Source organism: Arthrobacter sp. TE12231 (assembly GCF_054062895.1).
Genome location: NZ_JBSSFS010000001.1, coordinates 3,548,302 through 3,605,972 on the forward strand (window position 1 = coordinate 3,548,302; position 57,671 = coordinate 3,605,972).

The following is a 57,671-nucleotide window of genomic DNA, read 5'->3' on the forward strand; positions in this document are numbered from 1 at the left end:
ACGCCGACGCCGAGCAGCACCGCGGGCCACTAGCCTCCGCCCACTAGATCCGCCCGGCAGCCTTCGCGGCTGGACGAACTGCCAAAGTATTGCAAAAGGGAGGGGCACCCACGGGTGCCCCTCCTTTTTGCATGTCTTTTACATTCCCTGGACTCCGTGCCGCCCCGGCCACTCGTCCAGGGCGGCGTCTCCCATCCCTACGGCTCGAACTTGTAACCCAGCCCGCGGACGGTGATCAGGTATCGCGGCGCCGAAGCATCCGGCTCAATCTTGCTGCGCAGCCGTTTGACGTGGACGTCGAGGGTCTTGGTGTCCCCTACATAGTCGGAGCCCCAGACCCTGTCGATCAGCTGGCCGCGGGTCAGGACCCGGCCGGAGTTCCGCAGCAACATTTCCAGCAACTCGAACTCCTTGAGAGGCAGCGCGATCTGCTCGCCGCCGACGCTCACGACGTGCCGTTCGATGTCCATCCGGACGGGACCGGCCTGCACCGTACTGGAGACGAGTTCCTCAGGCTCGCTCTGGCGCCGCAGGACGGCGCGGACGCGGGCCACGAGCTCCCGCGAGGAGTAGGGCTTGGTGACGTAGTCATCGGCGCCCAGCTCCAGGCCCACCACCTTGTCGATTTCCGAGTCCTTGGCCGTCAGCATGATCACCGGGACGCTGGAGCGCTGCCGGAGTTGGCGGCAGACTTCGGTGCCCGACTGGCCAGGCAGCTGCAGGTCCAGGAGGACGAGGTCGGCGCCGTTGCGGTCGAATTCCGTGATGGCGTCCAGTCCGTTGTCCACCACCTCCACCTCGAACCCTTCTTTGCCCAACAGATAGGACAGGGGGTCGCTGAAGGACTCCTCGTCCTCAACAATAAGAATCCTGCTCAAGCGCTAGCTCCTTGCTCATGGACGCCGGCGGCGTCACGTCGTTGCGGTCTGGGGTCCTGGCTGGAAGGGTGGGCGGCGGCTTTGCCGGCCCCGGCGCCGTCGGCGTCGTCCTGGCCTTCCATCTCGGGAAGTCGAATAGTGAACGTGGAACCCTTGCCAAGCTGGGACCACAGGGTGACCTCACCGCCGTGGTTGGAAATGACGTGCTTGACGATGCTCAGGCCCAGCCCCGTGCCTCCGGTCTGCCGCGAGCGGGCGGCATCCACCCGGTAGAAGCGTTCGAAGACACGCTCCTGGTCCTCGGGGCTGAGTCCCTCACCTTGGTCCGTCACCGAGACAGCCACGAGGCCGTCCTTGGAGCGGATGCCGATGCCCACCTTGGTGTTCTCCGGCGAGTATCGGATGGCGTTGTCGATCAGGTTCCGCAGCGCAGTGACGAGGAGGTCCTGGTCGCCGTAGACCATGGCATTGGCGTGGCCGCCAACCACCAGTTGGATGTTCTTGCTCTCGGCGGGCAGCTGCGAGCGGTCCACGGCCTCGCTGACCACCGTGTTGATGTCCACGGGGCGGCCCTGCTGCGCGACGTTGGCGCCCTGCAGCCGGGAAAGCTCGATGATGTCCTGGACCAGGGCAGCGAGCCGTGTCGATTCCTTGTGCATGCGCTTGGCAAACCGTTTGACAGCTTCGGGGTCGTCAGCGGACGATTCGAGGGCCTCCGCCAGGAGCGAGATCGCCCCGACCGGCGTTTTCAGCTCATGGGAGACGTTGGCGACAAAGTCGTTGCGGACTTCCTCGGTGCGGGTGAACTCCGTGCGGTCATCGGCGAGCAGGAGGATATATTCCTCTGCGATCACGGCGGCCCGGACCTGCACAACGATCGTGCCCTGGCCGAGCGGGCCGCGTGGCAGCTCCAACTGCTTTTCCAGGATGACCCCGTCACGGCGCACCTTGGCGGTCATTTCCAGCAGCTGCTGATGCACCACGGTGTGCCCGCGGACCAGGCCGTAGGCATAGGCGGCAGGGCTGGCGCGGACCACGCCGTCGATCGCATCGACCACCACGAACGCGCGGCCGAGGACGGCGAGCACCTCCGCGGCGCCCTCGGGCAGCGAGGGTTCCTCGACGTCGACGTCGACGATGTGCCGCTGCTGCTCACTGACCCGGAATGCGAGTACGCCGAACATGCCAAACGAGAGGCCGATCAGGCCGGCGATCACGCCGATGAGCATTGGATCCACGGCTCCAGCTTATGCTCTGCCCAGCGGACGAAACCGAAATCTCCTGCGATTCCGGCGCCGGTTCAGCTAACGTTCACCTATTGGGGCGTAACAGTTCACCAGACACTGAAAGAGTTGACAGTTGGAGCGCCGGTAGGCGAACCGAAATAGGCCCGCCACTTCAATGGCCGGCAATATTTCCGAGGAAAGGACGCACACGTGCGTAAGGTTTTTCAGGAGGAGCTCGCCCAGGTAAGGGAGCAGCTCGTCGAGATCTCAACGCTGGTCACGGAGGCCATCGACAAGGCCACGACGGCTTTCCAAGGCGCCGACATCGACCTCGCGGAGGACGTGATTGCCGCCGATGCCCGGATCGATTTCCTGCAAAACAGTCTCGACGAACACGCCATTGACATCCTGGCCCTCCAGGGGCCGGTGGCGAGCGACCTGCGCATGCTCGTCGGTTCGCTCCGGATGAGCGCTTCGCTGGAACGCATGGGCGATCTCGCCCGCCACCTGGCCCAGCTGGCGCGACTGCGCTACCCCGCAACCGTAGTCCCGGAGCAGTTGAGGGAGACCTTCAAGAGCTTCGCCGAACAGGATCTGCTGATCGCCCAGAAGCTCACCGAACTGCTGGCAACCCGTGACCTCGGCGTTGCCCGGGAAATCATGAGGGCCAACGGCGTTGTCAACGACCTTCACCTGAGCGTTTTCAAGGCGATCGCTCGCAGCGACTGGCAGGAGTCCCCGGCCACCACGGTGGACGTTGCCCTGGCCAGCCGCTACTTTGAGCGCTTCGCCGACCACGGCGTCTCCGTAGCCCAGAAGGTGACCTACCTGGTCACCGGTGCGTGGCAGCCGAACACCATCGAACACATCTGACGGCGGCTTTCCCGCAGACACACGCAGATACAACGACGGCGTCCGGTCACCTTGGGGGTGACCGGACGCCGTCGTTTGTTCTTTAAGCTCTTGCGCGTCGCTCCGTGCTGCGCTTTGTGCGTAGGTTTGCGCTCGGCGCAGGGCGGGAACTACTTACTTCTTGCCCTGGTTGGCGACGGCCTTGATGGACTCGGCGGCGGCCTCGGGGTCAAGGTAGGTGCCGCCCGGGTTCAGCGGCTTGAAGTTTTCATCCAGTTCGTAGACCAGCGGTATGCCGGTGGGGATGTTCAGGCCGGCGATGTCTTCGTCGCTGATGCCGTCAAGGTGCTTCACCAGGGCCCGGAGCGAGTTGCCGTGGGCCGTGACCAGGACGGTCTTGCCAGCCTTGAGGTCGGCCTTGATGTCCGATTCCCAGTACGGCAGCAGCCGGATCAGGACGTCCTTGAGGCACTCAGTGCGCGGGACGGCGTCGCCGAGGTCCTTATAGCGCGGGTCCCCGACCTGGGAGAACTCGGAGTCGTCAGCCAAGGGCGGCGGCGGGGTGTCGTAGGAACGGCGCCAGGTCATGAACTGCTCCTCGCCGTACTCGGCGAGAGTCTGGGCCTTGTCCTTGCCCTGCAGGGCGCCGTAGTGGCGCTCGTTCAGGCGCCAGTCGCGCTTGACGTCGATCCAGCCGCGGTCGGCCTTCTCAAGGGCCAGGTTCGCCGTGTTGATGGCCCGCTTCAGCCTTGAGGTGTAGAGGATGTCGGGGAGGATGTTGTTCTCCACGAGGAGCTCACCGCCGCGCACCGCCTCGGCGCGGCCCTGGTCGTTCAGGTCAACGTCCACCCAGCCGGTGAACAGGTTCTTGGCGTTCCATTCGCTGTGGCCGTGGCGCAGCAGAATCAGCTTGTAGGTCATGGTTTTTATCCTAGCCGAGCCCCCGCAGGGGGCGCAGAGCGTTACACCGCGTGCGTTTCACCGCGACGCGGGGTGACCCCACGATGGTGGAAGCCCGAACGATAAGCTGGGGCTGTGGTGCAAAAGGCTGAACGGGTGCTGGCCCCCCGGAACCAGGGCGGGGCGAAAAGCGGTGTCCGCGGCGGCAGGCCGGTGGGCAACGTGACCCGGGGAACCACGAACCCCAACCGGATGCGCCGCGTGGACCGCTGGCTGACCGGCCCGCAGGCCTGGCGGCTGCGAGCCGCGGCCGATCCCCTCGCCGTCGACCTCGGCTATGGCGCCTCGCCGGCAACCGCCGTCGAACTCTTTGACCGACTCTCCACGATCCGCGCGGACGTGCGGGTGGTGGGAATCGAAATCGAACCGGAAAGGGTCCGGCAGGCCCAGGCACTGGAACGACCCGGCCTGAGTTTCCAGCTGGGCGGCTTTGAGCTGCCTGTGGCCGGAGATCCTGTGCTGGTGCGGGCCTTCAACGTGCTTCGGCAGTACGAGGAAGCCGACGTGCCGGGCATCTGGCGGCTCGTGCAGGACCGCCTCGCCCCGGGCGGGCTGTTCGTCGACGGCACGTGCGATGAAATCGGGCGGCGCGCCGCCTGGGTGGCGCTCGACGCCATGCGGCCGCTGAGCCTGAGCGTGTCCATGCGGTTTGGCGCCTTCGCGCTGCCCTCCGACGTCGCCGAACGGCTGCCGAAGGCCCTGATCCACCGCAACGTGCCCCGCGAAAAGATCCACGCCTACCTTCAGGCGATGGATAAGGCCTGGCTGGAGGCGGCACCCTTGGCGTCCTTCGGCAACCGCCAGCGCTGGTCAGCGATGTGCCGCGCGCTGCTCGACGCCGGCTGGCCCGTCCAAGACGGCCCGTCGCGGTGGCGGCTGGGCGAAGTCACGGTGGGCTGGGACGCTGTGGCGCCGGGGAATTAGCCTGGTGCCGGCGGGTGGGCCCACGGCGGCAGGGTTCCCTCAGCGAGCTTGCGAGCTTAGGGGGCCGGCGGGTGGGCCCACGGCGGCAGGGTTCCCTCAGCGAGCTTGCGAGCTTAGGGGGCCGGCGGGGACTACCAGGGGCCGTAGGGTCCCATGTTGCGGCCGCGGCCGGCGTCCTTGACCGCGGGGCGAACGTCAGCGAGATAGACGGACGCCGCTGTCACGGCGGCAAGCCCGAAAATGCCGAGCGAGCTGGCTCCGCCGCCGCTTCCCAGCTGCGCGAGCAGGGAGAAGAGGCCCACGGCGAAGGCGCCGCCGGTCAAGGCTAGCCAGAAGGTCTTGGTCCGTTTCGATACGGCCTCGAACGCGTTGGCCTTGTGCCGGAGGCAGTCGAAAAACGCCCATGCCTCCAAGGCAAAGGCCACGATCGCCAGGACCAGGTAGATCCCGGATTCGACATAGAAAATGAGTAAGCGTCCGTCCACTCCCCCAGCCTAGCCGTCCAGCGTCCCCAACGCCTGCTCCAAATCGGCCCAAAGGTCTTCCACGTTTTCAATTCCCACGCTCATCCGGACCAGATTGTCCGGCACGCTCTCCGGCTCGGCCGTGTGCCGGCGCCGGCGTTCGATCAGGGACTCCACCCCGCCCAGGGACGTGGCCGGAAGCCAAAGGTGAAGGGCGCGGATCATGCGGTCCGCCGCCTCCGCGCCGCTAAGGCTGCCCCCGTGACCACGTCCCGGTGCCACCTCGATACACAGGATGGAACCGAATCCCTTCATCTGGGCCTTGGCACGCTCGTGGCCGGGGTCCGAAGACAGACCGGGGAAACGGATGCCGGCAACCCGCGGATGACCGGCCAGCCGCTCGGCCAGGATCTGCGCGGAGGCCTGCGATCGCTCGATCCGCAGTGCCAAGGTCCGGAGCCCGCGCAGGGCCAGCCATGCCTCAAACGGTCCGGCGATCCCGCCGTGGATGGTGCGGTGGTGCAGCAACGCGGCGCGGAGACCGGCGTCGGAGGTCACGAGGGCGCCGAGCACGACGTCGGAGTGCCCGGACAGGTACTTTGTCACCGAATGCAGCACGACGTCGGAGCCCAGGCTGAGGGGCTGCTGCACGAGCGGCGTGGAAAAGGTGTTGTCCGTGACGACGATCGCGCCGGCCTCGTGTGCCGCGGCGGTCAGGGCCCGCATGTCGGCGATGCCGAGCATGGGGTTGGTGGGGCTCTCCAGCCACAGCATGCTGGCGGCACGCCCGCCGGCCGGGGCGAGCGCGGCCAGGACGGCGTCGGTGTCGGCGATGTCCACCGTCCTCAATTCGAGGAAGCCTTTGGCCGCCAGTTCGGTGGCCATGGTGACCGAGCCCGCATAGCTATGCGACGGCATCACGAGCACGCCTTGGGCGGGCACCAGAGACAGGGCCGAGCTGACGGCGGCGAGTCCCGACGCGTAGAGCAGGCCCGGCAGGTCCGCGCCTTCCAACTGGCCCAGCGCCTCTTCGAAGGGATCCCACGTGGGGTTGGAATAGCGGCCGTAGCCGCGGTCGCCGTCGCCCAGCGGTCCGGTGCCGAAGTACGTGGAGGACAGCACCAGCGGCGGGTTGACCGGTTCGTCGCGGGTGCGCGGCGGGCGCCCTGCTGCCACGACCAAGGATTCCGGCGAAAGCGTTGCGGCCAGTTCTTCAGAAAGACTCATGGAGACAGGGTACGTGTGAGCCCCTCAGGGCACCCAAGCCGTTACGCCGCAGACTCTGGTGTCGGTGATTGTCGGTAGTCTAGAACCGTGACTACCCAGAGCCCCGGAGCGTCCCCTCAACAGTTGCCCGGTCTGTTGCCCGGACTGTTCATTGCCTTCGAAGGCGGAGACGGCGCCGGCAAGTCCACCCAGGCGGCTGAACTCGCCAAAGCCCTGGAATCGAGCGGCTTCACGGTGCTGCGGACCCGGGAGCCGGGCGGCACGCCGATCGGCGAGAAGTTGCGTTCCCTTGTGCTGGATCACGGGCACGGCCACATCGATGCCCATACCGAGGCCCTGATTTTCGCGGCGTCACGGGCGGCCCATGCGAGTCAGGTTATCCGGCCGGCCCTGGAACGCGGCGAGATCGTCCTCACGGACCGGTACATTGACTCCTCGGTCGCCTACCAAGGCGCCGGGCGCGGCCTCGGGACGGAGGCGGTGCGGGACATCAACGCTTGGGCGACGTCAGGCCTGCAGCCGGACCTCACGGTACTGCTCGACGTCGACCCCGCCGTCGGCCGGCAGCGGCGCACCGCCGGCGATGCCGCCGAAGACCGCCTCGAGTCCGAAGCCGACGAATTCCACGCCAAGATCCGGGCAGCTTTCCTGGACCTGGCCGCCGCCCGGCCCGAGGCGTATCTGGTGCTTCCGGCCCGTCTGCCCGTCACCGAACTCGCCGCACGAATCTTTGAGCGCGTCGAATCCCTGCTGGCCGTCGCCCAAAGCAGCACGGCATGACCGTCTGGGACGACCTCCAAGGCCAGGACGCCGTCGTGGCCCAGCTGCGCCAGGCGGCCCAGGGCGAAGGCCTCACGCATGCGTGGCTATTCACCGGTCCGCCCGGTTCCGGCCGCTCCAACGCCGCCAAGGCCTTCGCTGCGGCCCTGAACTGCGACCAGGAGGACGTCAGCCAGCGCGGGTGCGGCGAGTGCCCGGCATGCCTGACCATTCTCGGCGAAACCCATTCCGATGTCGCGTTCGTGCGCACCGAAAAGGTCACCATCACCATTGATGAGGCGCGCGAGCTCGTGTCCACCGCAGGGAACCGGCCGTCGTCGGCCCGGTGGCGGATCATTGTGGTGGAGGACGCGGACCGGATGGCCGAGCGCACCACCAACGTCCTCCTCAAGGCCATTGAGGAACCCACACCCCGCACCGTCTGGATGCTCTGTGCCCCCTCCCCCGCCGATGTCCTCGTGACCATCCGCTCCCGCTGCCGTCCGGTGGCGCTGCGGCTTCCGCCGGCCGCCGACGTCGCGGCCCTGCTGGTCAAGCGCGACGGCGTGGACCCGGCGGTTGCCGAGCGCGCTGCCCGGGCGGCGCAGAGCCACGTGGGGATCGCCCGCCGCCTGGCCCGGGACCCGGAGGCCCGTGAGCGCCGCCTGGAGACCGTTCGTTTTCCGCTGTCCCTGCGTGGTGTCACGGCGGCGGTCATGATGGCGGAGAAGCTGGTCAAGATCGCCACCGAGGAAGCCACCAGTTCCAATGACGAGCGCGACGCCGCCGAGAGGGCGGCACTGCTGGCCACCCTCGGGGCACCCGAAAGCGGCACGCTGCCGCCGGCCATGCGGGGCCAGGTCAAGCAGCTCGAGGATGACCAGAAACGCCGCGCCAAGCGCTCGATCACCGATTCCCTTGACCGCACGCTGACGGACCTGCTGTCCTTTTACCGGGATGTCCTGATCATCCAGATGGGGAACGCCGTGGAACTGGTCAATCTTGAACTCCGGAGCGAACTCGAAGACTTCGCTTCCCGTTCCACCGCCGAAATGACCCTTGCCCGCATGGACGCCATCAACAAGGCCCGCAAACGGATCACCACCACCAACGTGGCTCCGCTGCTGGCGATTGAGTCCATGGCCTCCAGCCTGATTTGATGGCCGCGGCCACTCCACCGACACCATCGCTTTCGTTCCTATCCTCCAAGGAGATCCGCATGAAGCCTGCTCGACCCAAGTCCGCAAGATCCCGATCCCTGGCGATCGGCATGCGGGCCGTCGGCGCCGCGGCCTTGGCCGTGACACTGGCCTCGTGCAGCCTTTTCGGTGGTGGCAGCGGCGGCGGCTCGGGTGCCGCAACTTCGGGGGCCGCATCGGGACAGGCGGACCCCTCGATCGCTGCGGCGGCGCCCGCGGAACTGCGCAGCTTCTACTCCCAGCGGATCGACTGGAAGCCGTGCGAGAGCAGCTTCCAGTGCGCCAAAATCAAGGTCCCGCTGGACTACAGCAAGCCTGACGGTGACCACATCGAACTCGCCGCCATCAAGCTCCCCACGAAGGGCAACAAGAAGGGCACCCTCTTGGTCAACCCCGGCGGCCCGGGCGGATCGGGCTATGACTTCGTCAGGGACGCGGCCAACACCAACATTTCGGAGAAGGTCCGGTCCGCCTATGACATCGTGGGCTTCGACCCCCGCGGCGTGAAGCGCTCCGCCCCGGTCACGTGCCTCACGGACGCGGAACGTGACGCGTCCCGTGCCAAGACCTATGCCTTGGACACCGATGCCGGACTGCAAGCGGCCCTGGCCGACAACAAGGCCATCGCAGCCAAATGCGCAGAAAATACCGGGCCGGTCCTGGGCCAGATCGACACCGTCAGCGCGGCCAAGGACCTCGACATCCTCCGCGGTGTGGTCAACGACGCCAAGCTGAACTACCTCGGCTACTCCTACGGGACGCTCCTGGGCGCCACCTACGCGTCGCTGTTCCCGGACAACGTCGGCCGGCTGGTCCTCGACGGCGCGTTGGATCCGTCTCTGAGCTACGAGGAACTGACTGCCGGCCAGACCGTGGCCTTCGACAAGGCCCTGCACACCTACGTTGCCAACTGCCAGCAGACCAGCGGATGCCCGATGACGGGAAGTGCCGAGGACGGCGTCCAGCAGATCCGCAACGCGATCAACGCCGCGGAGGCCAACGCGCTGCCGTCGAAGGACGGCCGGAAGGTCTCCGGGTCGACGTTCGTCAGCGGCCTCATCATCCCGCTCTACAACAATGACAACTGGCCGATCCTCACCCGGGCGCTCGGCCAGGCCCTGGCCGGCGACGGCACGGGCATGATGCAACTGGCCGACTTCGGCGCCGACCGGGACCCCAGCGGCACCTACACGTCGAACAGCTCCTTCGCCTTCAACGCCATCAACTGCCTGGACTACCCCATGGTGACCGACACCGCCTCCATGCGGGCCGAGGACCAGAAGCTGCGCCAGCTCTCCCCCACCCTGGGTTACTACTTCGCATACGGCGGAACTAACTGCAAGGACTGGCCGTACAAAAACGTCCGGACCCCGGCCCCAGTGGAGTACAAGGGTTCGGCCCCCATTGTTGTTGTGGGAACGACTGGCGATCCGGCCACCCCCGTCGAATGGGCCAGCTCCCTGCGCAAGCAGCTCGGGAATGCCTCGCTGCTGACGTGGAAGGGCGAGGGCCACACGGCTTATGGCCGCTCCAACAGCTGCATCGGCAACGCCGTCGATGACTACCTCGTGGACGGCAAGACTCCGGCGGACAACACCGTCTGCTAGGTAGCGTCTGCTCGGTACGGTTTGCTGGGCCGGCGGGCGGCCGCGGACGCTCATTTTGACCCGGACGCCGGGACTCTATTACAGTTATCTCTTGCATGATCCGCCCGGTTCGCCGGGCTTTCATGTGGTTGCTTCCTTAGCTCAGTTGGTAGAGCGTCTCACTCGTAATGAGAAGGTCGCCAGTTCGATTCTGGCAGGAAGCTCGGGAAGAACCCCGTATTTCCGCTGATTCAGCGGGGATACGGGGTTTTTTGCTGGTGGCCGTGGGATGCCCTTATGACCGCACCGAGCGCGCCGAGTGCGGCCGGACCCTCACCAGCCCCGCCGGCGCTCCTCCGGTCACGGACTGATTTTGAACTCCAGGTGTGCAGCGGCGCCCACCGCGTAGCCGGCTGAGAACAATTCCCAGGACTGCCCGGTAGAATTTCGTCCCATCCTTCATCTCTTTGAGATTTATCCGGGAGCGAGCAGCGAAGGCAAACTGATGGACAACCCGACATCACCTACCCCGCCGCGGTGGCCACCGCCGGACCACCCTCCGCGATCTGGCCGTCCGGGCACAGCACCTGCGAAGGTCGTCAGTTACCCGGTGCCGGGCCCAACCTCGCCGGACGGTCAGCCTGGCCTGTGGACTACTGAGGGACCGGAGGAAGCGCCGGCGAAAGTTGTCAGCTACCCGGTGCCCGGGGCCCCGACGTCTCAGGAGCCTGCGTCGCCGACTGTAAGCCCGCCTGCGGTGGAGCCGGATCAAGCTAAGCAGCCTGGCCCTCCGGTCGGTCATCCCGGCAAGCGTCCTAAGCGGAGGTGGCGCCGCAAACTCCTGCTGGCTCTGATCGCCCCGCTGGTTCTGGTCCAGATCATTGCGTTTATGTTCAGCATGGGCGTGACCCTGCCGCGCACTGCTTACATGCTGGAGGCCGGCGAGCCCAACGTCTACCAGTTTGTCTCGATCAACCACATCAGCCGGCACCTGCTCGCCGCGACAATCGCCCATGAAGACGAACAGCTCGGCACCCGCTCTGGCGCTTTCGACCTAGGAGACTTCCAGGCCAGGGCGCAGGCGTACTTCCAGGGAAAGCCCGACCCGAGCGGCTCCACCATCCCCCAGCAGCTGGTCAAGAACATTTTCCTCTGGGACGACCAAAGCGCCGCCCGCAAAGGCATCGAGGCCGTCCTGGCAACCCAGTTCAGTTACACGCTGAGCCCCCAACGGGCTTTGGAGCTCTACCTGAACTATGCCCAGTTCGGCCCTCACCTGTACGGCGTCTGCGCCGCCAGCTGGTACTACTTCGGAACACCGCCGTGGAACATGTCCGACTACCAGTCTGCTCAACTGATGGGCGTCCTGCCCTTGCCGGATCTGGTCAGGAGAGACCCCAACGGTGGAATCTACCTCGGCGATGGCGTCCACCCCGCCGTCTGGAACCTGGTGAACGGGGCGGCCAACGTCTGGGTGCCGCGGCAGATCACCGGTCTGGGCGGATGGCAGGCGGCCGTCGCAACGGTCGGTATCACCGACACCGCCGACAGTCATGCTGACCGGCGCGCCGACGACGACGCGTGCTCGACCATGCCTCAAAGCGTAAAGGACCGTATCCAGAGCGAAGCCGGCTAGCGTCTCGGCGCCGGGCTTCCTCCGCAACCGGGCCTCGATCTGGCGCTCGGTGTCCCCGGGGCGCGATGGTGTAGGTGAGGGGGATCCCGTCCGCGTCGGCGGTGAGAGAGCCCTGGGCGCTGTCAGTCTTGAGCTCGCCGGGGATCGTGCGAGTCTCGGCGGATGCCAATCATCCAGGTTCACAACGCGTCCCCGTCGTCCGTCGCGAAGAAGCGCGAGTTGCTGGCCGCACTGACAGCGGTGGCACAGGAATCAGTTGGCGGGATCGGCCTCGGCGTCCCAGGCCGGCAAAATTTGAGGGTCGGGGAACAGCAGGTCCGCTAGCATCGCGCTCAGCGCTGCGGGGACCAGGAAGAGCCCCGCCAAATGGGCGTAGAGCCCGTCAGGATTTTCCGCGGACAACCCTCCGACGACCACTGCGGGCAGCGCCGTCAAAATCGACACCCAGAGCGGCCTTCGCCTCAGCCTCGCCCACACGGCCGCCGCCGCGAACGCCGTAGATCCGAGGAACACCAGGCCGTGCCCTTCCGCGTCCGTGGGTGACCTGACGATGAGGCTGAACGACTCGGCCAGCCCGCACGCCGTCACCGCAACAGCGAACAGGACAAGCAACGACCATGCTCCGTCGGCCCAGCGGACATGAGCTCTCATGGACTGACGGTACCCTCTGCCTAGGCGTAGTGCAGGCTCAGCAGCATCGCCTTCAGCTGCGCGTAGCGCTCTGTGCCCATCCAGGCTTTCGCTTCGGCCGGGGAAGCAAAAGCCGGTGTGGACGGCGCATCGGACAAAACGACCCAGGCGCTCAGGACGCCGTTGGGCAGCCGGATCTGGTTGGAACCGGAGGAGTCGGTGGTTGCCAGGAATTCCCTCGCGTTCCGGACGTCCATGAAGTAATAAGGGCCTCCGGTGGCCCCCGGGTACTCGTCATAGGCGAAGCCGAACTCTGTGGCTTCCCCCGCCATGTTGGTAACGCCGGGCACCGGTGCGTGATCCAGGATGGTCCGACTTGCCGGCCCGGCGGCGCCGTCGCCGTACATGCCGCTATACATGCGGGCCAATTCTGTGCCGGACGCATCCGAGATGATCGCTTCGAATGAGTTCTTCTGGGCTTCCGCGTTGAGGGCCGGACCAGGCTTGACCTTGACCGTCCAGCCGGCCGGGTGAATGAACGAAATGTGGCCGTCCGGGAACGTGAACGTCTGCAATGCTGCAGCCCGGGGTGTCTCCGGGGCGGGGGCCGGAGACGTGGTCTCGCTTGCGGCCCGGGCAGAGTCGGCAGCGGTAATCGTTGCAGCGGGTGCAGCCGGGGTTGTGGAGATCGGTTGCCTGCTCGCCTGCGGGTCGGCGCAGGCCGCGGTCGTGAGGAGTATGCCCGTCAGGGTCGCGGTGCCCAGCAGGCGCGTGGTGCGCTTTTTCAAGTTATCCCCCAAAGAAGTGCGGCAACGGAGGCTGGCAGAAGAGAAAACTCGGGCCCGCCCCAAGCCTTAACCATGCGCCGGTTTCGGCACATCTGTCGATACGTCCGGCAGCCCAACCACCAAGGGAGGGCGGCGCTCAGCGTGCGATGAACGCGCCGCTGACCCGGGACGCGGTCGTGAAGCCAAGAAGCGACCCGGTGACCCGGACGGCGATCTTCGCGTTCCGGTCGACCGCCCTGACCTTGTAGGTGGCCGAGCAAGCATTCGAGATAATGACGCCGACGGCGACGAGCCGGGCTGGTCCGGCTATTTCAGGGTCAGCACCGGGTTGACGGGGGCCATCAGCGAGTCCACCTGCAGGCCCACGGACAGTTTCTGGCCGGCGGCGATCTTGGTGGCCCAGTCCGATCCGCTGCAGGTCACCGACACCCTGGGAATGACCGTGCAGGTGATGCCCCAGGAGTTGGCCACCCGGGTGACATTGGCATCGGGCCAGCTCACGCTCCAGCCGGCGGCCGCACGGAGCCCGGTGACCTCGATGTTGGCCACGTAGCCACCGGTCCACGAACTGGTCAGTTTCCAGACCGCGCTGATGGACCCGCCCGACGTCGGCACGGGAGACGCCGACGGCGACGGCGATGCAGTGATGGTGGGCGTCGCAGTGGTTGTGGGCGTCGGTGTTGCGGTGGCGGTCGCCGTCGGGGACGCCGTGACAGTCGGCGACGGGGACGCCGTGACAGTCGGCGACGGGGACGCCGTCGGGGATACTGTCGGGGACGGGGTGCTCTTCAGGATCGGTGCGAGCGCGGCGAGTTTGGCGGTCTCCGGGGTGCGCCAGTCCGACTGGACAAGGCCCCCGGTGATCGCGCTGTTCGGGTTGAACGCCCAATAGGCGAAGCTCATGGAGTTGGTCCCGAGGTAGGAGACGATCTTCTCCATCCACTGTTTGTCGGACGTGGTCTGCAGCGCGGTCCCGAACTCACCAAGCAGAACCGGGGCGATGCCCTGCTTCTGGATGTAGCCCCAGTTGGCATCCCAGACGGCCGGCAGGTTGTTCGGGTAGCTGGGATCGCTGAACCACTTCTGCGCAAACAACGACGCCGGGTAGTCGTGCGGGGAATACACTACGCGGTTGGGTGTGGCCAGGGTGACGGGCTTGTTCTTGACGTCGGCCAGGCCGCCGCCCCACCAGGTGGACGTGCCATTGCCCTGGTTCTCTATCCCCTCGATGATGATCAGCAGGTTGGGGTTGGCGGCCAGGACGGCGTTCCCGCCACGGGTGGCTGCGGCCTGCCAGTCGGTGGCGGCGGCGCCGCCCCAGGTCGCTGCGCCGGCGGGCTCGTTGTGAAGGTCGGCGCCGATGACGGTGGGATCGTTCTTGTAGCGCGCGGCGAGCATCTTCCAGTCGGCGATCCACTTCGACTCCGGGTATGCGGAGGTGTACCACAGCGGAGACTGGTCCGCGGAGGACGGCCGGTGCCGGTCCAGGATGATGTGCAGGCCGTTGGCCTTGGCGCGGGCGATCACCGTGTCCATCAGAAACAAGGGCGTCTTGCCTTCGAGCCCGTAGGCGCGGTTGGCCCAGTAGTTCAGGCTTCCCTTGATGGACGTCGCGGCCAGGCACTCATTGGAGAACGGCAGCCGGACGGTGTTGAAGCCCATCGACTTGATGTTGGCCAGGGCGTCGTCGATGGTCAGGGTCCATAGCCCGTGCGGCATGCAGTCAGGGGTTTCCATGCCGAACCAGGATGCTGCCTTGATCGTATACGGGGCGTTGTTCGAGTCCAGGATCGTGCCGCCGGAGGTGTGCAGCCAGCCGGTCGGCGCCGGGGTTGTTGCGGCGATGGCCGGGGGCGGCGCGGCCACGGCGACGCCGGCGAAAGCCAGCCCGGCAGCCACCGCAATTCCAAGAAGGGCGGCAGGCACGGAAGGTCGATGGCCAGCGTGGCGGGACGGGTTGGAAAGCAGCTTCACAGTTCCTCCTGAGAGTGGCGCGCGGGTGCGGCCCTGGTGACCCGGGGCGGCAGGCGGGACGCAAACGGCCCCTTCCGGCCGGTGCCGGAGGGGGCCGTCTGCCGAGTCTTAGCGGTTTGCGGCCGCAGTGCCCATGATTACAACGACGAAGATCACCGTAAAGGCGATCGACGCGTAGCCGATGACCAGTGCGGCGATGGCCAGGCCACGGCCGCTTTCACCGGTGGTCTTAATCTGGTTCAGGGCGATGTGACCCAGGATGATCCCGAGCAGGCTGATAAAGAAGGATGAAACGAGTGCCGCGATGGCCAGACCGTTGGTCTTCGCGGATGCGGGCGCGTAGCCCTGGTATTGGGGTGAGCTCATGGTTGTGAAGCCTTTCAATCCGTCGGTGTGGGTCCCCCCGGCCCGCACAATGCGGATCGGCTCTCAAAAAGTACCAAGCAGATGCCGAAAACGGTCCACTTCGCCCAATATTTCCTCCCGCGCCACGGCAGGGCCACAGCGCCCTGACCTGCGTATTGTCTTTTTCCGAGTCGTCGGCGAGCCTTAGGGAATGGAACGGCCCGGCCGCAGGCTGCCAGCCCGGCAGCAGGAAAGTCCGCCGGCACGGACCGGCGGACGGCGAGGCCTGCGGGGGCGCCCGCAATGGGGCACAGTAGTGGCGTTCGGCCTAGTCAGCCTCGCCACGGACATGGTGTCCGACGGCGCCCGGCCGCTGGGAGGTCCCCTGCTCGCCCAACTCGGCGCATCAGCGCTGTTTGTGGGTCTCGTGACGGGCGCCGCGGAAGCCGCGGCGCAGGGGCTGCGGCTGGTGTTCGGTCCTTGGGCGGATCGCACCGGGAAATACTGGACTTTCACGATGGCCGGGTACGTGCTCACGGCGGTGTGCGTCCCGCTGCTGGCGTTGGCGCCCTTGGCCGGATCCGCCGGACTGGCACTGGCGGCCGCGCTCCTGATCGGGGACCGGGTTGGCAAAGCCGTCCGTAGCCCGGCAAAGACCGTCCTGCTGGCTGCCGCTGCCGGGCCGGTTGGGCGGGGCCGTGGCTTCGCCGTCCACAAATCCCTCGATCTCGCTGGCGCGCTCCTGGGCCCGTTGCTCGTCTCCGCGGTGCTGGTGGCCACCGGCTCGCTGTCGGCGGCGTTTGCGGTGCTCGTCGTTCCGGCGGCGGCCGCGCTGGCGATCCTCGTGTGGTTGCGTCGCAGGGTGCCGGACCCGGGCGACGTCCCGGCAGCACCCGTTGCCGCCGTCACCGAGTTCCCCGCAGACGCCGCGGCACCGGGCTCCGCTCCCGGGTCCGTCCCAGCTTCGGCACCGGGTTCTTCGCCAGCTTCGTCGTCGGGTTCCGTGCTTCTCCCTGCGAACGGCGGCCGGCCGGCGTCGGTGTTTTCCGGCGCCTTTGTCCTGTTTGCCGCCGCCGCCTTCTTCTGGAGCGCCGGCCTGGTGGCTTTCGGCGTCATCTCCTACCATCTGACGGCCGACGTGGCGGTTCCCGTCTCAGTCGTTCCGCTGCTGTACGCGGCCGCCATGGGGGCGGCCGCCGTCGGGGCCCTCGCCAGTGGCGTCCTTTACGACCGTGCCGGGGCGGCCGTGCTGCTCGGCCTTCCCGTGCTGATCGCGGGGGTGCCTGTCCTGGCCCTGGCGCCGAGTGCCGGCGTCGTTCTGGCCGGTGTCCTGGTCTGGGGCGCCGCCACGGGCATCCAGGACTCCACGGTCAAGGCGTTGGTGGCCGATCTCGTGCCGCAGCCCCGGCAGGGCACCGCCTACGGGGTGTTCGCGGCATTCGAAGGGGCCGGGGCGTTGGCGGGCGGGGTATTGTACGGATCGCTTTACGGCGCGCGGCCGGTGCTCATTGCTGCGGTGGCGGCGCTTCAGGCGGCGGCCCTCGTCCTGCTCCTTATCACCCTGCACAGAAGCCGGCGCCCGTCAGCGGGTCACGGGCGTGCCGAAGCGCTGACTTAGCGGCTCCAGACGGACGCCGCGCCGGAATGCCCTGTGATGACGCTTTGGTAGATGAAGAAAGCGCCCGCGACGGCGCCGGCAATGAGGAGGACCACTCGGACGATCCGGTTGTCCCGCAGTCCGCGGAGGAACGCCAGACGCCGGCCGAAGGGCTCATAGGTGACCACCAGCATGGCCGCGACGATGACGAAGAAAATCACCGAAAACACCTTGAGCACATCGCCCTGCTGGGCATGCTCGCGGACCAGGGCCGACGCCGGACGGGCCTTCTCCAACTGCTCGCCGGCCTGAGCCGTCACCACCGTTATGGGAACCAGAATCAGCGACAACACGCCCAGCGGCCAGGCCAGGTAGCTCCGCCAGCGCGGTGCCACGGCGTAGACAATGGCGCCCAGACCCGCAAGCGGTCCGAACACCACCACGGCGTGGACGAGCAGGACGTGGGCCGGTAGCCCGCCAATTTCGATCAAGTGAATACTCCTCAGTATCGGGGCGCCGCCGGGTCTCATGACAAGGCCGCGAGCCGGTGCTCGCGGCCGAGCCGGGACTTCTATGATTCTTGCATGGGAACCCCGGGACTTGCGGGCATTGCCGGGCCGCTGTACGCGTTGCCGTACGGCGAGTTTGTTGCGGCAAGAACGGCTGCCGCCCGCCGCCTCAGTTCCGAGAACATCGCTGCCGCGGGGCAGAGGGCCCTGGCGGCCGAGGTGCGGGCCTTGCCCAAACCCTCCCTGGCCGCGTGGGCGGTGAACATGATGGCGGCGCACAGCCCCGAAATGCTGCGGGAGCTGTCCGAGCTGGGGACGTCGATGCAGGCCGCGCAGTCCGCCCTGGACGCTGCGGGCCTGCGCCTCCTCTCACAGGAACGGCGGCAGCTGCTCTCCGGTGCCGTGAAGGCGGCACGCGAACTGGCAGTTCGGCAGGGCCGGCCGATCAGCGACGCCGTGGCCGCGGAGGTGGAGCAGACACTGCGGGCCGCCACCACGGACGCCGGGGCCGCAGCAGCCGTTCAGAGCGGCTGCCTGCTCCGGGCACTCTCGGCGGACGGGGTCGACGTCGTCGATCTCGCCGGCGCGGTGGCCGTCCCCGGCAGCCTTCCGGCCCGGGAAGCCGACACCCGGGCCGTGCACGGAGGAGCCGACGACGGAGAACCGCCAGCGGTGCAGCCCCGTCTCCGGGTTGCCGGGAAAGCGCAGGTGACCCCGGCGCCGTCGGCGGTGGAACGGGCCCGGGCCCGGCTGCAGGAGGCCAAAGAGTCCGCCGCAGCGGCCGACGACGAGGCACGCGGCGCGGCGGCGGAACTGGAGGAGGCTGCAGCCGATACCAGGCGGTTGGCCGATGAGGCGCACGAGCTCCGGCGGCGCCTTGATCTGGCCGAAGCCGAGCTCAAAGCGGCACGGAAGCGTCACGAGCTGGCCGCGGCCATGGCTCAGCAGACGGCGAGGGCCGCGGACCGGGAACGCCGCAAGGAAGTCCTGGCCCGGGAACGCATGCTGCGGCTCGGCAACACGCCGGAGGCGTGAACTCTTAGTGTCGGAGGTCGGTTGCACACTGGAGTCATGGAGAACAACCAGGATTTCCAGCAGCATTTCCCGCAGCACTGCGACAACGCACAGGACGGCGCGCAGTACTTCGAAGTCACGTACTGGGACACAGACTCCGGCCGGATCCGCACCGAGAGCTTCGATGACGCTGCCGCCGCGGACCGCTTCGCCAGCCGGTGCGTTTCGGGCGAAGACGGCTGGGCGGTCGTGGATGCTATCCCGGGAAAGGTACGCCGGGCCGCCGCCTGAGTCCGGTGCGGCACAGCGCACGCCGGGTCGGCACCGTCCCGTCCTGCGGGAACGGCCGGGCAGCAGAAAGGGCCTCCACCCCGTGCGGGGTGAAGGCCCTCTGCGAACGCCGGCCGGGTCAACCGGCATGATGCTGTGAAGCGCCGGGCCGGTGCCCTAGGGCTGTTGCTTAAGCGAAGTCTGAGACTGCCGGGTCCGGGCCGATCCTGCCAGCGCCTTCGGCGGAACGGTCCAGTCCGTTGATGGCCTGGACGTCGGTCTCGTCAAGGGTGACATCGAGGGCCGCGTAGTTCTCGCGGATCCGGGATTCGGTCACGGACTTCGGGATGACGACGTTGCCGATCGCCAGGTGCCAGGCGATGACTACCTGGGCCGGGGTGGCACCGTGCTTGGCGGCAATCTGGGCAATGACGGGGCTTTCGAGGAGCTCGCCGCCCTGGCCCAGCGGCGACCATGCCTGGGTGAGGATGCCCTTGGAGGCGTTGAATTCGCGCAGGTCGGCCTGGTTGAAGAACGGGTGCAGCTCGACCTGGTTGATGGCCGGCACCACGCCGGTCTCGTCGATCAGGCGCTGCAGGCCCTCCTTGGTGAAGTTGGAGACGCCGATCGTCTTGACCCGGCCCTGCTTCTGGAGCTCGATGAGAGCCTTCCAGGTGTCAACGTACTTGTCCTGCTGGGGCTGCATCCAGTGGATGAGGTACAGGTCCAGGGTCTCGAGGCCCAGCCGCTCCATGGACTCCTCGAATGCCTTCAGGGTGGATTCGTAGCCCTGGTCCGCGTTCCACAGCTTGGTGGTGATGAAGATTTCCTCGGGCTTGAGGCCGGAACGCTCGATAGCGCGGCCAACCCCTGCTTCGTTGCCATAGATCTTGGCGGTGTCGATGTGGCGGAAGCCGGCCTCGAAGGCCTGGACAACCACCTTTTCGGCCACGTCATCTTCAACCTGCCACACCCCGTAGCCAAGCTGGGGAATGGTGTTGCCGTCATTGAAAGTCAGGTCCGGTGAAAAAGTCATATAACTATCCTGCCAACATCGGTGCAGTCCGGCTAGCGCCAGGGCGAAGCTAAGCTAGGCGCTTAACCGGGAATACCCGGCGTCGGGCCGCTGCCGGTTGCCTCGGCAAGCCGCCGTTCGGCGTCGTGGACGTGTTCCAGTACGGCGTCGGCGCGCCGCCGCACGGACGCAGCGCCCGCCGGGACAGGCCCAACGGCCAGGCGGAGCATCGCCGCCGCTTCCGCCGTCATGGCCAGTGAATTGCCCGCCGTGGAGAGGGCGCGGTGGACACCTGCCAGAGGCCCGGGAATGTCCAGTCCGTTACTGGGATATCGCCGCTGGGCCTCCACGCAGATCTCCCGGACCCTGGGAGCGAGCGCGGAAAGCTGGTTCGCGACCTCGACGAGCTCGCCGTACAGTGCCTCGTCCTCGACCCCTTCGAGGACCTGGTGGTAGCGGTCCAGTCCGCGGTTGAAGCGGTCATGGGCGCGCCGCCAGAGACCCTTGCCAAGTTCGGCGTCGTCCCTGCGCCCTTGCCGCGCCGCGCTGAAGAAGCCCAAGGTCGCGCTAAAGGTACTGGCCGGGACCGTGGTCCGGGTCGGCGGGCTCGGGAGGCTGGGAGGGGTCAGCGCCTCGGCGGGGCGCGGCGGCGCGAACCGGTTCGCCGTTCTCCCCGATGATGACGCCGGGTGCGATCACCGTTCCCGGCGGCAGCTGACGCAGCTGCATCTGCGCGTAGGCGTGCTCTCGGGCGGCGTGCTGAGCCGCGATTGCCGTCTGGATGCCGTGGAAGAGCCCCTCAAGCCAGCCGACCAGCTGGGCCTGGGCAATCCTGAGTTCGGCGTCGGACGGGGTGGCGTTCTCCGGAAAGGGTAGGTTGATCCGCTCGAGCTCCTCAACGAGCTCCGGGGCCAAGCCGTCCTCGAGTTCCTTGATGGAGCGCTCATGAATTTCGGCCAGCCGGACCCTGGCCGCGTCATCCAGGGGTGCCGACTTCACTTCGTCCAGCAGCTGCTTGATCATGGTGCCGATCCGCATGACCTTCGCGGGTTCGTCTACCAGGTCCTGAAGTTCGCTCCCCCGGGGCGGTCTGGGTACGGGGCCTGGAGCGCCGGCGTGGCCGTCCGGGACTGAAGCCGGCAATGCCACCGGCGCTCCGGGCAGGGGCAGGACGTCGTCCACGGGTGTGCCTTCGACGGGCACGTCGTCGGCAGTTTGATCTCCGGGCTGAGTGTCGTGCTGATCGCTCATGGCTTCATACTCTCACGCGTCCGGAGGCGCGGGTCCGGCGTCCGCCGGAAGCGGAAGGGCGCCGTCGGACACGATTGTGCCCGACGGCGCCCTTCCCCCGGATCCTTGACGGCGTCCCGCATTCGGCCGGTCAGCGGCATATGCCGCCCGCCACCACCGGGTACATCACGACTGCGTGTTCAGCAGCGGCGGCTCAGCAACACCGCCCTTGAGGGGTGGCGTCCTGGCGGTCGGTCCGGTCGCGCCAGAACTCCCGCTCCGTCAGGGCCGGACCGGCATGACCGGAGGCCTCGTGGTGTTCCAAGTACTTCTTGTAGGCATCCGCGCCCAGCACCCCGCTGAGATACCCGGCAATCCCCCGAATCCCGGCGATTACCACGTTCATGGCCGACTCCGCATCAGTGGTGTCCGGACTTTTCCAGCCGCTGCCCGGCCGGAAGGCTGTTCCACTCGGCCACGAGTTCGCGCTCCGCCGGGGTGGGGATGAACCCTGCCGGGGCGAAGACGCGGGAGGCCTGGGCGGGGTCTTCGTGCTCGGCGTTGGGCAGCCCCGCGGCCGTGTTCCGCAGGGCCTTGATAGTTGCAATCACGGCCGTGATGATGACGACGATGCTCAGCACCACGAAGATGATCGACAGCCAGCCCTGGATCATGGTGTTGCGCACCACGGCCTCCATCGCCGCCTGGGTCTTGGCAGTGCCGAAGGAGGTCTTACCGTCCGCAAGCGCCTTGGCGAAGGCTGCGTTGTTGGCGAAGTAGCCCACTGCCGGAACGGGCGAGAAGATCTTGTAGAAGCTCGCCGTGATGGTCACGACGGCGGCGAACGCCAGCGGCACCGCCACGATCCACAGATACTTCAGGGCGGTGCGCTTGGCGGCGATGGCCAGGCAGACCGAGAGGGCGATGGCCGCCAGCAGCTGGTTCGCGATCCCGAACAACGGGAACAGGGTGTTGATTCCGCCGAGCGGGTCGGTGACGCCCATCAGCAGCACCGCACCCCAGGCAACCACCATGATGGCGGTGCAGAGCCACGCCCCCGGACGCCAGGAGTGCTCCTTGAACTTCGGAACGAAGTTGCCGATCGAATCCTGCAGCATGAAGCGCGCAACCCGGGTACCGGCGTCGACGGCCGTGAGGATGAACAGTGCCTCGAACATGATGGCGAAGTGGTACCAGAACGCCATCATCGCGGTGCCGCCGATGAACTGCTGCATGATGTGAGCCAGGCCGACGGCGAGCGTAGGCGCGCCGCCGGAGCGGGACACGATGCTCTGCTCCCCCACGTCCTTGGCCGTCTGCGCAAGGTCGCCGGCGGTGATGTTGACCCCGGACAGGCCCAGGCTGTTGACCCACGCGGCTGCGGTTTCGACAGTGCCGCCGGTCAGCGCCACGGGTGCGTTCATGGCGAAGTAGATGCCGCGGTCAATGGAAATGGCGGCCACGAGGGCCATGATGGCCACGAAGGATTCCATGAGCATGCCGCCGTAGCCGATCAGGCGGGTCTGGCGTTCCTTTTCGATCAGTTTCGGCGTGGTGCCGGACGCGATCAGCGCGTGGAAGCCGGACAGGGCGCCGCAGGCGATCGTGACGAACAGGAACGGGAACAGGGAACCGGAAAAGACCGGGCCGTTGTCGCGGCTGGCGAACTCGCTGAACGCCGGGACGGTGATCTCGGGACGGACCACGATGATCGCCAGGGCCAGCATCACGATCACGCCGATCTTCATGAAGGTGGAGAGGTAGTCGCGGGGGGCCAGGAGGAGCCAGACGGGAAGAATTGCGGCGATGAAGCCGTAGATGATGAGGCCCCAGGCGATGGTGACCTTGTCCAGGTGGAAGAACGCGGCACCCCAGTCGGTGCCTGCCACCGCGCCGCCGCCGATGATGGCGGCCATGAGGAGCACGAAGCCGATGATGGAGACCTCCATGACCTTCCCCGGCCGGATGTAGCGCAGGTACACGCCCATGAAGAGGGCGATCGGAATGGTCATGCCCACCGAGAAGACGCCCCACGGGCTTTCGCCCAGGGCGTTGACGACCACCAGGGCGAGGATGGCCACGATGATCACCATGATCAGCAGCGTCGCGACCAGGGCGGCGGTGCCGCCGATCACGCCAAGCTCTTCGCGGGCCATCTGGCCCAGGGAGCGGCCGCCGCGGCGCATGGAGAAGAACAGGACGAGGTAGTCCTGGACGGCACCGGCCAAAACGACGCCGAGGATGATCCAGATGGTGCCTGGCAGGTAGCCCATCTGGGCTGCGATGACCGGGCCCACCAGCGGGCCGGCGCCGGCGATGGCGGCGAAGTGGTGGCCGAAGAGGACGTTGCGGTCTGTGCGGACGTAGTCCTTGCCGTCGGCCTTGTATTCGGCCGGGGTGGCACGGCGGTCGTTGGGCTTGAGCAGGTAGCGCTCAATGACCTTGGAGTAGAAGCGGTAGCCGATCAGGTACGTGCACACTGACGCGAACACAAACCAGATGGCGTTGACGGTCTCGCCGCGGATGATGGCGAGCATGAACCAGGCGACGCCGCCCAGCAGGGCGATGGCCGCCCACAGCGCGATCTTGGCGGGGGTCCATGTGCGATCCGCGGCGTCGCGGACCGACTCATCCACCGACGTCCGCGGAAGGGACGGGTCCGGAACGATCCCGTCGTCGAGCTGTACTGTTCCGTGCGTGCTGACTTCTTGCGTGGTTCTGTGTGTGCTGTCGCCTTGTGTGCCGTCTGGCATTGTGCCCATGTCTCCTCCTCGAGAATCCCAGCTGGGCAGCCCACCGGTGCAGAACTGCCCCCCGCACCCTACCAACGCGGCCGCGCCCCGGCGCCGCACCTGCGCCCGGCGGTGCAGTCCGCGCGACGAGCGGTCGGCCGGACGCGGTGAACGGTCCGGGGGCGCGGCTGGGCTAGGGCCCTTGAGGCCGCGGCCGGGGGCGGCGGGGTAGGCCGGGGGCCGCGGTCTAAGCCGGGGGGTTGCTGAGCTGCATCAGGCGGGCCTCGCAGAGGTCCAGCCAGCGCACTTCGGCCTCGGTCTGGAAGATGAGGGAGTCCAGCACCAGGACTCTGGCGGTATCGGCCGGGCGCTGGAGGGCGGCGGTGTCGCGCCGGGACTTGGTGTACTCCTGCAGGGCCCGGATGGACACGGCGCGCTGGGCCTGGATGATGGCGCCGACGTCGGTTCCGGGAATCGTCAGACCGAGCGCGAGCTTGATGGCCAGTTCATTCCGGGGCGGATTCGCGCGGGAGACCGGGAGCGCGAACCACTCCCGGACCTCGGTTCGGCCGGCCGGGGTGATGCTGTAGATGATGTGCCCGTCGCCGTCGCCGCCGTCTTTTTGGACGAGTCCGTCGCGTTCCAGCCGGTCTAAGGTGGTGTATACCTGCCCGATGTTCAGTGGCCAGGATGCTCCCGTGCGGTCCTCGAACTCGGTCCTGAGCTGGTAGCCGTAGCGCGGCCGGTCCTGCAAGAGGGCGAGGAGACTGTGGCGGATAGACATGGCACTCCCGGAGGGCAGGAAACCACACAGCATACACGCGCCCCAAGACGCGTGTATACCGCGTATGGAATTACATTATCGTCATTCATGGACCGACAGCAAAACAGCGCATGCCATTGATGGAATAAGTCGTTGCCGACCTACTGTTTGACCTGCGGATTAAGACCCGGCGGGGCCGTGGCGTCTAGTCCACAGCGTCCGCTCCGAGCCCGGCGCTACATGACCAACAGGACTTTGCCGACGTGGTCGCCTGAATCAAAGTAGGTGTGCGCGGCGGCGACCTGGTCCAAGGGGAAGGTCTTGGCCACGAGGGGCCGAATCCTGCCGTCGGTCAGCATCGGCCAGACGGCGTCGCGGACGGCGTTCATGATGACGGTCTTTTCCTCGACCGGTCGGGGACGCAGTGCCGTGGCGATGATGGCCGCCCGTTTGCGCAGCAGCTGCCCTAGGTCCAGTTCCGCTTTCGCTCCGCCCTGCAGCCCGATCACCACCAGACGTCCGTAGTCGGCGAGCGCCTCGACGTTCTGCCCAAGGTACTTGGCGCCGACGACGTCGAGTATCACGTCCGCCCCTTTGCCGCCGTTCTGCGCGCGCAGGCTCGCGGGGAAGTCTTCCTCCGCGTAGTTGATGGCGATGTCAGCGCCGAGGAACGCCTTGGCAGTGCTGACCTTCTCCGCGTTCCCGGCCGTCGTGGCCACCCGCGCGCCGATGGCTTTGGCCAGCTGAATGGCCATGGTGCCGATACCGCCGGTGGCTCCGTGGATGAGGACGGTTTCGCCCGGCTGCAGTTGCGCCGTCATGATCAGGTTGGAATAGACGGTGGCCGCGACCTCCGGCAACGATGCCGCAGTGACCAGGTCCACGCCGTCGGGAATCCGCAAAACCTGCCCGGCGGGCACGGCAACCTTCTGGGCGTAGCCGCCGCCGGAGAGCAGCGCCACCACCTTGTCCCCCACCGAGAACGCCTTGGTGACGCCCGGGCCGAAGCCCGCAATCCTGCCGGAGACCTCCAGCCCGGGGATCTCGGAGGCGCCCGGGGGCGGCGGGTAGAACCCCTTGCGCTGCTGGACGTCCGCACGGTTGAGGCCGGCGGCCACGACGTCGATCAGAACCTCGCCGGGGCCGGCCACCGGGGCCTCGACCTCACGGACTTCCAGGACCTCGGGTCCGCCGGGCTCAGAGATATAGACAGCCTTCATGGAGCACTCCCGATTCCTAACTGGCCCCGCGCACCTGCGCCGCGATCGCCAGGTCCGATCAACATCTCTCCCCAGAATATGGCGGGGAGCCATACGCGTCCGCAAGCGCAGCGCGTTTTTTGTGGCAGCCGACTGCCTATGAAAGACTACTCGTTAGGGAAGGTTGTCCGAGCGGCCGATGGAGCTGGTCTTGAAAACCAGTGTGCGGTAACCCCGTACCAAGAGTTCGAATCTCTTACCTTCCGCGAGAGCGCAGAGTCTGCGCGATGCAGTTAGCGCAAAGTTTGCGCGGTTCAGGGGCCGGTTGAGGCAATCGAGAGATTGTCCCAGCCGGCCTCACTCGTTCCCCGGCTCGCTCGTCCGGCATTGCGGCCGAGGGTTTCGCTTTGCATGCCGCAAGATCAGCGCATTCTTTCCGCGTGACTAGCACTCTGATGCCCAAAACGCAAAGCTGGGCGGTACGATCAGCCTCGTGAAGAAGAACACCACCAGCATCACCAGCATCTTTGGCCTCAGCCTTGCGCTGACCTTTGGTGCCATGGCGGTGTCTCCAGCCGCCGGCGCTGCCACCCAAACCACCGCAACCCGCTCCGCAGGCGCAGCGGCCCCCTCGGTCACGGCAGCCCCCATGACCAGGGCCGCATACAATGCATCCTTCGTCCTCCTGGCGGCGGACTATCAGGCCGCCGCCCAGCGTTTCGTTGACGCTCAGGCCAGCGAATACGCCTACCAGGCGAGCCTCCGGCCCACCCTGGACAAAGCACTCGCGGCCAAAAAAGCCGACATTGACGCCACCAACGCGGCCTACGACAAAGCGACCGCGGCGCTGAGCAAGGCGAACAGCGCACAACGGCCCGCGCTCGACAGGGCTCTGGCAGCGGAAAAGGCGGCGTACGCCCAGAAAGCCGCCGAGCACATCAAAGCCATGGATGATCTCGCCACCGCCCAAGACAAAAAGCGGCCCGCCCTGGATGCCGCTATCGCGGCCGAAAACGCTGCCTTCGACCGGAAGACCCAGGCCTACGCCAAAGCCGTCGCCGACCTGACCGAAGCGAATAACCGGGTCAAACCAGCGCTCGAACAAGCCATCGCCAACGAATACGCCAAATACGCCAGCACGAGAGCGGCCTACGACGCGGCAGTAGCCAAAGCCAATACGACGCTCTCCGCGAAGAAAGTCGCCTACGCCAAGGAATACGCAGCGGCGAAAACCACCGCAGCGAAGGACCTGGCCAAAGCGACGTACGCGAAAGCCACAGCCAGCTACACCGCTGAAATCGCCGCACTCAAGGCCGCGTACGCCAAAGAGGCCCCCGCCCGGGACGCCCGCATCCAGGCGCTCCGCGACGGGTACACCCAATCCAAGGCAGCCTACACAGCCGCGCGAGCCCAGCTGGCGGCACAACGCGACAGCGAATACCGCGCCAAATCCGGCCGCATCGAAGCCCTAAAGAACGCCTACACCCAGTCCAAGGCCGACTACAAGAAGGCCCGGACGCAGCTCAAGAACGCCTACGCCAAGGAAGCCCCCGCCCGGGACGCGCGGGTCGCCGCCCTCAAAGACGGGTACACCAAATCCCAGGCCGACTACAGCCTCAAACGGGCCCAGCTGGCGGACGCGCACGCCAAGGCCGTGGCCGACTACAAAGCCAGCACCTCTGCGCTCCGCACCAAATACGCCCGGACAGTAGCCGGCAATGGAACCCGGCTGGCGGCCACCGTCACCGCCTTCGCGGCGGCAGGGACGAAATACACCACGGCGCTGGCGCGTCTGCGCGCAAGCTACCCTGCGTACAAAAGCTGACCCCTGAAGCGAAAGGCCCATCGAACAGCGGGGCCAAGGCAGAACGCCCCACGACCTGATAAAGGAACCCATGGAACGCCGACACTTTCTCACACTCCCGCTGGCCGCTCTGGCGGTCCCCGGACTGATGGCAGCCGGTGCCGGCTCGGCTAATGCGGCCACTCCTGTCCGGGCTCTCAAAGGCGCATCCAACGGCGGCAGTGACGCCCTGTCATTCAGGCAGATCACGAGCCTCAACCCCGACTGGTATTACACCTGGCAGGCCACGCGGACCTACACCGGCAAACCCTTCGTCCCGATGATCAAGGACGGCAGGAGACTGCTCCAACAAGATGCGCTCGGCTTTGTGAACCGGGAGCTGAGCCAGACGAAAACCGCCAACCTCCTCGGCTTCAACGAACCCGACCACCCGCTCCAGGCCAACATGTCCGTCGATGAAGCCGTCCGGCTGTGGCCGCTGCTGCAGACGACCGGGCTGCGGCTCGGTTCTCCGGCCACGATCAGCCCGGACGCCAAATGGCTGGACCAGTTCATGCTCCGGGTCAAGCGGGAAAACCTGCGCGTCGACTTCATGACCATGCACTGCTACGCCTGGCCGGACACCGCAGACTTCCTCAGGAAGGTTGCCCGCCTCCACGACAAGTACCAGCGCCCCGTCTGGGTCACCGAATACGCCGTCGCAGACTGGAATGTCTCCAAGACCCACAAGAACGAGTTCACCCGCCCGATGGTCGAGAAGTTCATGCGCGAGACCGTCGCTGGCATGCGAAAGCTGCCGTACGTCGAACGGTTCGCGTGGAAGAACCGCCCCATCAACGACCCCCAAATGGGCACGTCTTCGCTGTTCAAACTGGACGGCACGTTGACATCAACGGGCAAGCTCTACGCGTCACTCTAAGCGCGCGTGGTGCGCGTTTGCGGCGGTGCTTGACCGCTTGTTGACCGCGCGGGGAGCACGACGGCGGCCGCAGCGGAGCACGGGTTGAGTGCGGCCACGCGTGCTGCCATTTGCGCCGCGGACAGCCTCCCCATTGAAAGTGTCGGGGCCCCGTCATAGTCTCGCTGTGTCTCCACCAGTTCGTCTCCACCACAACGCCTCCAACACGCACACTAGTCCGGCGGCCGCACGACGATGCCAGTCCGCCACAGAGAGCAGGAGTCCCCATGCCCACACCCGACCACTCCAACGGCGCACCATGCTGGATCGACCTCATGACATCGGACGCCGAGAAGGCGAAGTCCTTCTACGGCGCACTGTTCGGCTGGACCTTCCAGACCGGCGACGCGGAAAAGTACGGCGGCTACATCACCGCCTCGAAGAACGGAAAGTCCGTGGCCGGCATGATGCAGCAGCGGCCGGACCAGGCAGCCTGGCCCGACATGTGGTCCACGTACCTGCGGTCTGAGGACGCCGCGGCCACGGTCGAGGCTGCGACGGAGCATGGCGGGCAGGTCTATATGGAGCCCATGGAAGTTCCCGAGCAGGGCAGCATGGCCATGATCGCGGACGCCACAGGCGCGTCGATTGGCGTGTGGCAGCCGGCCGAGATGAAGGGCTTTGAGCTGGCGGCCGAACCGGGCGCGCCGGCCTGGCATGAGCTCCACACCAAGGACTACGTCACTGCAGTCAAGTTCTATCAGGACGTGTTCGGCTGGGACACCGACGTCATGAGCGACACCCCGGAATTCCGCTACACCACGCTGGGCGCGGGACCGGCGGCCAAGGCCGGCATCATGGACGCTTCGGCCTACCTGCCCGCGGAGGTTCCCTCCAATTGGCAGGTCTACTTCGCCGTGGAAGACACGGACGCCACGGTTGCCCAGGCCGTCTCCCTCGGCGCCACGGTGATCCAAGAGGCGGAGGACACCCCCTTCGGCCGGCTCGCGACGCTGACCGACCCCACCGGCGCGATGTTCAAGATCGTGGCTGACACCGGCCAGGGAGGCCAGCCCGCTGCGGACGCGTAGCCCCGGAGCCCGGGACCGCTAACCCCGGCCTCCCCGACAGGCGGGGCCGAAAGGCCTCAGCCACCTAATTACAAAAATTGTTGTAAGAAATACCGGCCAGTCCCTTCCCCGAGGGCTACTGGCCGGTATTCTGCTGTGGAGCGCCCGGTGGAGGCACCCGGACACCGCTCACCTGCATCATCAGTCACCGCTGCCCGGGGCTTTCGAGCCGCTCCGGGAAGGCTGCGGCGCGTCTCGCTGGGGGACGTCCCGCCGAATGCACGTTTAATCCATACGTTGTTCATTCACCCCTGTTTGGATGGGCCCGGCACGACTTGACCAGGAGTTCAGGCCGGCCACTGTCCGCTGCACCCGGCGGACGCACTGCACCCTGCCCTTTACCCGGGGCACCCTAATGAGAGTTAGAGCGGATGAAACAAACACCCTGGAAATCAGTGCTGGGCACAGCCCTGTCGGCGGCGCTCATAGCGGCTCCGCTGGCGGCAGCCCCGGCACATGCCGTGGAGGCTTCCCCGGCGGCAACCGGAACCTCACCGGTGGTCATCAACGAGGCCTACCTCAGCGGCGGCAGCACCGGCGCCGCCTTCAAGAACAAATTCGTCGAGCTCTACAACAGCTCCGACGCGCCCGTTTCGGTGGACGGCTGGTCCCTCCAGTACCGCTCCGCCACAGGCACGGGAGCGCCGAGCTCGGTTGCAGCCCTGAGCGGCAGCATCCCCGCCCAGGGGTACTACCTCCTCAAGGGCGGCAGCAACGGCACCGCCGGCGCGGACCTCCCGGCCGCGGACGCCACCGCCACCGGGTTCAACCCGGCCGGGGGCGGCGGCACGATCGTGCTGGCCAAACAGTCCACCGCACTCAACCCGCTGCTGACCGGCTCGGTCATTGAACCGGCCAACGTCGCGGACGTGCTCGGCTACGGCACGTCGAACACCTTCGAGACCCAGGCGGCCGCGGCGCCGTCGGGCAACACCGACGTCAAGAGCCTGAACCGCAGCAACGGCGCGGACACCAACAACAACTCCGCCGACCTCGCGCTCAACGCAGCCATCACGCCGAAGGCTGCCAACGGCACCGCAGATCCCGGCCCCGTCGACCCGCCCGCGGACCCCGGCACGCCCCCGGCCACCAAGACCATCGCCGAAATCCAGGGCACCGGCGCGGCCAGCCCGCTGGCCGGGTCCACGGTCACGACGCGCGGTAGGGTCACCGCGACGTTCCCCACCGGCGGTTTCGCCGGCTACTACGTCCAGACCGCCGGCACCGGCGGCGATCTCACGCCGGCCAACCACACGGCGTCGGACGCTGTGTTCGTCTACTCGCCCTCCACGGTGGACTCCGTCAGGATCGGTGACTACGTCGAGCTCACCGGCGCCGTCAGCGAATTCTTCGGAATGACCCAGCTGACCGTTGCCGCGGCAGCCGATCTGAAGAAGCTCACCGAGGCCGCCCCGGAGGTCAAGGCCACCGGCTTCGCCCTCCCGGCCGACGAGGCGTTCCGTGAGTCCCTCGAAGGCATGCTGCTCACCCCGCAGGGACCGGTCACCGTGGCGGACAACTTCTCGCTGAACCAGTACGGCGAGATCGGCCTGGCCGGCGGCACCACCGCGCTGGAGCAACCCACCGCCGTCGCGCCGTTCGGCTCCGCGGAATACACCGCCGCTGTGGCGGCAAATGCCGCCCGCGGCATCAAGCTCGACGACGGTGCCACCACGACCTTCCTCAAGGACGCCGCCACGAAGGCCCAGGTGCTCCCGTACCTGACCACGGACGACCACGTCCGGGTCGGCGCGCCGGTGACGTTCAAAACCAATGTGGTGCTCAGCTACGCGAACAACGCCTGGAAGTTCCAGCCCCTGACACAGCTCACGGCCGCCAACGCGGACACCGTGCAGCCGGCAAGCTTCGGCGCCACCCGCGCGGACTCCCCGGCGGCCGTCGGCGGCAACCTCAAGCTCGCCTCCTTCAACGTGCTGAACTACTTTCCCACCACGGGCGACACGATCTCCGGCTGCAAGTTCTACAACGACCGGGCGGGCAACCCCATCACCGTCAGCGGCGGCTGCGACGTCCGCGGCGCCGCGAATGCGGAGAACTTCAAGCGGCAGCAGGACAAGATCGTCGCCGCCATCGCCAAGTCCGGCGCCGACGTCGTCACGCTGATGGAGGTCGAGAACTCGGCCCAGTTCGGCAAGAACCGTGACGACGCCCTTGCCAAGCTCGTGGATGCCCTGAACATCGCCACGCCGGGGATCTGGGACTACGTCCGCACGCCCGCCAACGCACCCCCGCTGGCCGACGAGGACATGATCCGCACCGCGTTCATCTTCAAAAAGGCCACCGCCGAGCCGGTGGGCGAGTCCATCATCCACAATGACACCGTCGCATTCGCCAGCGCCCGCAAGCCGCTGGCCCAGGTCTTCAAGCCCGTCGGCGCCTCGGATGACAAGAAGTTCATCGCGATCGCCAACCACTTCAAGTCCAAGGGCTCCGCCGCCACTCCGGAGGACACCGACAAGGGCCAGGGCGCCTCCAACCTCGCCCGCACCGCCCAGGCCAAGTCCCTGCTGGCGTTCTCGGATGAACTGCAGAAGTCCAAGGGCACGGACAAGGTCTTCCTGATCGGCGACTTCAACTCCTACGCCAAGGAGGACCCGATCAACGTCCTCACAGGCGCCGGCTACGTCAACCAGGATGAGAAGGCAAAGAACGCCGACGGCTCCGCCAAGCATTCCTACCTCTTCGGCGGCCTCGTGGGTTCGTTGGACCACATCCTCGCCTCCCCCGCAGCCAACGCCGCGGTCACGGGCGCTGACATCTGGAACATCAACTCCGTGGAGTCCGTGGCGCTGGAGTACAGCCGCTACAACAACAACGTCACCGACTACTACACGCCGGACCAGTTCCGGGCGAGCGATCACGATCCGGTGGTGGTGGGCCTGAACTTGCCCGTCACCCCGGCCAGCGTTGAGCTGAACTTCCTGGGCATCAACGATTTCCACGGCCGCATCGATTCCAACACCGTGTTCTTCGCGGGGACCATCGAGAAGCTTCGCGCCGCCGCCGCGCCGGGCGCGACGGCGTTCATTTCGGCTGGCGACAACATCGGCGCCTCGCTGTTCGCCTCCGCGACCGCCAAGGACCAGCCGACCATCGACGTGCTGAACGCGCTGGACCTGCGCACCTCCGCGGTGGGCAACCACGAGTTCGACGGCGGCTGGGCGGACCTGCGCGACCGCGTCAGCGCCGGCGGAACCAACGCGAAATTCCCGTACCTGGGCGCCAACGTCTATGCCAAGGGCACCACCACACCGGTCCTGCCGGAGTACACGGTCCTGGACATGAACGGCGTCAAGGTCGCCGTGATCGGCACCGTGACCCAGGAAGTGCCCTCGCTCGTCACGCCGTCGGGCATCGCGGACCTGGAGTTCGGGGATCCCGTCGACGCCATCAACCGGGTCGCGGCAAAGATCAAGGCGGACAAGCTCGCCGACGTCATCATCGTGGAGAACCACGACGGCGCCGGGTCCGGTGCGCCCGAGGGCGCCACCCTGGAACAGGAAGTCGCCGCCGGCGGCCCCTTCGCCAAGATGGTCCAGAAGGTCACCCCGGATGTTGCCGCGATCTTCAACGGCCACACCCACAAGCAGTACGCCTGGGACGCGCCGGTCCTGGATTCGGCGGGCCAGCCCACCGGCAGGACCCGCCCGATCGTCCAGACCGGAAACTACGGCGAGTTCATCGGCCAGATCCAGCTCACCGTCGACACCAAGACCATGTCGGTGACCGGCTACAAGGCCGGCAACGTCCAGCGCACCACGAGTGCCGCGCAGCCTGCAGCGGACCTCGTGGCCCAGTACCCGCGGGTCGCCGCCGTCAAGACCATCGTGGACAAGGCCCTGGCCGAGGCCGCCGTGGTGGGCAACCAGCCTGTCGGCAAGGTCACCGCGGATATCACGACGGCATTTGGCGGCTCCCCGGCCGTGCGCGATGACCGGGCCAGCGAGTCCACGCTCGGCAACCTGGTGGCCGACTCCCTCGTGGATGCGCTGAAGGCGCCGGAACTCGGCGCCGCAGAAATCGGCGTCGTCAATCCGGGCGGTCTGCGCAACGAGCTGTACTACGCGCCCGACGGCACCATCACGTACGCCGAGGCCAACGCGGTGCTGCCGTTCGTGAACAATCTGTGGACCACGTCCCTGACGGGCGCGCAGTTCAAGACGCTGCTGGAGCAGCAGTGGCAGACCAACCCGGACGGCACGGTTCCCAGCCGCGCGTACCAGCAGCTGGGCCTGTCCAAGAACGTGAACTACACCTACGACGCCGCTCGCGCCGCCGGTGACCGGATCACCTCGATCCGGGTCAACGGTGTGCTGGTCGACCCGGCGAAGTCCTACCGAATCGGGACGTTCAACTTCCTGGCCACCGGCGGCGACAACTTCCGCATCTTCAAGGAAGGTGCCGGCACCAAGGACTCCGGGCTGGTGGACCGCGACGCGTGGATCAAGTACCTGCAGACCCACAACCCCGTTTCGCCTGATTTCGCACGGCGCTCCGTGGCGGTCGTGAACACGACGGCGGCCGAGGTCAAGAGTGGTGAGTCCGTCACCTTGGCGGTTTCGAAGCTGGACCTCACCTCGCTGGGCAGCCCGGTGAATACCTCGCTGCGCGCCGAATTCACGGATGCTGCAGGTGCCGTGACGTCCCTGGGCTCAGTTCCGGTGTCCGCCGGCGCCGCCACGGTGGACGTGAAGGTTCCTGCAGCCGCGGCTGCCGGCACGGGCACCCTGGTGCTCACCGCCGTCGAATCCGGCACTGTGGTGAAGACTGCGGTGCTGATCGCGGCCAGCACCCCCGTCCCGCCGAAGTGCGTCCCGCCGGTCAAGCCGACGCGGCCCGCGGACGTCGTGGGCCAGGTGAACTACGGGACAGCCATGGCCGCCTACAGGAAGTGCCTCAAGGGCTGATCCGTGTCCCGGGCTTCCGTAGCCCGGGGCACGTAGCCCCGGGCTCGTAGCTCCCGCAGCAGTGAACATGCCCTCCCCTAGCCCGCAGCAGTGGACATAAGCACCAAGAGTCCACCGCCCGGCGCCACGGGAGGGTATGTCCATTTGTCGAGGTGTCGGGGTGGAACCCAAGGAGCCAGGATGCCGCGGCCACATCACGGGACATGCCCAGCCCTAAGCCTCAGGGCTGGACATAAGCACCAAGAGTCCATGGCCCGGCCCCAGGGGAGAGCATGCCCATTTTTCATGGCCCGCCACATCACGGGACATGCCCAGCCCTAAGCCTCACGAGTGGACATAAGCACCAAGAGTCCACCGCCCGGCGCCACGGGAGGGCATGCCCAATTTTCACGGCCCGCCACAACACGGGACATGCTCAGCCCTAAGCCTCAGGAGTGGACACAAGCACCAAGAGCCCACCGCCGGGCCCCAGGGGAGGGCATGTCCACTTTTCACAGGGGCGGATGCGGGCCAGAGACGTGCAGCTGCGTGTCAGCGGCCCAGGATGTCCCGGGCGATCTCGTCGGCGTCGCGCAGGGTGCGCTGCCCGCTGCGGTAGACGGGGCCCGACGCCGGCCGGGCCTCGGCGGCGATTGCCGTGCCCCATTGCGCGGCGGAGAGCTGGAGCCCGAGCACGTAGATTCCCTCCGTCACGGACCCGTTAGCCCCGAGCGGCCGATACGGATGCGGGACGACATCCAGTCCCGAGGTCTGGACCGGGGTCCCCTCCACGCTCATCATGAGGCGCGGCCGCACCAGCCCCTCGGCCAGCAATTGCTCCAGCAGGGGCGAGGCGTTCGCGGCCACCCGGTTGGCCGGCGCAAGCGCCTCGATCATCGCCGACGCCGCCACGGAGCCCGCCGCGGAGTCGCCCGCCACGGCGGCCCCCAAGCCAGCACCGCCCGAGGCGGTCCCCAGGCCGGCACCGCCCGCGCCGCTCCCCGTCCGGGAGCTCGCGCCGGCACCCCCCGCGCCGCCCAGAACACCGCCGGACCCGCCGTCGACGCTTTCATCGGTGCCGAAGCCCACCCAGGGCGACGCCGCGATGAACGTCCGGGCTCGGCGGTCCACGCCGAACTTGGGGTCCGGGCCCACGAAGCGGACAACCCCCGCGCGGGCCAGGGCCGCGAGCTGCGCGGCACGCAGCGCCGGCGGACCGCTCGCCAGGCCTTCCACGAAAGATTCGAACCAGCCGCGCAGGCCCGCGACCCACGATTCGTCCGTGATGCCACTGTCGGCCACAGCAGTCTTGAGCACCGCCCGGCCGTGGTGCAGGGCGCCGATGGCCATCTTCACGGCGTCGTTCTCGCCGAGCGCCGAACGCCGGGCGTCGTCGAGCAGATAGTCCACGACGGCGGCATCCAGTTCAGACCGGGAGCCAAACGAGCGCCCGGCCAGGGGAGCTGCGAGGCCGAGCAAGTCCAGGCGGTGGGCTGCCCGGACATGGATGGCGACCACGGATTCCATGGTGTTTTCCCACTTGCCGGTCGAATGCGCGTGCGGCCGCAGTGACTCGTCCAGGGCGCGCAGGAACTCGGCCGGATCGGTCAGGACCGCACCGGGCTGCGAGCGCGCGAGCGTCGAGTAGTAGGCCCAGATCGCGTCGCGGTGCAGGAGCGGCCAGAGGTCAAAGTCGAAGGACGGCCGGATGCCGGACTCGGCGAACTTCGCGATCGCGTCCTCGGTGCAGTACCGCAGCTGGACCGAGCCCGGGTAGTAGCCGGTGAGCGTCGCCTTGGCCCGGTAGGGGGTCCCGCGGCGTGAGGCGGCGATGATGAGAGGTTCGCGGCCGGACGGCACGTATGTCAGTTCGGCGTTGTCCTCCGCGGCCAGGAACCGCCCGCCGCGCCCTTCCGTCAGCTGTCCCATCACGTCAAAGAAGTTCAGGCCCATACCGCGCACGAGGACTGGTTCACCGGCCGGCACCACGGACCAGTCGACGTCGGCGGGCGCCGCCGGCGGCAGGTACAGGAGGCCGAGCTCCTCCGCCGCGGTGAGCAGCTCCCGCTGTTCGGCGTTCAACCGCGCGTCCAGATGGCCCAGGGCCAGCACCACGGAGTCGACGGTGAGCACCGTGCCGTCGTCGAGGACGACGTCGAACCGCACCGCAGAATCCTGTGCGGCAACAGGGTCAGCAGCCGCCGGGTCAGCGCCCGCTGCGGCCGCGTGGCGCACGGAGGTCGCCGTCGCCGGGTGGAAGTCCACGGTGACGCCGGCCGGGAGCCGGGTGAGCAGCTCCTCGAGGGTGGAGCGCAGGTAGCGGCCGTACAGGGCCCGGCTGGGGAAGTCCGCCTGGCCGAGCCCGGAGACCTCGGCCCGTTCCTCGTCAGTCAGCGACGGATCAAGGTGGCGTTGCTGGAGGTCGCGCCACTGGTCAAAGGTGTGCCCGGCCACGGGCGCGGCGAGCGCCGGGTCTTCCGGGATGACCGTGGGATAGAACGATTGCGTGTTCATCAGGTACAGCCGCGACTGTCCGGGCTGCCAGACATGCCCGGGCCCGGCAGGGTACGGGTCAATCACGTCGATGTGCAGGGTTCCGGCAGGGCCGGCGGCGGCCCAGTTGGCAAGGAGCCGCTCCAGCACGCTCGTGCCCCGGGGACCGGCGCCAATCACTGCCGTCCGGATGCTTCGCGATATGCCCACGGCATCCAGCGTATCGGCAACCCGGCCGCGGGCCGGACCCGCCGCATGACTTGCTACTGCCGCACCGATGTTCTTGGATGGAAAAATGACCGCCACAGAAGCTGATCACCCGTCCGCGTCCGGCCAAGCCGCCGGCGCCGCCCCGGATGCAGGGACTGCACCCGAACCAATCGACGAGAACATCTGGCTCGAGGACGTCTACGGCCAGGAGCAGTTGGCGTGGGTCCGTGAGCAAAATGCCCGCACCGAAGAACTCCTCGAGGATGCCGACTACACCGACCTCGAAAACAGAATCCTGGAGGTCCTCGACTCCACCGACCGGATCCCCATGGTGGGCAAGCACGGCGAGTGGTACTACAACTTCTGGAAGGACCGGGACAACCCCAAGGGACTGTGGCGGCGGACCGGCTGGGACAGCTACCGGTCCGGGACCCCCGCATGGGACGTCCTGTTGGATGTCGATGCCCTCGCCGCCGCCGAAGGCCAGGATTGGGTCTTCCACGGCGCCAACTTCCTCCGCCCGGCCCCGGGCGAACCGCACCGTCGGGCGCTGCTGGCCTTCTCTCCCGACGGCGGGGACGCGAACCGCTACCGTGAGTTCGACGTCGAGGCCCGCGGCTTCGTGGATCCGGCGGACGGCGGCTTCGACCTCCCGACCGGCAAGGGCAACGCCTCCTGGCTGGACGCGGACACCTTGCTTGTCGCCACCACGGCCGACGGCCTGCCGCGGACCACCTCCTCCTACGCCCGGACCGGGGTGAAGCTGCGCCGGGGCGAATCCCTCACACAGGCCGAGAAGCTCTTCGACATCCCCGAGGACCACATGATGGCGATCGTGGCCCACGACTCCACGCCGGGCTTCGAACGCACGTTTGCCGTCGACTGGATCAGTTTCTTCGAAAAGAACACCTCCGTGCTGCGCGACGGCCAGTGGGTGCAGATCGACGTGCCCGCGGACGTGAACTTGAGCTCGCACCGCGAATGGCTGCTGTTCCGCCCGCAGCGCGACTGGACGGTCAACGGCACCACATACCCCGCGGGTTCCCTCCTCGCGGCCGGCTTCGAGGACTTCCTCGCCGGCAGCCGGGACCTGGCCGTGCTCTTCTCGCCCGATCCGCACACCTCCCTGCAGTCTTGGAGCTGGACGCGGGACTTCCTGCTGCTGAATCTGCTTCGGGACGTGTCCTCGGAGATCCACGTCCTGGATCCGCGGCGCCCGGGAACGGACTCGGCATGGGAGGCCACCGTCCTGGACGCCTGCCCGCCCTTGCACGACGTCAACGCCTTCGCAGTTGACGACGAAGACGACGCCGAAGGCACGGACGACGACGGCGATGACGGCACCGGCGGCGCCGCCTCGGTGTCCGAGGGCGAGTCGCCCGGCGCCGGGAATGACTTCTGGCTCATCGCCACCGGTTTCACGACCCCCACCACCCTGACCCGGGGAACACTCACCCGCGGCGGTGACTCCGGCGCCGGCGCAACCAGCACGCACGAGGTGATCCGGACCTCGCCGTCGTTCTTCAACGAGGCGGACTACGAAGTCCAGCAGCACTTCGCCGTCTCCAAGGACGGCACCAGGATCCCCTACTTCCAGGTAGGCTCCAAGGACCTGGTCCTGGACGGCCAGAACCCCACCCAGCTGTCCGGTTACGGGGGCTTCGAGATCTCGCGGACCCCGGCCTACAGCGGGGCAGTCGGCCGGGCCTGGCTGGAACGGCGCACCGCGGCGTCCGCCGGCGCTGAGGGCGGGGCCCCGCACCGCCGGGGCGGCGTCTACGTGGTGGCGAACATCCGCGGCGGCGGCGAATACGGGCCGTCCTGGCACCGCGCCGCACTGCAGGGCAACCGCCACCGCGCCTATGAGGACTTCGCCGCCGTGGCGAAGGACCTGATCTCCCGCGGTGTCACGTCCCGCGAGCGGCTCGGCTGCGTGGGAGGCTCCAACGGCGGGCTGCTGGTGGGCAACATGCTCACGCAGTATCCGGAACTGTTCGGCGCCGTGTCCTGCGGGGTCCCGCTCCTGGACATGCGCCGGTACACCAAACTCTCCGCGGGCTACTCCTGGATCGGCGAATACGGCGACCCTGACGACCCGGAACAGTGGGAGTCCATCAAGACGTTCTCGCCCTACCATCTGCTCAAGGACGGGGTGGACTACCCCGAGACGTTCATCTGGACGGCGACATCCGATGACCGGGTGGGGCCGGTTCAGGCCCGGAAGATGGCCGCGCGCATGCAGGCCATGGGCATCCCGAACGTCTGGTTCCATGAGGCCCTGGAGGGCGGTCACGCGGGCGCGTCCGACAACCGGCAGGCCGCGGCCCTGCAAAGCCGGAGTCAGCATTTCCTGTGGCGTGCCCTGGCCGGCCGGGAGGCCTGATCCCGCACTCCCGTTGGCGACAAGCAACGCGGGGTCACATCCCGCCCATCATGGGCCGTAGGTGACCCCGCGTTGTCCCGGACCAGCCGTTTTGCACTGTGTGGCACCTTCTGCGTATCCTTGGTTGGCTAGTTAATAGCAATTGGAGACGTGCCAGAGCGGCCGAATGGGCTTCACTGCTAATGAAGTGTGGGGCACAACTCCACCGGGGGTTCAAATCCCCCCGTCTCCGCGTTTGGCCCCGGTCCCTGACCGGGGCCTTTTGCGTTCCCGGGGCACCCGTCCGGTGGCCGGACGCCGCGCGCCCGACGGCGGATCCGGATGGCAGGATAGGCCCATGTCGAGCAACACGGAATTTGACGCGATCATCGTCGGCGGCGGCCACAACGGCCTTGCCGCGGCGGCGTATCTGGCCAAGGCCGGGCGGGACGTCCTGGTCTTGGAAAAGCTGGAGAACGCTGGCGGCGCCGCAGTCTCAGCGCACGCGTTCGACGGCGTCGACGCCCGCCTTTCGCGCTACTCGTACCTCGTAAGCCTTCTCCCGCAGCAAGTCATCGATGACCTCGGCCTGCGCATCGAACTGGCACGGCGGCGCTATTCCTCCTATAGCCCGGACCCCCGGGACAGCAGCCGGGCCCTGCTGGTGGACAACGAGGACGCGGCCGCCACCGCGGCGTCCTTCGCCGCCGTCGGCGCGCCCGACGGCGAATTCGGCGCCTTCACCGCGTTCTACGCCGCCTGCCGGAAGCTCACGGAAGCCCTCTGGCCCACCATGACCGCGCCGCTGCTGCCGCGGTCCGAAGCGCGGTCCCTCGCCGCCCGGGCCGGGGCGTCCGCGGGCTGGGAGGCCATGATCGAACGTCCCATCGGAGATGCCATCAGCCAGGACCTGCACAGCGACCTGGTCCGCGGCGTGGTCCTCACCGACGCGCTGATCGGCACCTTCGCCCGGGCCGACGACGAGGACCTGCAGCAGAACATCTGTTTCCTGTACCACCTGATCGGCGGCGGGACGGGCGATTGGGACGTGCCGGTCGGCGGCATGGGCGCCGTGTCCGGTGAGCTGGAGCGGGCCGCCCGCCACGCCGGCGCGACCATCTTGACCTCGGCAGACGTCACGGCCGTCCGCCCAGGCGGTGTCGTGGGCTACCGCCACGGCGGGGAGGACCACAGGGCAACCGCGCGGTGGATCCTCTCCAATGTGGCACCGGTGGTCCTGGACCGGCTCCGGGACAGCGGAACCCGCAACGGTACCGACAACCCGAACCATCGCCGCGAGGGCGCACAGGTCAAGGTCAACCTCCTGCTCAAACGGCTGCCGCGGCTGCTGGACGGGTCCGTCAGCCCGGAGGCGGCCTTCGGCGGGACGTTCCACATCAACGAGACGTGGTCCCAGCTCGACGCCGCCTACCTCAGCGCCGCGGGCGGATCCGTGCCCTCGCCGCTGCCGTGTGAAATCTACTGCCACTCGCTGACCGACCCCAGCATCCTGTCTCCGGAACTGCAGGCCGCAGGTGCCCAGACGCTGACGGTCTTCGGGCTGCACGTCCCGGACCGGCTGGTCACGGCGGAGAACAATGAGGACCGGCGGGCCGAACTGCAGTCCGCCGTCCTGGCCTCCCTGAACTCCGTCCTGGCTGAACCCATAGAGGATCTGCTCCTGACGGGTCCGGACGGTCGCCCCTGCATCGAAACCAAGACCACCCTGGATATCGAACGCGCCGTCGGCATGCCCCGAGGCAACATCTTCCACGGCGGGCTCGACTGGCCGTTCGTGGAAGACGGCGACCCGCTGGACACGCCGGCGCGCCGCTGGGGCGTGGCCACGGACGATCCGCAGATCCTGCTCTGCGGCTCCGGCGCCCGCCGCGGCGGTGCCGTCAGCGCGATCGGCGGGCACAACGCCGCCATGGCCGTGCTGGAAGCTGAACAGCCGCTCCGCCATGCGTGACCCCGACGGCGGACCCTTGAGCATGAAAGCCTCCTCCCGCAGCAGTGTTCCGGCCGAGGGCAGCTGGAGCCCGCGGCTGGCCCTTCTGGTGGCCGCAACGTTCTTCATGGAATTCCTCGACGGGACCGTCCTGACCACGGCCATTCCCAGCATCGCCGCCGATTTCTCGGTCGCCCCGGCCGACGTCAACATCACCATGACGGCCTACCTGATGACGGTCGCGATGGGCATCCCGCTCAGCAGCTGGCTCGCGGAGAGGATCGGGGCACGCCGGGTGTTCTGCCTGGCCATCGCAACCTTTACCGCCGCGTCATTGCTCTGCGCGCTGAGCCAGGACCTCACCATGCTGACCCTGAGCCGGGTCCTGCAGGGGGCCGGAGGCGCCATGATGGTCCCCGTGGGAACCCTCGTGGTGCTCCGCGGGACGCCGAAGAAGGACCTGCTGCGGGCGACCGCGTTCCTGGTGTGGCCCGGGCTGCTGGCCCCGGTCCTGGCCCCGCTCGTGGGCGGCGCCCTGACAACGTACCTGTCCTGGCATTGGATCTTCCTGGTCAACCTCCCCCTGGGCCTGGCGGCGTTCCTGGCCGCGCTGCGCCTGGTCCCGGCGGTCGCCGGCGACAGCACGCGGCGACTCGACTGGCTGGGGCTGGCATTGACCACGCTTGGGGTGGGCTCCCTGCTGGTGGGTCTGGAACTGACGGGCGGCCGGGACGCCGGACTGGCGGCGGCCGCGGGGATCGTGACGGGCCTGCTGTTCCTGACCGCCGCCGTGGCCTGGATGCGGCGGTCCAGCACGCCGCTGTTCAATCTGTCCGTCTTCGGCGCGCGGACGTTCCGCGCGACGGCCACGGGCGGCTTTGTGTACCGCCTGACCATCAGCGCCGTGCCGTTCCTGCTGCCGCTGATGTTCCAGGCCGGCTTCGGCTGGGACCCCCTGCACGCCGGGGCGATGGTGTCCGCCGTGTTCGCGGGCAACATCGGGATCAAGCCGGCCACGACGCCGCTCATCCGGCGGTTCGGCTTCAAGCCCGTCCTGGTGTTCGCATCGTTGGCCTCGGCGGTCACCTTTGCGCTGTGCGCGCTGCTCGACGCCGGCACGCCGGAGCCGCTGATCGTCGCGGTCCTCGTGGCCAGCGGAGCCTTCCGCTCCATCGGCTTCTCGGCCTACGCGTCCGTCCAGTACGCCGACGTCGTCCCGGCCCAGTTGCCGTCCGCGAACGCCGTCTCCGCCACGCTCGTGCAGCTCGCGACCGCGGCGGGGATTGCCGTCGGGGCGCTGCTGCTGCGGGTTTTCGAGTCAGGCAGCCATGCCCTCGCCGGCCCTGCGGCCGGTGACCCGGCGGCGCCGTACCGGGCGGCGTTCGTGGCCATCGCCGTCCTGATGCTCCTGAGCACGCTGGACAGCCTGGCGCTCCCCCGCCATGCGGGCGCCGCGGTCAGCCGGCCTGGCCCAGCACCAGCGGCAAAACGGCGCCGGCGCCCGCAAGCCTGAGGGCGCGCCCGGAGACGGTCAGGGTCCAGCGGCTGTCCACGAGGTCGTCGATGAGCATCACGCTCTGGCCGCGGATTCCGGCCAAGGCTTCCTCCAGCTCGGGCCCCACCACCAGGCGGTCCCAGACGGCGGCGAGCCGGTAGGCACTGTTGCCGCCGCGGCCGCCGGTGGGTCCGCCGTGGTGGAGCTGCAGCTGGCCAAGATACGGGATGCGGCCGATCTCGGAGATCCCGCGGGCCAGGGAGTCCACCAGCACGGGCTTGCCACGGGAGGGCAGGCTGATGATCGCGGCCGGCCGGCCGGCGCCGCTCCAGCCCGGGGCCCGCGAGTCTCCGGTGCCCCATTCCCTGAGTACCTGGACGCAGGCCTGCAGCATGCCGGGGTCCACGGGCCGGTCGGGCGCACCGGCGGCGAAGGCCTCGCGCAGGGCACCGCCCCAGCCGAGGTCCGTCAGGCGTGCCAGGACCCGGCCGTCCGCGAGGGCCTCGTCCGGCTTGATCTTGCCCTTGACGGGCACCCCCAGCCGGTCCATGCCGGTGGGCCACTGCAGCCGCGGCTCCAGCACGACGCCGGCCCGGCGGAGTGTCTGCCCGGCGGCCTCCGTGGCTGCTTCGGCGATATCGGCCGGGAACCAGCGGCCAGCACAGTTGTCGCAACGGCCGCAGGCGTGGGCTGTTTCGTCGTCCAGCACCGAGGTGATGTATTCCATCCGGCAGCCGGCGGTGTCCTGGTAGATGACCATCGAGTCCTGCTCATCCACCCGGGCCTCGGCGATCCGGCCGTACCGTTCGGCGTCATAGCTCCAGGACTGTCCCGTGGAACGCCAGCCGCCGCCGACGCGTTCGACGGCGCCGTCCACGGCCAGCACCTTCAGCAGCAGCTCCAGCGGGGTCCGGCGCAGGTCCACCCGGGCCTCGAGCGCCACCGTGGACACAGCCGTACCGGCCTCGGCAAGGGCCGTCAGGACGGCTGCGGCTTTGTCCTCGGACGGCATGGACGCGGTGGCGAAGTACTGCCAGATGTCGCGGTCCTCGGAACCGGGCAGGAGCAGGACGTCGGCGTTCGCCGCGCCGCGCCCGGCACGGCCCACCTGCTGGTAGTACGCCACGGGAGAGGACGGCGCGCCAAGGTGCACCACGAAGCCGAGGTCCGGCTTGTCGAAACCCATGCCGAGGGCGGAGGTGGCAACCAGCGCCTTGACCTGGTTGTCCTTGAGGAGCTGCTCGGCGCGTTCCCGGTCCGCGGGGTCGGTGCGTCCGGTATAGGCAAGCACCTCGTGCCCGGCTTCGGCCAGGAGCCGGGCGGTGTCCTCGGCGGCGGACACCGTGAGCGTGTAGATGATGCCGCTGCCCTGCAGGTCCTGCAGGTGGGTCAGCAGCCAGCCCAGCCGCTCGCGGGAATCCGGCAGTGTCAGGACGCCCAGCCGGAGCGATTCCCGGCCGAGGGCGCCGCGGATGGTCAGGACGTCCTTGCCGAGCTGCTCTTCGATGTCATGGACCACCCGGGAATTGGCCGTGGCGGTGGTGGCGAGCACCGGGACAGTCTCCGGCAACTGAGTGATGAGGTCCGCGATGCGCCGGTAGTCGGGGCGGAAGTCGTGGCCCCAGTCCGAGATGCAGTGGGCCTCGTCAATCACCAGCAGCCCGGTCCGGCGGACGAGTTCGGGAAGCTGGTTTTCCCGGAAGGACGGGTTGGTGAGGCGCTCGGGCGAAACCAGCAGGACGTCCACTTCATCGGCGGCAAGCTGCTCGCGCACGGTGTCCCACTCCAGTTGGTTCGCGGAGTTGATGGCGACCGCCCGAACCCCGGCCCGGGCCGCGGCGGCCACCTGGTCCCGCATAAGAGCCAGGAGCGGGGACACTATCAGGGTGGGTCCCGCGCCGCGGCGGCGCAGCAGCAGCGAGGCGACAAAGTACACGGCCGACTTTCCCCAGCCGGTGCGCTGCACCACCAGGGCGCGCCGGCCGCCATCGACCAGTGCCTCAATGGCCTCGAACTGGCCGTCATGAAACTGCGCCTCGGGGTGCCCCACAAGCTCCCGCAGCACAGCCTGGGCCTGTTCCCGGGTCGGGGAGACAGCGGCCCCGGAAACTGCGGCGCCGGAAATTGAGGTGGCGGAATCTGCTGGGCTGGAAAGGACGTTCTGGTTACTGGCCATTGATTCAGTATCCCAGCCCCCTCCGACACCGCCACAGCGAGCACCCCGCTATGTGGACAACCCACGCATTGGACACCGCGGCGGACAACACCGGCGCGGCCACGTCAGCCCGCAGCGTCAGAGCCGCAACGTAAGATAAGACCCGTGACTACGGACAAGACAAAGACTTTTGACCTCTCGGCCTCGTTCAAGGCTTATGACGTGCGCGGAATCGTGGGCCAATCCATCACCGCGGAAATCGTCGAAGCCGTCGGTGCGGCCTTCGTCGACGTCCTGGAGCTCACGGGGCAGACCGTGCTCGTGGGCGGGGACATGCGCCCCTCCTCCCCCGAGTTCGCCAAGGCCTTTGCCAACGGCGCCGCCACCCGGGGCGCCAACGTCCAGTTGCTGGACCTGATCTCCACCGACGAGCTCTACTACGCGTGCGGTGCCCTCAACGCCGCCGGCGCCACATTCACTGCCAGCCACAACCCGGCCGAGTACAACGGCATCAAGATGGCCAAGGCCGGCGCGGTGCCGATCTCCTCCGAAACCGGGCTCAAGGAAATCCAGGCCCGCGCCGAGGAATACCTCAACGCCGGCACCATCCCGGCCGCCGGCACCCGCGGCCTGGTGGGCGTGCATGATGTCCTCAAGGGGTACGCGGAGTACCTGCGCAGCCTCGTGGACCTGCGCGGCTCACGACCGCTGAAGGTCGTCATCGACGCCGGCAACGGCATGGCCGGCCTCACCACGCCGGCCGTGCTGGGTGATGCGCTGCTGCCCAAGCTTCCCCTGGAGATCGTGCCGCTGTACTTCGAGCTCGACGGCTCGTTCCCGAACCACCCGGCCAACCCGCTGGAGCCGGAAAACCTGTGCGACCTGCAGGCCGCCGTCGTCGAGCACGGCGCGGACATCGGCCTGGCGTTCGACGGCGACGCCGACCGCTGCTTCGTGATCGACGAAAACGGCGAGCCCGTCTCGCCGTCGGCCATCACCGGCATGGTGGCCCGCCGCGAAATCACCCGCGCCCAGGCCCTCGGCGAGGACATGCCGACCGTCATCCACAACCTGCTGACCTCCCGCGCGGTTCCGGAACTCGTCGAACGCCACGGCGGCCGCGCCGTCCGCACCCGCGTGGGGCACTCCTTCATCAAGGCCGTCATGGCCGCGGAAGGAGCCATCTTCGGCGGGGAGCACTCGGCCCACTTCTACTTCCGCGACTTCTGGAATGCGGACACCGGCATGCTGGCGGCCATGCACGTCCTGGCCGCCCTGGGCGAACAGGACGGCCCGCTCTCCGAACTCGGCCGCGAATATGAACCGTACCGGTCCTCCGGCGAGATCAACTCGGAAATCGAGGACAAGGCCGGCGCGGTCGAGCGCGTCCGCGAGGACTTCCTTGACGAAGACGTCGAGGTCGACTACCTCGACGGCAGCACCTTCATTGCCACCGACGGCAGCTACTGGTTCAACCTGCGCCCGTCCAACACCGAGCCGTTCCTGCGCCTCAACGTCGAAGCCACGGACACCGCCACCATGGAGCGGGTCCGCGACCGCGTCCTGGCGCTGGTCCGGGGCTAGCAGTGGCCGCGCATCCCGAAGAAACCCCGGACGCCGGCTCTTGGCGCGAGTCCGTGCCGGAAGCCAGCGCCACGGACCTGGAAAACCTGCTCGGCACCGGCGTCGGGGCCGCGCAGGAGCAGCTGGAGCGTAACGGCGGCTTCCTGCCGTTCGCGCTCGTAGTGCAGAACGACGGCGAAGTCCGGCTGGTTGCCGTGACCCCCGCGGACGCGAGCGACGGATCCGACGCCGACTTCGACGCGGACACCATGATCCGGGACCTCCACGAGCTGCTCCGCCAGCACCGGGACGAGTTCCGGGCCGCCGCGGTGGTCTGTGACATCACGCTGATCGAAGAGGACTCGGACGCCATTCACGTGGCCGCCGAACACCAGGACGGATCGCTGTTCGCCGCGGTCCTGCCCTACGCCCCGAACCCCGGGACCCGCGAACTCGAATTCGGCCAGCTCTCCGCCGATACCAACGAACCCGCCGTGTGGGTGGACTAGACCGGCCGTAAGCTGGGGATATGAAGATCAACGCCTTCGCTGATGTGAGCCTGCGCGCCATGATGGTGCTCGCGGCCGCTCCCGACGGCGGGCTCCTGACCACCCAGAACATCGCCGACGCCGTCGGCACGCCCTACAACCACGTCAGCAAGGCGATGGCGAAGCTGCGCGAACTGGGCATGATCGACGTCGAACGCGGCCGCAACGGCGGATCCCGGCTCAGCAGCGCCGGCCGCGCCGCGACGGTGGGCCAGCTGCTGCGGGAACTCGACACCCGCCAGGACCCGGCCGACTGCGTCGCCGCGGGCGGCACCTGCCCGCTCATCACCGAATGCCATCTCCGGGCCGCGCTTGCCCGGGCCCGCGAGGCCTTCTATCGCGAACTCGACGGGATCGTCATCGCCTCGCTGCCGACCTCCCGGCAAATGACGCCGGTCTTCCAAATGATCGGGCTGCGTCCCGGACTCTAGTCACGGCCCCTCGTCACGGCCCTGCCCACCCGATTTGCATCACTCTTCTACGCCATGTAGAACTGAGGTGTAAATACTCGCATTTCAAATATTAGTATTCACATCGCGGTCCGGTTGAAGACCCCGGGCCACTAACTCAGGAGTCAGCATGCTCTCGGACAAGTCCTTCCCGGTCATCGAGGCCACCCTGCCGCTGGTCGGTTCCCGCATCGGCGAGATCACCCCCAAGTTCTACGCCCGGCTCTTCGCCGCGCACCCGGAACTGCTGGACGGGCTCTTCAGCCGCTCCAACCAGCGCAACGGCAACCAGCAGCAGGCCCTGGCCGGAAGCATCGCCGCTTTCGCCACCCACCTGGTGAACAACCCCGGAACCCTGCCCGAGACCGTCCTGTCCCGCATCGCGCACCGCCATGCCTCCCTGGGCATCACCGAACCGCAGTACCAGGTGGTCTACGAGCACCTCTTCGCCGCCATCGCCGAGGACCTGGCCGAGGTCATCACCCCGGAAATCGCCGAGGCCTGGACCGAGGTCTACTGGCTCATGGCGGATGCGCTGATCAAGCTCGAGAAAGGCCTCTACGCCGCCCAGGCGAACGGCGAGATGTGGACCCCCTGGAAGGTTGCCGCCAAGACTCCCGCCGGCACCGGCTCCATGACCTTCACCCTGGAACCGGCCGACGACACCCCCATCACCGCGGCCCTCCCCGGCCAGTACGTCAGCGTCAAAGTCACCCTGCCGGACGGGCTCCGTCAGGTCCGCCAGTACTCCCTCTCCGGCGACGCCGGCACCAGCCGCAGCTTCACCACGAAGCTCGACGACGGCGGCGAGGTCTCCCCCGTGCTGCACAACACCGTGGAGGTCGGCGACGTCATCGAAATCTCCAACCCCTACGGCGAAATCACACTCAAGGAGGGCGACGGCCCCGTGGTCCTGGCCTCGGCCGGCATCGGCTGCACCCCCACGGCGTCCATCCTGCGCTCCCTCGCCGAGTCCGGTTCGGACCGCCAGGTCCTGGTCCTGCACGCGGAAAGCACCCTGGACAGCTGGGCGCTGCGCTCCCAGATGACTGACGACGTCGAACGCCTCGACGGCGCCGACCTCCAGCTCTGGCTCGAGCAGCCGGAAGCCGGCGCCAAGACCGGCTTCATGTCCCTGCGCGAAGTGGACCTGCCCGCCAACGCGTCCCTGTACCTGTGCGGCCCGCTGCCGTTCATGAAGAACATCCGCAACGAGGCCATCAACGCCGGCATCCCGGCCACGAAGATCCACTACGAGGTCTTCGGCCCGGACATTTGGCTCGCCAGCTAGACACTCATCGATTGCTCCGTAACTGCCCTTCTGAGGGGTCAAAAGGGCCGCTGCGGAGCAATCGATGAGAGCGCGACGGCGGCCCCGCACCTTTCGCAAGGTGCGGGGCCGCCGTTCGTTGACCGGTACTTGTTACTGCTGGGCTGCCATGCGAGCCTTCAGGCCTTCCAGCTCGGTACGCAGGGCCTCGGGCAGGGAGTCGCCGAACTTGGCGTACCACTCTTCAATCGAGGCCAGCTCGGTGGCCCACTCCTGCGGGTCGACGCGGACGGCGTCTTCAACGTGGGCGTGGGTCAGGTCCAGGCCGGTGAGGTCCAGCGCGTGGCCGGCCGGCACGAACCCGATGGGTGTCTCGACGGCGTCGGCCTTGCCCTCGATGCGCTCGATGGCCCACTTGAGGACACGCGCGTTGTCGCCGAACCCGGGCCACGCGAAGTCACCGTCGGCCGTGCGGCGGAACCAGTTGACCAGGAAGATCTTGGGCAGCCGTGCCGGGTTGGCCTTGGACGAAACGCTGATCCAGTGCTTCAGGTAGTCGCCGGCGTCGTAGCCGATGAAGGGCAGCATGGCCATGGGATCCCGGCGGAGCACGCCCACCTGGCCCGCGGCCGCGGCCGTGGTCTCGGAGGACAGGGTGGAGCCCATGAAGATGCCGTTGGTCCAACTGCGGGCCTCGGTCACCAGGGGAACCGTGGTCTTGCGGCGGCCGCCGAAGAGGATGGCGGAAAGCTCCACGCCGTCGGGGCTGTAGTACTCCTCGGCCAGCATGTCGATCTGGGAGATCGGGGTGCAGAAGCGCGAGTTCGGGTGGGCCGCGGGCTTGTCCGAATCAGGCGTCCAGGAGTTGCCCTGCCAGTCGGTCAGGTGCGCCGGGACCTCGTCGGTCATGCCTTCCCACCACACGCCGCCGTCGTCCGTGAGGGCCACGTTGGTGAAGATGCTGTGGCCCTTGGCGATGGCGCGCATGGCGTTCGGGTTGGTGCCCCAGCCGGTGCCGGGGGCGACGCCGAACAGGCCCGCCTCCGGGTTGGTGGCGCGCAGTTCGCCTTCCTTGCCGATCCGCATCCAGGTGATGTCGTCGCCGAGGGTCTCGACTTCCCAGCCCTCGATGGTCGGATCCAGCAGGGCGAGGTTGGTCTTGCCGCAGGCGGAGGGGAAGGCGGCGGAGACGTAGTAGTTCTTCTTTTCCGGCGAGGTCAGCTTGAGGATGAGCATGTGCTCGGCCAGCCAGCCTTCGTCACGGGCCATTACCGAGGCGATGCGCAGGGCGTAGCACTTCTTGCCGAGCAGGGCGTTGCCACCGTAGCCGGAGCCGAAGGACCAGATGGAGCGCTCCTCCGGGAAGTGCACGATCCACTTGTCCGGGTTGCAGGGCCATGCGACGTCGGCCTGCCCCGGGGCCAGCGGTGCGCCCAGGGAGTGCAGGGCGGGGACGAAGAACGCGTTCGTGGCGGTGATCTTGTCCAGGACCTCGGTGCCGATGGTCGCCATGATGCGCATGGAGGCGACAACGTAGGCGCTGTCCGTGATCTCCACGCCGAACTTGGGGTCCTCTGCGTCCAGGTGGCCCATCACGAACGGGATGACGTACATGGTGCGGCCGCGCATGGAGCCGGCGAACAGGCCGCGCAGCTTCTCCTTCATCTCCGCCGGTGCCATCCAGTTGTTGGTGAACCCTGCATCGCGCTTGTTCTCGGAGCAGATGAAGGTCTGCTCTTCGACGCGTGCCACGTCGGCCGGGTCGGAGAAGGCCGCGAAGGACTTGGGGAACAGGTTCTCGTTCAGCCGGGTCAGGGTGCCCGCGGCAACGAGCTCATCGGTCAGCCGGGTGTTTTCCTCTTCCGAGCCGTCAACCCAGTAGATCCGGTCCGGCTGAGTCAGTTCAGCCACCTCTTCAACCCATGCCAGCAGACCGGCATGTGTGGTGGGTGCCTTTTCAAGCAACGGCAGTCGCGCCAGATCTCCCATTACGGTTCCCTTCCTCGGGTTCAGTGGTGTGTCCTAAATGCTAGGGCTCGCCACGGTGCCGATTTTGGGCTCGGACATGGGATGACCAGGGCTGCGCGAATCAAAACCCGCGGAAATCCAAGGAATTTACCGGTGAACAGTAGCACTTTTTGTGACTAAGGTCACGTAGACCGGTCTAGTTGCCCAAATTACACCCGTTTCGATTTGTAACTGGGCCCGGGCTCGCGTAAAGTAATTCGAGGTTCGGGGAGCGAGAAGTTCTCCAAGAGCCGAGAATGCGCCCATAGCTCAGCTGGATAGAGCGTCTGTCTACGGAACAGAAGGTCAGGGGTTCGAATCCCTTTGGGCGCACAGAAGAAGAAGATCCGCCCCGGTTCGCCGGGGCGGATCTTCTGTTTTAAGCCTCGGCCCGCAGTCCGCTGACCGTCGATTGCTCCGTAGCCGCCCTTCTGACGGGTCAAAAGGGAGGCTACGGAGCAATCGATGCGGGTGGACGCCGCTTGACGGCGAATCAGGCGGCCAGGCCGTCAGGCCGTTGTCTGGGCGATGATGCTGCGGATTCCATCGAAATGGCTGTTGAGCCGCTCGGCAGCGAGGACTTTGTCCGCCGAGGCAACAGCCTCGTAGATCTCCCTGTGCAGCGCGGCGGTTTCGTGGAGGTCCACCGCGTACAGGCTGCCGACCTCAAGGTGGATCCGGCGGTAGACCTTCCAGAAAACATCCATGAGACTGATCAGGAGCTCGTTGTTCAGCGGCTCGAACAGCCGGCGGTGGAACTCCGCGTCGGCTTCGATGAAGGGCTCCCCGGCAGCGGCCGAGGCTTCCATGCGCTCCACCGATTCCTCCACTGTGGCCAGCTGTTCGGGCGTGATCTTGTCCATCGCGGCACCGACCAGGCCGGATTCGAGCGCCTGCCGGACATCGACGAGCTGCATCGCTTCTTCGCCGTGGTGGCGCAGCGACAACCGCGCACGGAAAGTGAGGCCGTCGGTCAGTGCCTCGAAATTGCTCGGGGCCACGAACATGCCGAAGCCGTGCCGGATCTCAATGACTCCCACCGCCTGGAGCGCCTTCAGCGATTCCCGCAGCGTATTGCGGCCGACGCCGAGAGCGGCGGTGAGCTCGCTCTCCGTGGGCAGTGGGTCCCCGGCAACAAGATCGCGTTCGAGGATCAGCTCCAGGATGTCCGCCTGAAGCGCCCGGAGCCGGGCCTGCGCACTGAACCTCGCCATCGGTATGGTCTTGCCTGCTGTGATATTTCCTGCGGCCATGGCCGCCTCCTCCCCCAAGTATGGTCCCAACAGTATCGATGGTCCCCGGTCCTGCAAAGGGCTTTTCCCGGCACATTACGCCGGGCCCCGGCCGCGACGGTGCACGAAGCGCCTGCCCCAGCACCCGCCCCGAGCGCGTCACGGCCCCGGCGTAGGCTGGTGCCATGACGTTACGGCTCGAGCGGGAATTCGATGTCATTGTGATCGGCGCGGGCGCGGTCGGGGAAAATGTCGCGGACCGCGTGGTCCGCGGCGGCCTGACGGCGGTCCTGATCGAGGCTGAACTGGTGGGCGGCGAGTGTTCCTACTGGGCGTGCATGCCGTCGAAGGCGCTTCTGCGGCCGGGCACCGCGCTGCACGGCGCGCAGACCGTCCCCGGCGCCCTGGAGGCCGTCACCCGAACCCTGGACGTGGCCGCCGTCCTTAAGCGCCGGGACTACTTCACCTCGAACTGGCAGGACGACGGCCAGGTCAAATGGGTGGAAGACACCGGGATAGATCTAATCCGCGGCCACGGCTGGATCACCGCCCCGCGGCAGGTGGAGGTGGCCGGGCTGGACGGCAACAGCTACGCGCTCACGGCCCGGCACGCTGTGGTGGTTGCGACGGGATCCACCCCCAACCAGCCCCTGGTCGAGGGACTCCAAGACATCGAATACTGGACCACGAGGGAGGCGACGTCCGCCCGCGAAGTTCCCGAGCGGCTCGCCGTGCTCGGCGGCGGGGTGGCCGGCGTCGAACTGGCCCAGGCCTACGCCCGCCTTGGCGCGGCCGTGACGCTCGTTGCCCGCGGCGCCCTCCTGGGCGCCTTCCCGGAGCCGGCCGCCGAACTGGTCGCTGCCGGACTGCGCGCCGACGGCGTCGACCTCCGCCTCCATACGGGTACACGCAGCGTCAGTGAGAACGACGACGGTTCCCTCACCCTCGTGCTCGACGGCGGGTCCGGGGGCGGTACCGGCGCCAGCGCAGGGGCAGCCGCGGGCGCGCGCGCGAGCCTCACGGCCGACAAACTGCTGGTCACCACCGGCCGGCACCCTGCCCTCGAGGGGATCGGCCTGGACAGCGTCGGGATTTCCGCGCCGGAGGGCGGCCCGCTGCGGCTCACCACCGATTCCACCGGCCTAGTCCACCGCGCCGCAGAAAACGAGGTGTCCGGCAGCCCGTGGCTGTACGCGGCAGGCGACGCCGCCGGACGGGCCATGCTGACGCATCAGGGCAAGTACGGCGCCCGGGCCACCGGCGACGCCATTGCCGCCCGTGCCAAGGGTGAGCTCACCGGCGAGCCGGCACCGTGGACCGGCTTTGCCCAGACGGCCTATGACCACGCGGTGCCCAACGTGGTGTTCACCGACCCGGAACTGGCGAACGTCGGCCGGACCAAGGCGCAGGCCGAGAAGGACGGCTTCCGGGCCTCCACCGTGGAGCTTCCCATCCAGGTTTCCGGTTCCTCCTTGCACGCCGAAAACTACGAAGGGTGGGCGCAGCTGGTCATCGATGAGGACCGCAAGGTGCTGCTGGGCGCCACGTTCGCCGGCCCGGATGTTGCAGAACTCCTGCACGCGGCCACCATCGCGATCGTGGGGGAAGTGCCGCTGGACCGGCTGTGGCATGCCGTGCCCTCCTATCCGACGATCAGCGAGGTCTGGCTCCGCCTGCTGGAGGCCTACGGCCTCTGAACCTGCCGGCGCGTCTCGTTCATCACATCACCGGCATCTTATTTGAACTGACCGGTCAGTTTAGTTAGCCTTGGAGCAGACACCGTTTCTGCGAAAGGCACGCTTTGCTCTGCGTACAACAACTCTCCGTGACCGGCCGGCGGGATGACCTGCTGCCGCCGACCTCGCTGGAGGCCGCGCGCGGTGAACTCCTGCTCGTCGAGGGCCCCCGCCAGGACCAGAGGACGGCCCTCGCCCTGGCCCTGACCGGACGCATGAGGCCCTCCTCGGGGAACATCGGCTGGGACGGCAGCGGCCGGATCAAGGCGCTCCGGCAGGCCAGCAACGTGGTCGACTCCCCCGGCGTCAACGAGCCCGAGCAGCACCTGAGCGTCCGCGACCTCGTCACAGAGGACCTGTCCCTGATCCCGCGCCGCCACCGCGGCGCCCTGCGCAGCACCCCGTGGCTGAAGCTCAACAACTTCGAGGACATCGCCGGGCTCTGGGCCGAGCAACTGCCGGCCGGCCGGCGGGTCGAACTGCTCACGGCGCTCGCCCTCGCCAATCCGGACACGGGCCTGCTCGTGATGGACTCCCCCGACCGGCACAGCGGCGACGCCTCCGACTGGCTGCCGCGGCTGATGGAACTGGCGCACGACGCCGGGCGGCCGCTCGCCGTCGTCGCTACCGTCACCCGCATTCCGGACGGCTGGACCGGGCCCGCCGCCGTGATCGGCAACGCGGTCCCCGAGCCCGACGAAACCCGCCCCGCTGAAACCTTCCTACCCGAAACCGAGGACGTAAAGTGACTGTGCTGCGGCTTGCCCGCTCCGAGCTCAAACGAATGACCGGCGGTCTGCTGCCGAAGTTGACCATCCTGGCCCTGGCCCTGGTCCCGCTGCTCTACGGCGCCGTGTACCTTTACGCGAACTGGGATCCGTACGGCAAGCTGAACCAGATCGATGCGGCCCTGGTGGTCGAGGACTCCGGCGCCGCCTCCGCCGACGGGACCCGGCTCGAGGCCGGCCGGAAGGTGGCCGAAAGCCTTGTGGACGGCCACGTCTTCAACTGGAAGTCGGTCGCCAGCACCGAGGAAGCCGACCAGGGCGTCAGCAACGGCACCTACGCGTTTGCCCTGAAGATCCCGAAGGACTTTTCCGCGAACCTCGCCTCCCCCGGCAGCTTCGACGCCGCCAACCAGGCCATGCTCAACGTCACCACCAACGACGCCAACAACTACCTCCTGAGCACCATCGTGGACAAACTCACCACGGCCGTGCACACGACGGTCGCCAAGGAGGTGGGCGAGGAGACCGCCAACCAGCTCCTCACCGGGTTCGGCACCATCCACACCCAGATGCTCAAGGCCTCCGACGGCGCAGGCCAGCTGGCCGACGGCGTCGCCCGCCTCCATGACGGCACGGTGAGCCTGCACCAAGGCACCGGCGAGCTCAAGAGCGGCGCCACCGAGCTCTACAACGGCGAAGTCAAACTCCGGGACGGCGCCACGTCCCTGAGTACCGGGGCCGGCCAGCTCAGCGGCGGCCTTACCCAGCTCAAGGACAAGACGGCCGCCCTGCCCGCCAACGCACAGCAACTGGCCGACGGCGCCGCCCAGGTGGCCGCCGGCAACGCCGCACTCAATACCGCGATGCAGTCCATCCCCGGACAGCTCGCCGCCGCCAACCAGGCCGCGCAACAAGCCGCCGCGCAGGGCCAGCGGAGCCGAGTGGTGGCATCGACCGGCCACCTGGTCGCCGCTGGCGTCCTCACCCAGGAGCAGGCCGATGCGGTCGTGGCCGACGTCGACGCCACCCCCGCGCCGGCCGCGCCGTCGCCGGCTGCTGCCGCTTCCGCCGCGAAACTGCAGACTGCCGCCACCCAGGTCCAGAAACTCGCCGACGGTTCCGCCGCCGTCAGCGCCGGCGCCTCGCAGCTGGCCGGTGCGGCGCCCGCCCTCAGCGACGCCGTCGCCAAGGCCTCCGCCGGGGCGGACCAGCTCGCCAGCGGTTCCGCAACCCTCGCCGCCGGCCAGCAGGATGCCATGGACGGCGCCGGCAAGCTCGTGCAGGGAGCCCAGAAACTCGACGACGGCGCCGCCCAGCTGGAGACCGGCGCGGCCACTGCTTCCGACGGCGCGGGAACCCTCGCCGGGGAACTCGCCCAGGGCGCCGGCAAGGTACCCAACCCGGACGACGCCCAGAAGGACAGCCTTTCCAAGGTCATGGCCGACCCCGTCGCGGTCAGCAATGTCTCGCAGGCCAAGGCCGGGTCCTACGGCGCCGGGCTGGCGCCGTTCTTCCTTACGCTGGCCCTGTGGATCGGCGTCTTCATGCTGGTCCAGGCCATGCGCCCGGTCACCCAGCGCGCGCTGGCCTCCAACGCGCCCGCCTGGAAAATCGCTGCGGGCGGCTGGCTTCCATTCCTGGCGGTGTCCGCCGTCCAGGCAAGCCTGCTGACCCTCGTGGTGGATGTGGGGCTCGGACTGGACCCCGCCCATCCGGTACTGATGTGGTTCCTCATGCTGGCGGCCGCGATGGCGTTTAGCGCCATCATCCAGGGCGTCGTGGCGCTGCTGGGCTCGCCCGGCAAGCTCGTGGTGCTCATCCTGCTGGTGCTGCAGCTGGTGTCCTCCGGCGGCACGTTCCCTTGGCAGACCACGCCGGAGCCCTTACACGTCGTGCACCAGATCCTGCCCATGGGCTACGTGGTCAGCGGCATGCGGCACCTGATTTACGGGGCCGACCTCGCGATCATCCTGCCCACCATGCTCGGTCTGGTTGGCTACACTTTGCTGGGACTGGCCATGTCAACCGCGGCCGTCCGCAAGAACAAGTACTGGACCCTCAAGACGCTGAAACCGGAGATCGCCGTATGACCAACAGCCCACGCGGCGGCAGCACGGCGGGCCCCGGGGATACGGAGAAGAAGCTCCGTCCCGGCCGCACCAACGCCACAAAGCAGAAGCTGTTCGAAGCGTCCATGGAACTGATCGGCGAACGGGGTGCGGCGGGCGTGACCGTCGACGAGATCGCAACGGCCGCAGGGGTGTCCAAGGGCACGGTGTATTACAACTTCGGCAGCAAATCGGACCTCATTGCCCAGCTGCTGCGCCACGGTGTGGACATCCTCATGGCGCGGCTCCTGAGCGTCCGGGACGACTCCGCCGATCCCCTCGCCGCCATGGAGGAGATGATCGGCCAGGCCATGGACTTCATGGCCGAGTACCCGTCCTTCGCCCGGCTCTGGGTCAGCGAGAACTGGCGGACCCCCAGCGAATGGCAGGACACCTTCGCCGAGCTCCGCGGACGCCTGCTCGCGGTGATCGGCTCTGCCATCGACGGAGTCGCCGCCGTCTATCCCGTGGACCCCGGAGTGTCCCGGGGAAGCCTCGAAACGGCCATCTTCGGCGCCTGTTTCGTGGTGGGACTGGACCGCCACGCCTACAACCCGGAGCGGACCCGCGAGCAGAGTGTGGCCGCAATTATGGCCTCCATGCGCGGCTACGTCGTGAAGCAGCCGCCCGCTCAGGCATGATTATTCACATGCGTCACATGGGTATCAGCGGGAAGATCGCCATCGGAGCGTTCCTCGCCGCCGGGGCCCTCCTGGTCCTGACCGGGATCACCCTGAACGAGACCGTGTTCGTGTGGTTCCTCGGTGCGTCGGCGGCGGCCTATGTGGCCTGCGTGGCCGAGGTCGTGATCCGGCGCCGGCACAAGACCCTCGTGGCGAGCGGGGCCG

At 67.8% G+C, this 57,671-nt stretch carries 47 protein-coding genes and 4 tRNA genes (2 of these 51 only partly in view); 30 read left to right on the forward strand and 21 right to left on the reverse strand.

All coding sequences use genetic code 11. The annotated features are described in order from the left end of the window. Positions 1–33, forward strand: the 3' end of a protein-coding gene (locus ACVWYS_RS15845) for a hypothetical protein (protein WP_456510298.1). Its footprint begins 555 nt before the window's first position; 33 of the gene's 588 nt are visible here — the last part of the coding sequence; its start codon lies beyond the left edge, outside the window; its stop codon occupies positions 31–33. Between the two features lie 164 nt (positions 34–197). Here the strand turns inward: ACVWYS_RS15845 and ACVWYS_RS15850 are convergent, their stop codons facing one another. Next, the gene (locus tag ACVWYS_RS15850) at positions 198–878 is read right to left on the reverse strand and encodes a response regulator transcription factor (RefSeq protein ID WP_091255327.1); all 681 of its coding nucleotides are present in this window, start codon (positions 876–878) and stop codon (positions 198–200) included. After that, complete coding sequence (locus ACVWYS_RS15855) at positions 875–2,107, reverse strand: sensor histidine kinase (protein WP_344363135.1); 1,233 nt, start codon at positions 2,105–2,107, stop codon at positions 875–877. The genes ACVWYS_RS15850 and ACVWYS_RS15855 overlap by 4 nt, the downstream gene beginning before the upstream one ends. Positions 2,108–2,314: 207 nt before the next feature. On the opposite strand from ACVWYS_RS15855, the gene phoU reads away from it, so the two are divergent. Next, positions 2,315–2,977, forward strand: coding sequence for a phosphate signaling complex protein PhoU (gene phoU / locus ACVWYS_RS15860; protein ID WP_456507485.1), 663 nt, complete (start codon positions 2,315–2,317; stop codon positions 2,975–2,977). Positions 2,978–3,130: 153 nt separating this feature from the next. Here the strand turns inward: phoU and ACVWYS_RS15865 are convergent, their stop codons facing one another. Then, entirely contained in the window at positions 3,131–3,877 is a 747-nt protein-coding gene (locus tag ACVWYS_RS15865; RefSeq protein ID WP_344363071.1) for a phosphoglyceromutase, read from the reverse strand. A 114-nt stretch (positions 3,878–3,991) separates the two neighbouring features. Here ACVWYS_RS15865 and ACVWYS_RS15870 point away from each other — a divergent pair, with 114 nt between their 5' ends. Further along, positions 3,992–4,840, forward strand: coding sequence for a class I SAM-dependent methyltransferase (locus tag ACVWYS_RS15870; protein WP_456510038.1), 849 nt, complete (start codon positions 3,992–3,994; stop codon positions 4,838–4,840). Positions 4,841–4,971: 131 nt separating this feature from the next. Here ACVWYS_RS15870 and ACVWYS_RS15875 read toward each other — a convergent pair whose 3' ends face one another. Both ACVWYS_RS15875 and ACVWYS_RS15880 read right to left on the reverse strand, forming a co-directional pair. After that, the gene (locus ACVWYS_RS15875) at positions 4,972–5,325 is read right to left on the reverse strand and encodes a DUF2516 family protein (protein ID WP_091255337.1); all 354 of its coding nucleotides are present in this window, start codon (positions 5,323–5,325) and stop codon (positions 4,972–4,974) included. Between the two features lie 9 nt (positions 5,326–5,334). Then, positions 5,335–6,531, reverse strand: coding sequence for a trans-sulfuration enzyme family protein (locus ACVWYS_RS15880; RefSeq protein ID WP_456510039.1), 1,197 nt, complete (start codon positions 6,529–6,531; stop codon positions 5,335–5,337). A gap of 123 nt (positions 6,532–6,654) precedes the next feature. Between ACVWYS_RS15880 and tmk the strand changes: the two genes are divergently transcribed. From tmk to ACVWYS_RS15905, 5 genes are all read left to right on the forward strand, one after another. Continuing rightward, positions 6,655–7,311: a dTMP kinase gene (gene tmk / locus ACVWYS_RS15885; RefSeq protein WP_344363132.1), complete on the forward strand. Its 657-nt coding sequence runs from the start codon at positions 6,655–6,657 to the stop codon at positions 7,309–7,311. Further along, the gene (locus tag ACVWYS_RS15890; protein ID WP_456510040.1) at positions 7,308–8,450 is read left to right on the forward strand and encodes a DNA polymerase III subunit delta'; all 1,143 of its coding nucleotides are present in this window, start codon (positions 7,308–7,310) and stop codon (positions 8,448–8,450) included. The genes tmk and ACVWYS_RS15890 overlap by 4 nt, the downstream gene beginning before the upstream one ends. 59 nt (positions 8,451–8,509) lie before the next feature. Continuing rightward, entirely contained in the window at positions 8,510–10,096 is a 1,587-nt protein-coding gene (locus ACVWYS_RS15895; RefSeq protein WP_456510041.1) for an alpha/beta hydrolase, read from the forward strand. Positions 10,097–10,226: 130 nt separating this feature from the next. Next, positions 10,227–10,299, forward strand: a tRNA-Thr gene (locus ACVWYS_RS15900). A 665-nt stretch (positions 10,300–10,964) separates the two neighbouring features. Then, complete coding sequence (locus tag ACVWYS_RS15905; RefSeq protein ID WP_116768629.1) at positions 10,965–11,711, forward strand: biosynthetic peptidoglycan transglycosylase; 747 nt, start codon at positions 10,965–10,967, stop codon at positions 11,709–11,711. 252 nt (positions 11,712–11,963) lie between these two features. Here the strand turns inward: ACVWYS_RS15905 and ACVWYS_RS15910 are convergent, their stop codons facing one another. The 4 genes from ACVWYS_RS15910 to ACVWYS_RS15925 form a co-directional block, all read right to left on the reverse strand. Next, the gene (locus ACVWYS_RS15910; protein ID WP_456510042.1) at positions 11,964–12,362 is read right to left on the reverse strand and encodes a hypothetical protein; all 399 of its coding nucleotides are present in this window, start codon (positions 12,360–12,362) and stop codon (positions 11,964–11,966) included. A 20-nt stretch (positions 12,363–12,382) separates the two neighbouring features. After that, on the reverse strand, positions 12,383–13,129 hold the full coding sequence (locus tag ACVWYS_RS15915) for a hypothetical protein (RefSeq protein WP_456510043.1): 747 nt from the start codon (positions 13,127–13,129) through the stop codon (positions 12,383–12,385). 306 nt (positions 13,130–13,435) lie between these two features. Then, the gene (locus ACVWYS_RS15920; RefSeq protein ID WP_456510044.1) at positions 13,436–15,055 is read right to left on the reverse strand and encodes a cellulase family glycosylhydrolase; all 1,620 of its coding nucleotides are present in this window, start codon (positions 15,053–15,055) and stop codon (positions 13,436–13,438) included. Positions 15,056–15,211: 156 nt separating this feature from the next. Then, complete coding sequence (locus ACVWYS_RS15925) at positions 15,212–15,469, reverse strand: DUF4190 domain-containing protein (protein ID WP_456510045.1); 258 nt, start codon at positions 15,467–15,469, stop codon at positions 15,212–15,214. 295 nt (positions 15,470–15,764) lie between these two features. On the opposite strand from ACVWYS_RS15925, the gene ACVWYS_RS15930 reads away from it, so the two are divergent. Beyond that, positions 15,765–17,066: an MFS transporter gene (locus tag ACVWYS_RS15930; RefSeq protein WP_456510046.1), complete on the forward strand. Its 1,302-nt coding sequence runs from the start codon at positions 15,765–15,767 to the stop codon at positions 17,064–17,066. Here ACVWYS_RS15930 and ACVWYS_RS15935 read toward each other — a convergent pair. Next, positions 17,063–17,536 (reverse strand): DUF2231 domain-containing protein, encoded by a 474-nt coding sequence (locus tag ACVWYS_RS15935; RefSeq protein ID WP_456510047.1) that lies wholly within the window; start codon positions 17,534–17,536, stop codon positions 17,063–17,065. The two genes, ACVWYS_RS15930 and ACVWYS_RS15935, sit on opposite strands and share 4 nt — an antisense overlap. 93 nt (positions 17,537–17,629) lie before the next feature. Between ACVWYS_RS15935 and ACVWYS_RS15940 the strand changes: the two genes are divergently transcribed. Together ACVWYS_RS15940 and ACVWYS_RS15945 are read left to right on the forward strand one after the other, a co-directional pair. Next, positions 17,630–18,589 (forward strand): hypothetical protein, encoded by a 960-nt coding sequence (locus tag ACVWYS_RS15940; protein WP_456510048.1) that lies wholly within the window; start codon positions 17,630–17,632, stop codon positions 18,587–18,589. 36 nt (positions 18,590–18,625) lie between these two features. Further along, on the forward strand, positions 18,626–18,859 hold the full coding sequence (locus ACVWYS_RS15945; protein WP_456510049.1) for a hypothetical protein: 234 nt from the start codon (positions 18,626–18,628) through the stop codon (positions 18,857–18,859). Between the two features lie 169 nt (positions 18,860–19,028). Here the strand turns inward: ACVWYS_RS15945 and ACVWYS_RS15950 are convergent, their stop codons facing one another. The 7 genes from ACVWYS_RS15950 to ACVWYS_RS15980 form a co-directional block, all read right to left on the reverse strand. Continuing rightward, positions 19,029–19,874, reverse strand: a complete 846-nt coding sequence (locus ACVWYS_RS15950; RefSeq protein WP_456507495.1) for an aldo/keto reductase — start codon at positions 19,872–19,874, stop codon at positions 19,029–19,031. Between the two features lie 62 nt (positions 19,875–19,936). Continuing rightward, positions 19,937–20,413: a hypothetical protein gene (locus tag ACVWYS_RS15955; RefSeq protein WP_456507496.1), complete on the reverse strand. Its 477-nt coding sequence runs from the start codon at positions 20,411–20,413 to the stop codon at positions 19,937–19,939. A 7-nt stretch (positions 20,414–20,420) separates the two neighbouring features. Beyond that, positions 20,421–21,104, reverse strand: a complete 684-nt coding sequence (locus ACVWYS_RS15960) for a bacterial proteasome activator family protein (protein ID WP_344363039.1) — start codon at positions 21,102–21,104, stop codon at positions 20,421–20,423. Positions 21,105–21,297: 193 nt separating this feature from the next. Then, positions 21,298–21,489: a YbdD/YjiX family protein gene (locus ACVWYS_RS15965; RefSeq protein ID WP_344363036.1), complete on the reverse strand. Its 192-nt coding sequence runs from the start codon at positions 21,487–21,489 to the stop codon at positions 21,298–21,300. A gap of 13 nt (positions 21,490–21,502) precedes the next feature. Then, positions 21,503–23,845 (reverse strand): carbon starvation CstA family protein, encoded by a 2,343-nt coding sequence (locus ACVWYS_RS15970; RefSeq protein WP_344363034.1) that lies wholly within the window; start codon positions 23,843–23,845, stop codon positions 21,503–21,505. A gap of 217 nt (positions 23,846–24,062) precedes the next feature. After that, positions 24,063–24,599, reverse strand: coding sequence for a PadR family transcriptional regulator (locus ACVWYS_RS15975; protein ID WP_116768353.1), 537 nt, complete (start codon positions 24,597–24,599; stop codon positions 24,063–24,065). Between the two features lie 215 nt (positions 24,600–24,814). Next, entirely contained in the window at positions 24,815–25,798 is a 984-nt protein-coding gene (locus ACVWYS_RS15980; RefSeq protein WP_456507497.1) for an NAD(P)H-quinone oxidoreductase, read from the reverse strand. A 157-nt stretch (positions 25,799–25,955) separates the two neighbouring features. Between ACVWYS_RS15980 and ACVWYS_RS15985 the strand changes: the two genes are divergently transcribed. The 5 genes from ACVWYS_RS15985 to ACVWYS_RS16005 all read left to right on the forward strand — a co-directional run bounded on the left by ACVWYS_RS15985 (position 25,956) and on the right by ACVWYS_RS16005 (position 34,537). Then, positions 25,956–26,043, forward strand: a tRNA-Ser gene (locus ACVWYS_RS15985). 227 nt (positions 26,044–26,270) lie between these two features. Continuing rightward, entirely contained in the window at positions 26,271–27,602 is a 1,332-nt protein-coding gene (locus tag ACVWYS_RS15990; RefSeq protein WP_456507498.1) for a hypothetical protein, read from the forward strand. A 70-nt stretch (positions 27,603–27,672) separates the two neighbouring features. Next, entirely contained in the window at positions 27,673–28,500 is an 828-nt protein-coding gene (locus tag ACVWYS_RS15995) for a glycosyl hydrolase (RefSeq protein ID WP_344363025.1), read from the forward strand. 266 nt (positions 28,501–28,766) lie between these two features. After that, positions 28,767–29,570 carry a VOC family protein gene (locus tag ACVWYS_RS16000; protein ID WP_456507499.1) on the forward strand — a complete coding sequence of 268 codons (804 nt, stop codon included), beginning with the start codon at positions 28,767–28,769 and terminating at the stop codon, positions 29,568–29,570. A 410-nt stretch (positions 29,571–29,980) separates the two neighbouring features. Next, a complete protein-coding gene (locus tag ACVWYS_RS16005; RefSeq protein ID WP_456507500.1) occupies positions 29,981–34,537 on the forward strand; it encodes an ExeM/NucH family extracellular endonuclease in 4,557 nt (1,518 codons plus the stop codon). Positions 34,538–35,068: 531 nt separating this feature from the next. On the opposite strand, the gene ACVWYS_RS16010 is transcribed toward ACVWYS_RS16005, so the two are convergent. Further along, the gene (locus ACVWYS_RS16010) at positions 35,069–37,219 is read right to left on the reverse strand and encodes an FAD/NAD(P)-binding protein (protein ID WP_456507501.1); all 2,151 of its coding nucleotides are present in this window, start codon (positions 37,217–37,219) and stop codon (positions 35,069–35,071) included. An 85-nt stretch (positions 37,220–37,304) separates the two neighbouring features. Between ACVWYS_RS16010 and ACVWYS_RS16015 the strand changes: the two genes are divergently transcribed. The 4 genes from ACVWYS_RS16015 to ACVWYS_RS16030 all read left to right on the forward strand — a co-directional run bounded on the left by ACVWYS_RS16015 (position 37,305) and on the right by ACVWYS_RS16030 (position 43,045). Then, on the forward strand, positions 37,305–39,602 hold the full coding sequence (locus ACVWYS_RS16015; RefSeq protein ID WP_456507502.1) for a prolyl oligopeptidase family serine peptidase: 2,298 nt from the start codon (positions 37,305–37,307) through the stop codon (positions 39,600–39,602). A 144-nt stretch (positions 39,603–39,746) separates the two neighbouring features. Continuing rightward, positions 39,747–39,834, forward strand: a tRNA-Ser gene (locus ACVWYS_RS16020). A 105-nt stretch (positions 39,835–39,939) separates the two neighbouring features. Further along, on the forward strand, positions 39,940–41,553 hold the full coding sequence (locus tag ACVWYS_RS16025; protein ID WP_456507503.1) for a phytoene desaturase family protein: 1,614 nt from the start codon (positions 39,940–39,942) through the stop codon (positions 41,551–41,553). Positions 41,554–41,575: 22 nt separating this feature from the next. Next, on the forward strand, positions 41,576–43,045 hold the full coding sequence (locus ACVWYS_RS16030; protein WP_456510050.1) for an MFS transporter: 1,470 nt from the start codon (positions 41,576–41,578) through the stop codon (positions 43,043–43,045). On the opposite strand, the gene ACVWYS_RS16035 is transcribed toward ACVWYS_RS16030, so the two are convergent. After that, positions 42,990–45,203: a RecQ family ATP-dependent DNA helicase gene (locus ACVWYS_RS16035; RefSeq protein WP_456510051.1), complete on the reverse strand. Its 2,214-nt coding sequence runs from the start codon at positions 45,201–45,203 to the stop codon at positions 42,990–42,992. The genes ACVWYS_RS16030 and ACVWYS_RS16035 overlap by 56 nt on opposite strands. Positions 45,204–45,347: 144 nt before the next feature. On the opposite strand from ACVWYS_RS16035, the gene ACVWYS_RS16040 reads away from it, so the two are divergent. The 4 genes from ACVWYS_RS16040 (at position 45,348) to ACVWYS_RS16055 (ending at position 49,033) form a co-directional block, all read left to right on the forward strand. Beyond that, the gene (locus ACVWYS_RS16040; protein WP_456510052.1) at positions 45,348–46,766 is read left to right on the forward strand and encodes a phosphomannomutase/phosphoglucomutase; all 1,419 of its coding nucleotides are present in this window, start codon (positions 45,348–45,350) and stop codon (positions 46,764–46,766) included. A 2-nt stretch (positions 46,767–46,768) separates the two neighbouring features. Beyond that, positions 46,769–47,254 carry a hypothetical protein gene (locus tag ACVWYS_RS16045; protein WP_091255386.1) on the forward strand — a complete coding sequence of 162 codons (486 nt, stop codon included), beginning with the start codon at positions 46,769–46,771 and terminating at the stop codon, positions 47,252–47,254. 20 nt (positions 47,255–47,274) lie between these two features. Then, positions 47,275–47,724 (forward strand): RrF2 family transcriptional regulator, encoded by a 450-nt coding sequence (locus tag ACVWYS_RS16050; RefSeq protein ID WP_344363000.1) that lies wholly within the window; start codon positions 47,275–47,277, stop codon positions 47,722–47,724. A 148-nt stretch (positions 47,725–47,872) separates the two neighbouring features. Next, positions 47,873–49,033 carry a globin domain-containing protein gene (locus ACVWYS_RS16055; RefSeq protein ID WP_344362997.1) on the forward strand — a complete coding sequence of 387 codons (1,161 nt, stop codon included), beginning with the start codon at positions 47,873–47,875 and terminating at the stop codon, positions 49,031–49,033. Positions 49,034–49,165: 132 nt separating this feature from the next. Here the strand turns inward: ACVWYS_RS16055 and ACVWYS_RS16060 are convergent, their stop codons facing one another. Next, on the reverse strand, positions 49,166–51,001 hold the full coding sequence (locus ACVWYS_RS16060) for a phosphoenolpyruvate carboxykinase (GTP) (RefSeq protein WP_091255910.1): 1,836 nt from the start codon (positions 50,999–51,001) through the stop codon (positions 49,166–49,168). Between the two features lie 277 nt (positions 51,002–51,278). Between ACVWYS_RS16060 and ACVWYS_RS16065 the strand changes: the two genes are divergently transcribed. Further along, a tRNA-Arg gene (locus ACVWYS_RS16065) sits at positions 51,279–51,352 on the forward strand. A gap of 176 nt (positions 51,353–51,528) precedes the next feature. Here ACVWYS_RS16065 and ACVWYS_RS16070 read toward each other — a convergent pair. Beyond that, on the reverse strand, positions 51,529–52,272 hold the full coding sequence (locus ACVWYS_RS16070) for a FadR/GntR family transcriptional regulator (RefSeq protein WP_116768367.1): 744 nt from the start codon (positions 52,270–52,272) through the stop codon (positions 51,529–51,531). Between the two features lie 164 nt (positions 52,273–52,436). Between ACVWYS_RS16070 and ACVWYS_RS16075 the strand changes: the two genes are divergently transcribed. From ACVWYS_RS16075 to ACVWYS_RS16095, 5 genes are all read left to right on the forward strand, one after another. Further along, the gene (locus ACVWYS_RS16075) at positions 52,437–53,948 is read left to right on the forward strand and encodes a dihydrolipoyl dehydrogenase family protein (protein WP_456510053.1); all 1,512 of its coding nucleotides are present in this window, start codon (positions 52,437–52,439) and stop codon (positions 53,946–53,948) included. Between the two features lie 104 nt (positions 53,949–54,052). After that, a complete protein-coding gene (locus ACVWYS_RS16080) occupies positions 54,053–54,736 on the forward strand; it encodes an ABC transporter ATP-binding protein (RefSeq protein WP_456510054.1) in 684 nt (227 codons plus the stop codon). Continuing rightward, on the forward strand, positions 54,733–56,805 hold the full coding sequence (locus ACVWYS_RS16085) for a YhgE/Pip family protein (RefSeq protein ID WP_456510055.1): 2,073 nt from the start codon (positions 54,733–54,735) through the stop codon (positions 56,803–56,805). The genes ACVWYS_RS16080 and ACVWYS_RS16085 overlap by 4 nt, the downstream gene beginning before the upstream one ends. Further along, positions 56,802–57,464, forward strand: a complete 663-nt coding sequence (locus ACVWYS_RS16090; protein ID WP_344362986.1) for a TetR/AcrR family transcriptional regulator — start codon at positions 56,802–56,804, stop codon at positions 57,462–57,464. The genes ACVWYS_RS16085 and ACVWYS_RS16090 overlap by 4 nt, the downstream gene beginning before the upstream one ends. 8 nt (positions 57,465–57,472) lie before the next feature. Next, positions 57,473–57,671: the beginning of a hypothetical protein gene (locus ACVWYS_RS16095; RefSeq protein ID WP_456510056.1), read on the forward strand. It continues 485 nt past the right edge of the window; only the first 199 of its 684 coding nucleotides appear in the window; its start codon is at positions 57,473–57,475; its stop codon lies off the right edge, out of view.

What these genes read in the sequence shown, in the direction of transcription:
- ACVWYS_RS15910 (WP_456510042.1), bottom strand. Translation starts at nt 12,362, where the DNA reads ATGAGAGCTCATGTCCGCTGGGCCGACGGAGCATGGTCGTTGCTTGTC.
- ACVWYS_RS16055 (WP_344362997.1), top strand. Translation starts at nt 47,873, where the DNA reads ATGCTCTCGGACAAGTCCTTCCCGGTCATCGAGGCCACCCTGCCGCTG.
- ACVWYS_RS16060 (WP_091255910.1), bottom strand. Translation starts at nt 51,001, where the DNA reads ATGGGAGATCTGGCGCGACTGCCGTTGCTTGAAAAGGCACCCACCACA.
- ACVWYS_RS15980 (WP_456507497.1), bottom strand. Translation starts at nt 25,798, where the DNA reads ATGAAGGCTGTCTATATCTCTGAGCCCGGCGGACCCGAGGTCCTGGAA.
- ACVWYS_RS16005 (WP_456507500.1), top strand. Translation starts at nt 29,981, where the DNA reads ATGAAACAAACACCCTGGAAATCAGTGCTGGGCACAGCCCTGTCGGCG.
- ACVWYS_RS16030 (WP_456510050.1), top strand. Translation starts at nt 41,576, where the DNA reads ATGAAAGCCTCCTCCCGCAGCAGTGTTCCGGCCGAGGGCAGCTGGAGC.
- ACVWYS_RS15945 (WP_456510049.1), top strand. Translation starts at nt 18,626, where the DNA reads ATGGAGAACAACCAGGATTTCCAGCAGCATTTCCCGCAGCACTGCGAC.
- ACVWYS_RS15950 (WP_456507495.1), bottom strand. Translation starts at nt 19,874, where the DNA reads ATGACTTTTTCACCGGACCTGACTTTCAATGACGGCAACACCATTCCC.
- ACVWYS_RS15905 (WP_116768629.1), top strand. Translation starts at nt 10,965, where the DNA reads ATGTTCAGCATGGGCGTGACCCTGCCGCGCACTGCTTACATGCTGGAG.
- ACVWYS_RS16000 (WP_456507499.1), top strand. Translation starts at nt 28,767, where the DNA reads ATGCCCACACCCGACCACTCCAACGGCGCACCATGCTGGATCGACCTC.
- ACVWYS_RS15880 (WP_456510039.1), bottom strand. Translation starts at nt 6,531, where the DNA reads ATGAGTCTTTCTGAAGAACTGGCCGCAACGCTTTCGCCGGAATCCTTG.
- ACVWYS_RS16025 (WP_456507503.1), top strand. Translation starts at nt 39,940, where the DNA reads ATGTCGAGCAACACGGAATTTGACGCGATCATCGTCGGCGGCGGCCAC.
- ACVWYS_RS16075 (WP_456510053.1), top strand. Translation starts at nt 52,437, where the DNA reads ATGACGTTACGGCTCGAGCGGGAATTCGATGTCATTGTGATCGGCGCG.
- ACVWYS_RS15965 (WP_344363036.1), bottom strand. Translation starts at nt 21,489, where the DNA reads ATGAACGTGGTAATCGCCGGGATTCGGGGGATTGCCGGGTATCTCAGC.
- ACVWYS_RS16070 (WP_116768367.1), bottom strand. Translation starts at nt 52,272, where the DNA reads ATGGCCGCAGGAAATATCACAGCAGGCAAGACCATACCGATGGCGAGG.
- ACVWYS_RS15855 (WP_344363135.1), bottom strand. Translation starts at nt 2,107, where the DNA reads ATGCTCATCGGCGTGATCGCCGGCCTGATCGGCCTCTCGTTTGGCATG.
- ACVWYS_RS15975 (WP_116768353.1), bottom strand. Translation starts at nt 24,599, where the DNA reads ATGTCTATCCGCCACAGTCTCCTCGCCCTCTTGCAGGACCGGCCGCGC.
- ACVWYS_RS15865 (WP_344363071.1), bottom strand. Translation starts at nt 3,877, where the DNA reads ATGACCTACAAGCTGATTCTGCTGCGCCACGGCCACAGCGAATGGAAC.
- ACVWYS_RS15940 (WP_456510048.1), top strand. Translation starts at nt 17,630, where the DNA reads ATGGGAACCCCGGGACTTGCGGGCATTGCCGGGCCGCTGTACGCGTTG.
- ACVWYS_RS15970 (WP_344363034.1), bottom strand. Translation starts at nt 23,845, where the DNA reads ATGGGCACAATGCCAGACGGCACACAAGGCGACAGCACACACAGAACC.
- ACVWYS_RS15890 (WP_456510040.1), top strand. Translation starts at nt 7,308, where the DNA reads ATGACCGTCTGGGACGACCTCCAAGGCCAGGACGCCGTCGTGGCCCAG.
- ACVWYS_RS15995 (WP_344363025.1), top strand. Translation starts at nt 27,673, where the DNA reads ATGGAACGCCGACACTTTCTCACACTCCCGCTGGCCGCTCTGGCGGTC.
- ACVWYS_RS15960 (WP_344363039.1), bottom strand. Translation starts at nt 21,104, where the DNA reads ATGAGCGATCAGCACGACACTCAGCCCGGAGATCAAACTGCCGACGAC.
- ACVWYS_RS16050 (WP_344363000.1), top strand. Translation starts at nt 47,275, where the DNA reads ATGAAGATCAACGCCTTCGCTGATGTGAGCCTGCGCGCCATGATGGTG.
- ACVWYS_RS15895 (WP_456510041.1), top strand. Translation starts at nt 8,510, where the DNA reads ATGAAGCCTGCTCGACCCAAGTCCGCAAGATCCCGATCCCTGGCGATC.
- ACVWYS_RS16015 (WP_456507502.1), top strand. Translation starts at nt 37,305, where the DNA reads ATGACCGCCACAGAAGCTGATCACCCGTCCGCGTCCGGCCAAGCCGCC.
- ACVWYS_RS16035 (WP_456510051.1), bottom strand. Translation starts at nt 45,203, where the DNA reads ATGGCCAGTAACCAGAACGTCCTTTCCAGCCCAGCAGATTCCGCCACC.
- ACVWYS_RS16090 (WP_344362986.1), top strand. Translation starts at nt 56,802, where the DNA reads ATGACCAACAGCCCACGCGGCGGCAGCACGGCGGGCCCCGGGGATACG.
- ACVWYS_RS15925 (WP_456510045.1), bottom strand. Translation starts at nt 15,469, where the DNA reads ATGAGCTCACCCCAATACCAGGGCTACGCGCCCGCATCCGCGAAGACC.